Origin of the sequence: Streptomyces sp. NPDC088124 (assembly GCF_040685895.1) — a bacterium.
Lineage (GTDB): Bacteria > Actinomycetota > Actinomycetes > Streptomycetales > Streptomycetaceae > Streptomyces.
On sequence record NZ_JBFBJB010000070.1, the window covers coordinates 1 to 48259 of the forward strand.

33 protein-coding genes and 1 pseudogene are annotated in these 48259 nt (G+C 70.0%); 22 read left to right on the forward strand and 12 right to left on the reverse strand.

The genetic code is table 11. From position 1 onward, the window contains the following. The first annotated feature begins 145 nt into the window (after positions 1 to 145). The 4 genes from AB0P17_RS37355 to AB0P17_RS37370 all read left to right on the forward strand — a co-directional run bounded on the left by AB0P17_RS37355 (position 146) and on the right by AB0P17_RS37370 (position 3524). Positions 146 to 1111: a phosphoribosylaminoimidazolesuccinocarboxamide synthase gene (locus AB0P17_RS37355; RefSeq protein ID WP_365818428.1), complete on the forward strand. Its 966-nt coding sequence runs from the start codon at positions 146 to 148 to the stop codon at positions 1109 to 1111. 94 nt (positions 1112 to 1205) lie between these two features. Then, positions 1206 to 1868 carry a 3'-5' exonuclease gene (locus AB0P17_RS37360; RefSeq protein ID WP_365818430.1) on the forward strand — a complete coding sequence of 221 codons (663 nt, stop codon included), beginning with the start codon at positions 1206 to 1208 and terminating at the stop codon, positions 1866 to 1868. A gap of 57 nt (positions 1869 to 1925) precedes the next feature. Beyond that, positions 1926 to 2564 carry a disulfide bond formation protein DsbA gene (locus AB0P17_RS37365; protein WP_365818432.1) on the forward strand — a complete coding sequence of 213 codons (639 nt, stop codon included), beginning with the start codon at positions 1926 to 1928 and terminating at the stop codon, positions 2562 to 2564. 117 nt (positions 2565 to 2681) lie between these two features. Beyond that, complete coding sequence (locus tag AB0P17_RS37370; protein ID WP_365818434.1) at positions 2682 to 3524, forward strand: class I SAM-dependent methyltransferase; 843 nt, start codon at positions 2682 to 2684, stop codon at positions 3522 to 3524. A gap of 89 nt (positions 3525 to 3613) precedes the next feature. On the opposite strand, the gene AB0P17_RS37375 is transcribed toward AB0P17_RS37370, so the two are convergent. Together AB0P17_RS37375 and AB0P17_RS37380 are read right to left on the reverse strand one after the other, a co-directional pair. Then, positions 3614 to 4174 (reverse strand): NUDIX domain-containing protein, encoded by a 561-nt coding sequence (locus tag AB0P17_RS37375; protein ID WP_365818436.1) that lies wholly within the window; start codon positions 4172 to 4174, stop codon positions 3614 to 3616. A 256-nt stretch (positions 4175 to 4430) separates the two neighbouring features. Further along, positions 4431 to 4721 (reverse strand): hypothetical protein, encoded by a 291-nt coding sequence (locus AB0P17_RS37380; protein WP_365818438.1) that lies wholly within the window; start codon positions 4719 to 4721, stop codon positions 4431 to 4433. A gap of 170 nt (positions 4722 to 4891) precedes the next feature. On the opposite strand from AB0P17_RS37380, the gene AB0P17_RS37385 reads away from it, so the two are divergent. Together AB0P17_RS37385 and AB0P17_RS37390 are read left to right on the forward strand one after the other, a co-directional pair. Then, positions 4892 to 5179, forward strand: coding sequence for a SpoIIE family protein phosphatase (locus AB0P17_RS37385; RefSeq protein WP_365818440.1), 288 nt, complete (start codon positions 4892 to 4894; stop codon positions 5177 to 5179). A gap of 307 nt (positions 5180 to 5486) precedes the next feature. Further along, positions 5487 to 7391, forward strand: a complete 1905-nt coding sequence (locus AB0P17_RS37390; protein ID WP_365818486.1) for an ABC transporter ATP-binding protein — start codon at positions 5487 to 5489, stop codon at positions 7389 to 7391. 348 nt (positions 7392 to 7739) lie between these two features. Here AB0P17_RS37390 and AB0P17_RS37395 read toward each other — a convergent pair whose 3' ends face one another. Beyond that, complete coding sequence (locus tag AB0P17_RS37395) at positions 7740 to 8159, reverse strand: hypothetical protein (RefSeq protein ID WP_365818442.1); 420 nt, start codon at positions 8157 to 8159, stop codon at positions 7740 to 7742. A gap of 53 nt (positions 8160 to 8212) precedes the next feature. Between AB0P17_RS37395 and AB0P17_RS37400 the strand changes: the two genes are divergently transcribed. The 8 genes from AB0P17_RS37400 (at position 8213) to AB0P17_RS37435 (ending at position 15513) form a co-directional block, all read left to right on the forward strand. Beyond that, positions 8213 to 8482, forward strand: a complete 270-nt coding sequence (locus AB0P17_RS37400; protein ID WP_365818488.1) for a hypothetical protein — start codon at positions 8213 to 8215, stop codon at positions 8480 to 8482. Further along, on the forward strand, positions 8479 to 8739 hold the full coding sequence (locus AB0P17_RS37405) for a hypothetical protein (protein WP_365818444.1): 261 nt from the start codon (positions 8479 to 8481) through the stop codon (positions 8737 to 8739). Before AB0P17_RS37400 ends, AB0P17_RS37405 begins: the two co-directional genes overlap by 4 nt. Beyond that, positions 8736 to 9512, forward strand: coding sequence for an MFS transporter (locus AB0P17_RS37410; protein WP_365818446.1), 777 nt, complete (start codon positions 8736 to 8738; stop codon positions 9510 to 9512). The genes AB0P17_RS37405 and AB0P17_RS37410 overlap by 4 nt, the downstream gene beginning before the upstream one ends. A gap of 168 nt (positions 9513 to 9680) precedes the next feature. Further along, positions 9681 to 10517, forward strand: coding sequence for a hypothetical protein (locus AB0P17_RS37415; protein ID WP_365818448.1), 837 nt, complete (start codon positions 9681 to 9683; stop codon positions 10515 to 10517). Further along, complete coding sequence (locus AB0P17_RS37420) at positions 10514 to 11062, forward strand: hypothetical protein (protein WP_365818450.1); 549 nt, start codon at positions 10514 to 10516, stop codon at positions 11060 to 11062. The genes AB0P17_RS37415 and AB0P17_RS37420 overlap by 4 nt, the downstream gene beginning before the upstream one ends. Next, positions 11062 to 12840, forward strand: coding sequence for a hypothetical protein (locus AB0P17_RS37425; RefSeq protein WP_365818452.1), 1779 nt, complete (start codon positions 11062 to 11064; stop codon positions 12838 to 12840). The genes AB0P17_RS37420 and AB0P17_RS37425 overlap by 1 nt, the downstream gene beginning before the upstream one ends. Beyond that, entirely contained in the window at positions 12837 to 15014 is a 2178-nt protein-coding gene (locus tag AB0P17_RS37430) for a site-specific integrase (RefSeq protein WP_365818454.1), read from the forward strand. Before AB0P17_RS37425 ends, AB0P17_RS37430 begins: the two co-directional genes overlap by 4 nt. A 1-nt stretch (position 15015) precedes the next feature. After that, positions 15016 to 15513, forward strand: a complete 498-nt coding sequence (locus tag AB0P17_RS37435; RefSeq protein ID WP_365818456.1) for a hypothetical protein — start codon at positions 15016 to 15018, stop codon at positions 15511 to 15513. A 188-nt stretch (positions 15514 to 15701) separates the two neighbouring features. Here AB0P17_RS37435 and AB0P17_RS37440 read toward each other — a convergent pair whose 3' ends face one another. Both AB0P17_RS37440 and AB0P17_RS37445 read right to left on the reverse strand, forming a co-directional pair. Then, positions 15702 to 20237, reverse strand: a complete 4536-nt coding sequence (locus AB0P17_RS37440; RefSeq protein WP_365818458.1) for a caspase family protein — start codon at positions 20235 to 20237, stop codon at positions 15702 to 15704. Then, positions 20234 to 20644 carry a hypothetical protein gene (locus AB0P17_RS37445; RefSeq protein WP_365818460.1) on the reverse strand — a complete coding sequence of 137 codons (411 nt, stop codon included), beginning with the start codon at positions 20642 to 20644 and terminating at the stop codon, positions 20234 to 20236. The genes AB0P17_RS37440 and AB0P17_RS37445 overlap by 4 nt, the downstream gene beginning before the upstream one ends. A gap of 473 nt (positions 20645 to 21117) precedes the next feature. Between AB0P17_RS37445 and AB0P17_RS37450 the strand changes: the two genes are divergently transcribed. Continuing rightward, positions 21118 to 21462 (forward strand): TauD/TfdA family dioxygenase, encoded by a 345-nt coding sequence (locus AB0P17_RS37450; RefSeq protein ID WP_365818462.1) that lies wholly within the window; start codon positions 21118 to 21120, stop codon positions 21460 to 21462. 50 nt (positions 21463 to 21512) lie between these two features. Here the strand turns inward: AB0P17_RS37450 and AB0P17_RS37455 are convergent, their stop codons facing one another. Then, positions 21513 to 22475, reverse strand: coding sequence for a phosphotransferase (locus AB0P17_RS37455; RefSeq protein WP_365818464.1), 963 nt, complete (start codon positions 22473 to 22475; stop codon positions 21513 to 21515). Between the two features lie 285 nt (positions 22476 to 22760). On the opposite strand from AB0P17_RS37455, the gene AB0P17_RS37460 reads away from it, so the two are divergent. Continuing rightward, entirely contained in the window at positions 22761 to 23258 is a 498-nt protein-coding gene (locus AB0P17_RS37460) for a hypothetical protein (protein ID WP_365818466.1), read from the forward strand. Beyond that, positions 23255 to 23677 (forward strand): class I SAM-dependent methyltransferase, encoded by a 423-nt coding sequence (locus AB0P17_RS37465; protein WP_365818468.1) that lies wholly within the window; start codon positions 23255 to 23257, stop codon positions 23675 to 23677. The genes AB0P17_RS37460 and AB0P17_RS37465 overlap by 4 nt, the downstream gene beginning before the upstream one ends. 587 nt (positions 23678 to 24264) lie before the next feature. On the opposite strand, the gene AB0P17_RS37470 is transcribed toward AB0P17_RS37465, so the two are convergent. The 3 genes from AB0P17_RS37470 to AB0P17_RS37480 form a co-directional block, all read right to left on the reverse strand. Further along, the gene (locus AB0P17_RS37470) at positions 24265 to 25233 is read right to left on the reverse strand and encodes a phosphotransferase (protein ID WP_365818470.1); all 969 of its coding nucleotides are present in this window, start codon (positions 25231 to 25233) and stop codon (positions 24265 to 24267) included. Positions 25234 to 25242: 9 nt separating this feature from the next. Continuing rightward, complete coding sequence (locus AB0P17_RS37475; RefSeq protein ID WP_365818472.1) at positions 25243 to 26664, reverse strand: hypothetical protein; 1422 nt, start codon at positions 26662 to 26664, stop codon at positions 25243 to 25245. A 511-nt stretch (positions 26665 to 27175) separates the two neighbouring features. Next, positions 27176 to 28498 (reverse strand): XRE family transcriptional regulator, encoded by a 1323-nt coding sequence (locus AB0P17_RS37480; protein ID WP_365818490.1) that lies wholly within the window; start codon positions 28496 to 28498, stop codon positions 27176 to 27178. A 265-nt stretch (positions 28499 to 28763) separates the two neighbouring features. On the opposite strand from AB0P17_RS37480, the gene AB0P17_RS37485 reads away from it, so the two are divergent. The 3 genes and pseudogenes from AB0P17_RS37485 to AB0P17_RS37495 form a co-directional block, all read left to right on the forward strand. Further along, entirely contained in the window at positions 28764 to 33518 is a 4755-nt protein-coding gene (locus tag AB0P17_RS37485) for an FkbM family methyltransferase (RefSeq protein WP_365818474.1), read from the forward strand. Continuing rightward, positions 33511 to 37755, forward strand: coding sequence for an amino acid adenylation domain-containing protein (locus AB0P17_RS37490; protein WP_365818476.1), 4245 nt, complete (start codon positions 33511 to 33513; stop codon positions 37753 to 37755). Before AB0P17_RS37485 ends, AB0P17_RS37490 begins: the two co-directional genes overlap by 8 nt. Further along, positions 37752 to 42218: pseudogene (locus AB0P17_RS37495) on the forward strand (amino acid adenylation domain-containing protein); the annotation flags it as partial. The gene AB0P17_RS37490 and the pseudogene AB0P17_RS37495, both read left to right, overlap by 4 nt. A 339-nt stretch (positions 42219 to 42557) precedes the next feature. On the opposite strand, the gene AB0P17_RS37500 reads toward AB0P17_RS37495, so the two are convergent. Beyond that, complete coding sequence (locus AB0P17_RS37500) at positions 42558 to 43811, reverse strand: PHP domain-containing protein (protein ID WP_365818492.1); 1254 nt, start codon at positions 43809 to 43811, stop codon at positions 42558 to 42560. A 307-nt stretch (positions 43812 to 44118) separates the two neighbouring features. On the opposite strand from AB0P17_RS37500, the gene AB0P17_RS37505 reads away from it, so the two are divergent. Then, positions 44119 to 44502 (forward strand): hypothetical protein, encoded by a 384-nt coding sequence (locus AB0P17_RS37505; RefSeq protein ID WP_365818478.1) that lies wholly within the window; start codon positions 44119 to 44121, stop codon positions 44500 to 44502. Between the two features lie 445 nt (positions 44503 to 44947). Here the strand turns inward: AB0P17_RS37505 and AB0P17_RS37510 are convergent, their stop codons facing one another. Then, positions 44948 to 45841: an isocitrate lyase/PEP mutase family protein gene (locus tag AB0P17_RS37510; RefSeq protein WP_365818480.1), complete on the reverse strand. Its 894-nt coding sequence runs from the start codon at positions 45839 to 45841 to the stop codon at positions 44948 to 44950. 25 nt (positions 45842 to 45866) lie between these two features. Continuing rightward, the gene (locus AB0P17_RS37515; RefSeq protein WP_365818482.1) at positions 45867 to 46433 is read right to left on the reverse strand and encodes a TetR family transcriptional regulator; all 567 of its coding nucleotides are present in this window, start codon (positions 46431 to 46433) and stop codon (positions 45867 to 45869) included. A 202-nt stretch (positions 46434 to 46635) separates the two neighbouring features. Here AB0P17_RS37515 and AB0P17_RS37520 point away from each other — a divergent pair, with 202 nt between their 5' ends. Further along, entirely contained in the window at positions 46636 to 48132 is a 1497-nt protein-coding gene (locus tag AB0P17_RS37520) for an aldehyde dehydrogenase (RefSeq protein ID WP_365818484.1), read from the forward strand. Positions 48133 to 48259: the final 127 nt, after the last annotated feature.

The window sequence follows — 48259 nt, forward strand, 5'->3', positions numbered from 1 at the left end:
CTCGACGCGATCGCCCGCGGCCGCCGCAGCCGCGGCCGGGCGGCACTCTCCGTGAACTGGGGGTTCTGGACCGACCGGGGCATGGCCGCGCGGGCCGCCGATTCCGACCGGTGACGGCTCCCAGCCGTCGCAGCGAAGGAGCATGATGCCCGTCCTCCACTCGACCAAGAACCTGCAGATCACGACCCCTGCAACGGAAACCAGCACGGGCCTTGGAGTCTTCGAGTACACCGACGCCTACACGGTGTTCCACTACGGACGGATGCCGGACCTGATCCCCGGCAAGGGCGAGGCCACCGCGCGCATGGCCGCCTTCAACTTCCGGTTGCTTGAGGCGGCCGGTGTGCGGACCCACTTCCGCCGGTTCATCGCCCCCGACCGCATCGAGTTCGAGCTCGCCCGCTTTCCCGCCCAGGACGACCTGCCCCTGTCCCCCGGCGTCCGCAGCACCCTGCTCCCCGTGCAGGTCCTGGTCCGCACAGAACTCCCCCAGGGCAGCTCCGTCCACCGCCGTCTCGCCGCGGGCACCCTCACTCCGGCCCAGGCCGGACTTCGCACTCTCCCCGCGGTCGGGGAGGAGCTGAAGGAGCCGTTCGTCGAGTTCGCGACCATGGTGGACGACGTCAACCGGTACATCGACGCGGCACACGCCCAGCGTCTCACCGGCCTGGACGATGACCGGTTCCGGACCCTGCTCGACACCTCCGTCACGGTCAACCGCGTACTGACCGAGCACGCACGCGCCGTGGGCCTGCGGCACTGCGACGGCAAGTTCGAGTTCATGGTCGCGGCCGACGCCGGCCTCGTCCTCGCCGACAGCCCCGGCACGCCCGACGAGAGCCGCCTGCTCTTCGACGGCGTGCACTGCGGCAAGCAGGTCCTGCGGAACTGGTACGTCGACAACAACCTCGAAGTCCCCGTCAACCGGCTGATCGCCGAAGGCGTGCCCCGGCACCGGTGGCCCACGCCCGCCTCCCTGCCGGGCGAGTGCCTGCCGGTGATGTCCGACCTCTACCGGTCCCTGAGTGAGACCTGGACCGGCGAACGCCGGTGGAACGTACCGGATCTGCCCGCAGCCACGGCGGCCGTGGCCCGGATCATCGGGCACTGACGAGAACCCACCCGGGCAGGCGCTGGCGCGTGCTCTCCTCGACGGGCAGGGCACACGCCGGCAGTGCCACCCAACCGACATGAACGGCGGACGCATGGGCAGCTTGACCGACGACCCCGACTTCCGGTCGACGACGTTCGTGGTCGTCGACTTCGAGACGACCACGCCGACGGGCTACCCGGCGCAGCCCATCGAAGTCGCCGCGCTCGCCCTGCGCTGCCCGGACGGCGCGTGGACGGAGGCCGGCCGGAGCACCTCCCTCATCCGGCCGCCCGCGTTCGCCCCGGTGACACCGGCCGACACGGCCCAGACCGGCTTGACCGCGGCCAAGCTGGCAGGCGCACAGGACGTGGGGCACGTCCTGGGCGCCCTGGACCGGCGCTTCACCGCGGGCGGCCGGTACCTGCTGGTGGCGCAGCACGCTGCCACCGAGGCGAACATCATCCACAACGCCCGCGAGCACTGCCCGACCCTGTCCCGCACCGACTTCCTCGACACCATCCTCCTGGCCAAGTACCTGGTCCCTGGCCTAGTGAACTACAAGCTCGACACCCTGCTCGCGCACTTCGCCATCGCGCAGCCGGCCGCCCGCCACCGGGCCTACGCCGACGTCGACGTCACCGCCCAGGTGTTCCTCCGTCTGTTGGGCGCCGGGGACGACACCGGGCAACTCGCGGACCTCGCCGCCCTGGCGAAGGTCGCTGGGCGCACCGCCAAGAGCAACATCCCTGTCCAGGGAGGGCTGTTCGACATCTAGCCCACCCGCCGGACGGCGAGCCATGCACTGCCCCTCACAGATCGGACGGTACGCATCATGACGATCACGCACGAGACCCTCGGCGACGAGGTCCAGGTCCCCTTCTGGTTCGATCCGCTGTGCCCCTGGGCCTGGATCACCTCGCGCTGGCTGCTGGAGGTCGAGCAGGTCCGGCCGGTGCACGCCGACTGGCGGATCATGTCGCTCGCCTACCTCAACCTCGACCAGCGGAGCGGCAAGGGCCTCAGCGAGGAGTACCGGAAGCTGATGAGCACGGCCTGGGGTCCGGTGCGCGTCTGCGCCGCCGCCGAGCACGCCGGCAGCCCCGTGCTGGGCCCGCTGTACACGGCCATCGGCACCCGGCTGCACAACCAGCGGCGCCGCGAGGACCCCACCGTGATCACCGAAGCCCTGGCGGAAACCGGTCTGCCCGCCTCGCTGGCCGCGGCGGCCACCAGCACGGAGTTCGACCAGTTCATCAAGGACTCGCACCACGAGGCGTTCGACGACGTCGGGCTCGACGTCGGAACGCCCGTCCTGCGAATCGCCGGCACCACCCTGTTCGGCCCCGTCATCACCCCGGCCCCCCGCGGCGAAGCCGCCGGACGGCTCTGGGACGGGTTGGTGATGGTCGCGGGCACCGACGGCTTCTTCGAGCTCAAGCGCAGCCGCAACGCCAAGCCGTCCTTCGACTGAGCCCGCGCGCCCCGGCCGGGCTTGACGAGGCTCCAGGACAGCGCCACCGGTCCCGGCCCGAGCGGATTCAGGCCCCCTTCACGCCCACCACGAGCGGTACCCGATTACGAGAACGAGGTGAACCCGTTGGAGTACGACGCCGTCACCGGCTGGGACGACGACGCCACCGCCGAGGCTTACGCCGCCTTCGCCCGCGCCCACCCGATGTACAGCGCCTCCAGCCGGGACCTGGCCGCGCGGGCCGGTCTCGCCTACAGCCGCGGGATCGTCGACCTGTGCGGCGGCACCGGCACGACCGCCGAGGCGATCCTCGCCCTGGCCTCGCCGGACGCCACCGTCATCTCCCTCGACAGCTCCGCCGCCATGCAACGCATCGGCCGCAGCCTCCTGAGTGACCCCCGGCTGACGTGGGTCAATGCTTCCGCCGAAGAGCTGGCCGACCATGTCCCGGCACGCAGCGTCGATGCCGTCGTGTGCAACTCGGCGCTGTGGAAGACCGACGTCTCCGCCGTGGTCGCCGCGGTGCGCCGCGTCCTGCGACCCGGTGGCCGGTTCGTCTTCAACATCGGCGGCGCCTTCGCCGGCGTCACCCACCCCGACGCGCAGATCCCGCCGCCCGGACCTTCGCTCAGCGGCTTGATCGAGCAGATCGCCGCCCGGGACTACGGCGTCGTCCCGCCAACGGCCGCCGTCCCCGCGAAGCTCCCGCTCTCCGTGGTCACCGGGATGCTGGCCGATGCCGGACTGCACGTTGTCGCCGCGGAGGTCACCGGTCAGCGCACCACCATCGCGGAGCGGGCGGCCTGGCTGTCCATCCCCGTCTTCGCCCACCCCGAAGGAGCCCTCTCCTACGAGCAGAAGATGGCGATCCTCGCCGAGGCCACCGTCCAAACCGAACCGGACAACTTCACGATCACGACCTGGCTCGTGATCGTCGCCGAGCTCCTGGAAGCGGTATGACCCCGAACGCACTCGCCTCGGTGCCCGCTACGACGGCATGTTCCCTGCCCGTCAGCCTGTCGCCGCGGGAGCTCCCGCGGCGACAGGGATCATCTGCTTCCGGCCGAGGTGGTGACCGCCCGGGCGATTCGAGGGCCGACGAGGCGCTCCGCCACATCCAGCGGGTACCAGGCGGCCCCGGTCACCTCGGACTCCTGGATACGACCGACCTCGGCACCGGCTGCGACGAAGGCGTAGCCGATGTCCAGGTGATAGTGGTCGGGCTCGTCCTTCGCGGGCCTGGCCGGCACCTGTCCGAACTCGATATAGGCGGGGTGCGTCGAGACGGTGACGATCTGATCGGGGTCGATGCCGGTCTCCTCGGACAGCTCCCGCATGGCAGCGCCGACCAGCGTCGTATCGGTCGGTTCAAGATGCCCGCCCGGCTGCAAGGTGATCCCGTACGCGAGGTGCTCGATCAGGAGGACCTCGGTGCCGTCCCGGACCAGCAGCGCGCCGGCGGTGATGTGCATCGGGAACGTCCGCCGCGAGGCGAACCCCCGGCCTTCGCCCAGAAGCCGCAGCGGTTCGGCCAGTTGTCCGGCCTCATGAGGGTGGCGCTCGAGGTAGGCGTGGAGCACCCCCGCGATGTCGGAGTCAGTGATCGTCACAGGTCACCGCCCTCCGCTCGGCCCGAGAAGGGATTCCCCCGAGACCAGCCGCTCGAAGGCGGCCACCAAGCACGTGCACAGTCAGCTCCACAACGGTCGTGGCGTACCAGAAGCTCCGCACTCTACAAGTCCGCCGGGCCCCGCACGCACCAACGCGCTCTCTGGCGTACGGCACCCCGGAACCTCGGCGAACCCGCCAACCCGTCCTGTCGGCAGTGCCGTTGCGGGCGCTGGGTCGGGTGGTCTCTGCCCCCTGTCACTCCCGTCTGCAGGTCAGTCCTGCCGCGCTACACGCATCAATTCGAGGAGACGCATGAACCAGTCCGTGATCATCGGTACAGCCCAGCGACCGGGGACGGAAGCGCCGTGCGCGGATGGGCATGATGTCCAGCGCACCGGCGACCGCGTCACCGCCGCCGTCGTTGACGGTGCCGGACACCACCCGGACACCGTCCGGTACGCCGGAATCGTCCCTGCCGTCATCACCCACATCGGCGCGAAGCTCGGCGGCCTGGCCGGACTCATCACCGCCGGACAGATGGCTCACGCCTACGACCACCCGCCGCACGTCTCCGCCGTCTACGCCCGTATCGAACCCGGCCGCGTCGGCATTCTCTGGATCGGAGACTGCCGGGCCTACGGCTGGAACGGCCGCGAACTCACCCTCTTCAGCACCGACCAGACGGAGGGGAGTTCCTCCGCGTACACGGAGATGTGTTGGCGCCCATTGTCGACCACCACGACGCCTGGGCGAGGCTCGGACTCGCCCAGGCGTCCGCGGCGACGTGCCGCGAAGCCCAACTCCCCGAGGAAGTCTGTCTGGTGCTGCTGTGCTCGGACGGCGTCTCCGACCAGGTGGATCAAGCGACCTGGCGCGAGCTGTGTACGACGCACGCCGAGGACCCGCAGGCGCTGGCGGACGCGCTGGTCGCGGCCGCTACCGCGAACGAGAAGGGCTACCGCGACGACGCCACCGTCGTGGTGCTGTTGCGCCGCGGCGAATAGGCACCGGTGGTGGGCGTGCGAGCGTTCGGGCTCGAGCCCTGCGGGGTCGGCGAACTTCTTGCCGGACCTCAGGCTCCGTGGTCGGCGTTTCGGCCAACCGCCGCGGCCGGCAGATCTGTTGTGCGGACTGGAGCCGCGCTTCGTCGCCGTGCCACCCGCCGCTCCATCTCGGGGTTCCGGGAGCGGCTGAAACACATGTGTTCGATATCCCGTCCGGGTCGTTAAGCCTCATGACCCAGCCGACCGACGACCAAGGGGGACCACGTTGACCTCGGCCCACTCGCCTGGACAGACCGATACGGACCCGGTGGCGGAAGCGCCCTCCGAGCCGGAGGGCACGAGCACGGCGCAGGAGGAGGAGTTCCAGTACCGGGATGAATCCCGGCTCCAGGCTGGCGCGCAGATGACGACGACCACGATGGCGCGGCGCCTGCCCGTGCTGGTGCGCCGGTCGCTGCGGATGGCGTGGCAGGTGGACCGGGGCGCGACGGCCGGACTGCTCGCGTGTCAGATCGGCACCGGTGTGCTGGCCGCACTGGGCCTGTTCGCCGTCACCGGCACTCTCACCGCGCTGATCTCCTCCGGCGACATCACCGACCGGCTGCGGGAGGCGGCTCCGCAGCTGGCCGTCATCGCCGGGGCCGCCGGTCTGCGCGCCTTGCTGGGGGTCACGGTGACCTGGCTGACCGGGCGGCTGCGGCCGGTGCTCGCCCGTGCCGCGGAGGTGAGCATGGTCGAGGCTGCTCTCGGCGCGGAGGCCGCGGCGAACAACAAGCCGGGGTACAACGACCAGTACGACATCGCCGATCGCGGTGCGCAGGTCACTCCCGACCTCGTGGAGGAAGCCCAGAACGTGCTGGCCGCCACGGCGACCCTCGCCGCCGGCGCGACGGCCCTCACCGTGATCCATCCGGTTCTGTTGCCTCTGCTTCTCCTGGCGTGCCTGCCGCAGGCCGCCGCGTACGTGCGCGCGGCGCGCGTGGTGTATCTCGCGGCCCTGGAGACGTCAGGGCGCCGGCGGATGTTGCACAAGCTGCGCTGGCATATGTCCTATATGGAGTCCAGCGAGGAGATGCGGGCCTGCCTGGCCGGCCCGTTTCTCCTCGGCCGTTACCGGCGCCTGGCCGCCTCCGTCAACGTCTCCGAGCGCGAGGCCGCGAACACCGGGGCCTGGATGGGCCTGGCCGGTGCGGCGGCCGGCGGAGTCGCCTCGGCGGCGGTCTGGGCGACCCTGCTGTGGCTGCTGGTCTCCGGCCGGATGGACCTGGCGGCCGGCGGCGGCGCGGTCTTCGCCCTGCAGACGGCGACCGGCTCGGTGCGGGGCATCATCAACGGCGGAGCCCGACTGGTGCGCACCGGCTGGTACGTGCAGGACTGGCAGAACTTCATCGACAACGCGCACGGGCAGGCGATGGTGGCCTCGCGTGGCTCCGAGGTGCTGCCGGCGCCGCCGGAGCGGTTCGAGGTCCGCGACGTCACCTACCGGTACGACGGCGCGGACAAGGACAGCCTGGCCGGGGTGTCGCTGAAGGTACGGCGCGGGGAAATCGTGGCGCTGGTCGGGGAGAACGGGTCGGGGAAGACGACGCTGTCCCGGCTGATCTGCGGACTGCTGCTCCCGACCTCCGGGGAAGTGGCCTGGGACCACCAGACCACCGCGCGGCTGGAACCGTGGGAGGCATGGAAGCACGTAGCGGTCGCACCGCAGCGGTTCACCTACCTTCCGCTGACGCTGCGCGACAACGTCACCCTGGGGCAGGGCGACACCAGCGACGCCGCGCTCATGGCGGCCTGCGAGGCATCCGGAGCCGCGGACATGCTGCCCGCCCTTCGTTCCGGTCTCGACACCCTCCTGACCAGCGAATGGTTCGGCGGCCACCAGCTGTCCGGCGGGCAGTGGCAACGCGTCATCCTGACCAGGGCATTCCACCGGAAAGCCGAGCTGCTGGTGATGGATGAGCCCACGGCCGCGCTGGACGCCCGGGCTGAGCACCATGTCTTCACCGGCCTGCGGGACCTGGCCAAGGACCGGGCCATCCTTCTGATCACGCATCGCCTCGCCAACGTTGCCGTGGCCGACCGGATCGTCGTCCTGGACCAGGGCCGTCTGGTTCAGGAAGGGACGTACGCGCAGCTCACCCACGAACCCGGGCTCTTCCGGACGCTGTGGGAACTGGAGCAGCGCACCGGCGGGACGCCCGATCCGACCTGAGCCCCGCCCGCGGTCCTGAACCGACCCCGGCCGTCCGGCGACGGCCGGGGTCGGCCGACCCGCCGACCTGGTCGGCCGATCCGGTACTGCGCCGACCAACTCGACCGACACCCCCGGGAGGAACCGTGTTCCCCGATCTCACCGAACCTGATGGCGGTGGGCCCTGCCGCTCCGCCATTCCGCGCCCGAGCGCGAGGTCTGCCGGATGAGCGGGACGAAGCCGCTGCCCGCGGCACTGAAGCGCTGGGCGGAACAACGGATCGGCCCCGTCATGTCCGTCCGCGACGCCTCGCACGACTGGGACCGCTCCCGGGTGTGGGACCTGGAGGGCGAGGGCGGGGTGCACCACTACCTGAAGGTCTCGCCCTCGGTGAAGTTCTTCACCCGGGAGAGCCGGGCTACCGCCACATCGTGCCCGCCCTCGGCCACACCCGGGCGCCCCACCTCATCGACAGCCGCGCCCAGGACCTGGCCCTGCTGCTCACCGCGGTCCCCGGCGCCCCGGCGAAAGAACTCGGCTGGGACGCCGCCCAGTGGCGGACCGTGCACCAACAGGCCGGAGCGCTCTGCGCCCGGCTGCACGAGACCGGGCCACTCGACCACGGCGACCGGGTGGAGGCCGATGCCTCCTTGCCCGCCGCCGCTGACGGAGCAGAGAAGTACCTGGCTCGCGCCGGGGACCGGCTCAAGCAGGACGAGCAGCAGCTGATCCGGGACCACGCCGCACGCCTTCGCCGCGTCGGCCCGGTACCCGTCGGCTACATCCACGGCGACAACCCAACCCGAGGAACTGGCTGTGGTCCACGCGCGGGCTCGCCCTCATCGACTTCGAACGCACCCGGCCGGCTGCCCGCGTCCAGGACCTCGTCATCCTCGCCACCACCCAGTGGGCCGACCGTCCGGACCGAGAGCAGGCGTTCCTCCACTCCTACGGGCGGGAGCTGTCCGACGCCGAACGGCACGCGCTGCGCTGTCTGAGCGCGCTGGACGCGGTCAACTGCCTGGCCTGGGGCCCGGACAACGGCGACGCCGAAGTCACCGCCCGGGGCCGCCGGACCCTGGACCGGCTCATGAAGGAGGACCGGCCGTGAGCGCCGTACACCGGAGCATCGGGAACGTCATGGTCCTGCTCCAGCGTCCTGGCGACGGCCGGGTCCTGGCCGTCCGGAACCCGTCGACGTCCCGGCACTCCCCCGGGCACACGCGCACCGAGTTGGTGTGGGTCGGCCCGGCCGCTCCGCCGCCAGGCTGCCAACCCTTCACCCGGGCGGTCCTCACGCACTTCGCCACCGGCCGGCTCTACGCCAACGTGAGCGCCCCTGAACTGCCGGGCGGTGAGGCCGGGTGACGACCTCCACCCAGGCGGCGAAGGCCGCGAAGGCCACCTCCCCGGATCTGCGCCGCCTGGTCGCCGGCGAGTGCGCGAGCCTGTCCGGATCCGCGGTCAGCACCGTCGCCCTTCCCACCCTGGCCGTACTGGAACTCCACGCCTCCACCACCCAGATCGCCGCGCTCGCCTTCCTCGGCCAACTGCCGAACGCCGTCGTGGCGCTCCCGGCCGGCGCGCTCTCGGACCGGTGTGCCAAGCGCCCTCAGATGATCGCCGCGGACCTCACCGCAGCCGCGGGCCTGGCGACCATCCCGGCCGCCGCCTTCGCCGGGGTGCTCGGCATCGGCCAGCTGTACGCGGTCGCCGTCGTGTTGGGCATCACCAAGATCGTGCACGACGCGGCCGCCATCAGCTACCTGCCCGTCCTCGTCGAACCTCACCTGTTGCAGCGCGCGAACTCGAGGCTCGGCGCGGCCTCGTCGGTGGCCGACAGCGCGGGCAGCAACGCGGGCGCCGCGCTGGTCGGTGCCGTCGGCGCCGCCCGCTCCGTCCTCGCCGACGTCCTGTCCTACCTCGTCTCCGCCCTGCTCGTGTGGCGCATCCGCACCCCCGAGCCGGCCGCCGCGCCATCCGAGGGCCGCCGCAGCCTCGCACGGGACATCGGTGAGGGCCTGCGCTACGTGGCCGGGCAGCCCACGATCCGCACGGTGATCGCGGCCCTGTCCACGCTCAGCTTCGGCCTGGCCGTCATGAACACGTACTGGGCGTACTACCTCCTTGTTCCCGCTTAGCGACAGTGTTGCTTACTGCCTGATACCCTCTCTGACCTGCTCGTTTGTTTGTTGCACTCAGGTGGGTTGCATTGATACTCATCGGCCATGCACCAATCGACGTACTCATCAGCAGGCTGGGAGTCCTGGGGACTTGCGTTCAGTCCGGCGATCCCGGAGGGGATGCCGTTGCTGTTCGACGACGACCTCCTCTTCGAAGACAGCAACGGCGTCCGTCCCACCACCGTGATCAACTGCTGGGCCTGCGAGCTGCCAGCGAATGGATGCCCATCGCCAAATTCGTGGCCCTACTACGTGCGTACGGTGCGTGAGTGGTTGGAGTTCATATCCGGGCACGGGGTCGCCCTGTTCGACACGCGGCGTCGCCTGAAGGCAGCGTTGAGCGCGTACTCCGTCTATCGAGCCCAGGGCCCCATCAAGCATCGCTTCGAGGCGTCCACGTGGAACCAGAACGTGGGGATTCTGGCGGGCTTCTACAAGTGGGCGAAGGATGAGGAGTACGCAGACTCCGAGCCGTTCACGTACCGGCAGGCGGTCTGGGCCTTCAAGGGGCAAGTCCGTCGCGGACGGGTCAACCAGTCACGGCGGCGCCAGGCCAAGCCTCATGTGACGATCAAGTATCTCGACGACGACTTCACGGACATGTTCCTGAAGGGGTTGGCGGGCCTGAGCCCCGACGGGGAACGGGATCTGCGTTACCGAGGGCGGGAGTTGGCCCGGAACTCGGCGGTCGGCCGGATGATCGTCTCCAGCGGGCTACGCAGCCAGGAGTACACATACCTGCTGGTCTGCGAAGTGCCTCTGCTTCCCTCGCGAAGGACTGCGGTACCGGTATCGTTCCCGGTCCCTTCCGGAGTCACCAAGGGAAGCAAGTACCGCGAGTCATGGATCGATTACGACTCGCTGGCCGAGCTGCACTCCTACATCGCTCTCGACCGGGCAGCGGCGACGTTCGGATCGACGTGGCGTCCACCGGCCCGCTGGGGGGGGAGCCGCTGTTCGTGACGGACGCCGACCAGCGGGGAGGACGCGTCAACGGGGTCCGTGTGCAATGGAGTTCGCTCGGCCCTGACGAGCGACGGCGTCTGGTCGCCCCGGACGGCGGTTCGATGCTGCTGTCGGTGTGGGGCCAGGGATGCCCGTTCACCGGATGGTCCACGGTCTTCGCCAGGACCGCAGACCGCATCCGCGAGCGTTACGAGCCGCGCTTCCCGCACGTCAACCCGCACCGGCTACGTCACACCATGGCCATGGCGACCATGGCACGGCTGATGCGCGGCTGGTACGAGCAGGCTGCTCGACAGGTCCGCGACACCGACGACGATGCCGCCCTGGCGCACTACCTGCGGACCCAAGAGCCGCTGCTGATTCTGCGTGATCTGCTCGGACATACCAGTTCACTGACCACGGAAGCGTACCTCCACCGCCTGGACGTGCTCCGCCTGTTCACTTCCTTGTACCGGCGGGTCGGCAAGGAGTACGGCCTCCTGGACGCGGAAGCCGAGCTGGAGCTCGAGACCGAGTTCGACGACGAACTGGCGGTGGTCTGATGCCGGCCACCGTCACGCTCGACCCGCTGGGCGTGGAGTGCATCTTCAGCGACGGGTCAGAGTACCGCCGCCGCCTGCGCGTGCGACGACCAGTGGAGCTTCCGGGGCTGGCACGCACCCTGCTGGAAGGCGCCACGGATCTTGTCCATCCGCATGGCCAGGTCGACAGCCCGGGAGGCATCGACCTCTACCTCACGGCCGTCCGCGGCTTCACCGACTGGCTGGCCGAGTTCGGATTCACCGGCGAGGTACCCGACCTGACGCGCGCGCTCCTCGCCCGGTACTGGCGGCAAGGGGTGCGATCCTCCCAGGAGAGTGCACTGCGAGCGATGCTGCGTTGCGCCGACGACCAGGATCAGATTCTGGCGCCGGACGTGCGCGCGTTCGTCGACGGCCGTCTGTTCAACACGGGCGAGAGGTACGGCTCGCACCAGCCGTACAGCGAGGCCGAATGGGCCCGGCTCATCCGTACCTGCCGGGACGAGGTCGATGGCGCCTTCCGCGCGTTCTGCGAGGCCCGTGAACAGGCTTCGTCAGCTGGCGGGCCAGGTGCTTCGCTCCGCGAGCGCGCCGCTCATCACTGGCTGGTGCTTCACAACGGGCCCGATCCTCTCGTCAACGAGATGGCAGACCACGGCTCCTTCCCCTTCCGGCAGAGATACGGGGTCGGTCTGCGCGCGGTGCTGGATCCGCTGATCCCGACCCTGGACGTGATGATCGCCTATCGGCTGCTATTCGGCGCCTACACCGGGATCGTGCCGGACGGGATCGCGGACCTGGGACTCGACGACGTCGAGTGGGCGGGTGACGAGAAGATCCTCCTCAGCTACGTCAAGGGCCGAACCGCGGCGGAGAGCCTTGCTCTATCACGTCAGGCCACTCGCCTGCTGGAACAGTGGCTCGATCACTCCGCGGTGGCCCGCCGCTTCGCGCCCGAGGAACTGCGCCCCGAGCTCTGGGTGCGTTTCACGCCGAGCGGCACACAGGCGGGAGAGCGATGGCTGGCCAAGCCGCCCACGCGCCTGTCCATATGCACCTGGGTCGAGCGGCGGCAGGCCGTCGACAAGGACGGGCGCCCCGTGCAGATGACCGGCGACAACGGTCTCCCCCTGGCCCTTCACCTGCACCGCATCCGCACTACGCACGACGCGCTGCAAGACCGGTCGCACTGGCGCGGGAGCCGCCGGTCCACGTTGGATCCGAACCGGTCCCCCGCCGTCGAGGGGGATCACTACCTGACGAACACGACGCCGGCTCAGCGCACGGCAGTGGAAGACATCATCGCTCAGGCCCAGGAGGACCTTGTGCGCCGGGCGCTGCCGCCCTTGGTGCTGGCCACCGCCGAAATGGCCGAGCTGGTGGAGAACTATCCCGAGCACATGAAGCGGCTCGGCTTGGACGACGATGCCTTGGCGCAGTTGCTGTCCGGGGAACGCGACGTATTCACCGCGGCATGTGGAGACCAGTTGTCAGGGCTGCACGGGCCGAAGGGCAAGCCCTGCCCGGCACGCCCGTGGGTGTGCCTGCTGTGCCCGCTGGCCTTGTTCGCCCCCCGCCATCTGCCGAACCTGCTGAGACTCCGGGCGTTCTTCTCCCGCCAGTGGCAGCAGATGACCACCGCCGAGTTCATCCCCGTCTTCGGCCCGTACGCCCACCGTCTCGACGAGATCCTGACCCCCGACCGGTACTTCTCCGAGCACGCGCTGCGCGCCGCTGCTGCCGAGGTCACCGACTCGGACATTGAGCTTCCCTTGCGGCCCGAGGAGCACACCGTATGACCGCTCCGCGCCACCCCACGGCCCTCTCGGCTACGTTTCGGCGCTCGGTCTTTCGAGGTGAAGACGTGTGCGCTGCGGCCGGTCTGCCGGTCCACGGCGCGGGCCCGCATCCTCACTTCGACGACAACATCTGGGACTTCACCGGTGTCATCGGACTGCCCCGGTACCTTGCCCGGCACGCCCGGATCTTGGCTTTCGCCGGGATTCTCAATCCCCAGTGGAGGGAACTCGCAAAGGAGTTCATCCTCGCTCGGCTCGCGCCGGACCACCACGCTGTGCGGGAACTTGCCAGCGCCTACCGAACGCCGGTGCTGATAGCCACGGTGCACGGGCGGCTGACCGTGCTGACCGGCTGGCTGAACTGGCTCACCGAACAGGGCGTGGACAACCTTGGGGAGGTCACCCAGCAGCACTGCGCCGCCTACCTGGAACTTCGCAAGAAGGTACGGGACAAGCACGGCGTCGTCATCCGCGACAGCAGCCCCGGCTACCGCATGGACGTCGTGGCGGTCATCCAGGAACTGGGCTACTACACCGAACTGTTCTCAGCCGACGGCTACGTGCCAACCTTCCGCCCGTGGGGGCGACGCACGGCGTACTCCGTCGCCGGAATGGTCCGGCGGACGGGCAACAAGACGCCTCCGTTGAGCAACGACGTCTTCCAACCCCTCGTGGCGGCGGCTCTGTACGTGGTGGAGGTCCTGGCGCCGCACGTCATTGAACTCCAGCAGCAGTTGCAGGAGATGATTCCGAACCGACCGGGCCGCAACAGCAAGCGTCCGAGCTGGAAGGTAGAGGTTGCGCAGGCCATCGACCGCCACATACAGGAGGGCGATCCGTTCGATGTCGCCCTGGACCACGTCGTAGCCGAGCGACTGGCGGACGGCTGGGCTCTGGACGATCCGCTGCTGCGGGTCAACCTGATCTCCCTGGCCCACGAGACCGGACGGCACGCCTTCCACTACACGTGGCTGCCCATCCTGCGCGGCCGCCTCGAGGAGGCCGTAAGAGAAGTCGGCCTCGCCAAACGCTGGGGACGGACGGCCGCCCTGGTAGAACGCGCGGACGGACGGGGCAGTGTCCCCTGGACCCCTCCGATGAACACCACCGAGGCCCGACTGCAGCTCTCCCGGGCCCGCACAGCCTGCCTCATCGCGCTCGCCGCCCTGACGGGCATGCGTAAGAGTGAACTGGCCGAGCTGACCCACGACTGCCGGCTGCCTCCCGAACAACTCGGGGAGGGCCGCCTGCGCTACCGCTTGAAAGGCAAGGTCATCAAGGGCCGGAAGCTGGGTGGTGAACACGATCAGTGGGTGACCGTCAAGCAAGCGTACGACACCGCCGGCGTGGCCGCCGCGCTCGCCGACCCGGTGAAGAGCACAAGCCACCTGTTCAAGGCGCTCTCCTTCTTCACCCCGTACGAATGGTTCGTGACCTGGGTCAATGGCCCGGACGGCCGTCGGCTTGGGCTGGCGCCGATCCCCGAGGTGCCGGTGAGCCTGCGGATGCTGCGGCGCACCCTCGCAGCGGAAATGGCGCACCGGCCCGGTGGTCTGCTTGCCGCCAAGATCCATCTCAAGCACATTTCCGTGGTCACCACGGAGGGTTATGCCGACCGCCCCGGTGGGGCCCAGTCGGTGCTGATGGCCGAGTTCGGCCAGGAGGAGCGAGAGCACAAGATGCGCGTCGTCCTCGATGCCTTCCACGACTACCAGAACGGTATCCGGCCGGCGGGGCCCGGCGCCAGCGACCTCCTGGACTTCTTCGCGTTCGTCGACGAACAGTTGGATTCGTCCGGGGCGCCGAACATCAAACGCAGCGACCAGGAGGTGACGAACCTGCTCGCCAAGCGGGCAAAGGCTCTCCATCTGGGGCCGGCGAACTACTGCTGGTTCCTCGATCCGTCCAAGGCGCTGTGCCTCAGGCTCGCGGGGACCCATACCCGTGGGGCGACGGAGCCCTTGATCGGCATGTGCGATTCGGCGCGGTGCCCGCAGGCCACCCACCATGCCGGGCACCGCCCGGTATGGGCAGCCAGCGCGGAGAGCAAGAAGGTCTTCATCGCCACCATCGGGCGGGCACAGCAGACGGAGAAGGCCCGACTAACTGCAGAACTCTCCCGCGACGAACGGGTGCTGGCCGAGATTGACGCGACCGCCGGAACGGGGGCATGACGTGGCCCGCATCAGCGACGAGACCCGCCGGAAGAACGAGGCAGCGATTCGCCAGGTCATGAACCGGCTCCTGGCCGGCGAGGTTCCCGAGGGCAGCAAGTGCGACATCAAGGCCCTCGCGGACCAAGCCGGGGTCGCCCGCACCGGCTTCTACCCCAAGAAGAACCGCGACGGCTCGCCACGGCCCGGGCCGTACCAGCACCTGGCGGAGGAGTTTGAACACCGGCTGGCCGAGCTCCGGGAGAGGGGAGTCGTCCCGGACCCGCGGGCCGCGCAGATCGAACGCCTCAAAGAGCAGGTCTCCGGGCTCAAGGAGCGCCTCGTTGCCCGCGACGCGCAGATCGACGACCTCACTGCCTTCCGGCAGCTGGCGCTGTCACAGATCGCCGCCCAGCGGATGGAGATCGAGCGGCTGCGCGAAGCCTTGGCCGCACCGTCGAATGTCCGCGCCCTGCCGACCACCCGCGGCGGCACGGCACCGTACGGGTCGTGCAGCTGACGTCGGCTGAGCGTTTCACATGCAGGGGCGGGCCCTCGGCCGCCCGTGACCAAATCGCCCACATGATGCGGGACCAGAACCGGTCCTGATGACCGGGGTCGCCGAAGCACTCGACGGCCCCGGCTTCCGGATTCGCACACACGGTTGAGCATGTATGTCCGTACTTCCCCTGAAGGGCATTTCCCCTGCTAGGACGGACGGCACGGCGGCTCGTACGGTTTGTCGGGCAAGTAGTGGTTCCATTCCTGCCGGGTGATGGGATCGCCGGCCGATTCGCAGATGTCGACGATGACCCGTTCCGGGTTGGTGTCCCATAGCTCTACGCCTGCGGATGCCCTGACGATGGCGAGGAACTCGCCGTCCGGGGTGAACTGGAGCGCGTAGAAATCGGCGGCCCTCGATGAGCCTGGCAGGTAGGAGTTCCGTCTGGGATTCTGCGGATCGGTCAGATCCCAGATCTCGGGGCGGTCGTCGGCAAGCACGGCCTTCTTCGCGATCAAGGCGAGGTGGGTTCCGTCGGGGCTGAAGGCGATCGGGCTGCCGTAGATGCTCACGGAGGCGCGGTAGAGCTCCTCGGTGAGCCGGTGCTCCTCGACGCGCCACAGCCTCAGTGTGCCGCCGCTGTCGTAGACGGCGAGCAGCTTCCCGTCCGGCCGGAACGCGATGTTTACCGAGCTGATTGCGGCCTCGACCGGGCGCGCCCACTGCTTCTCGGGATGTGCGGGGTCCGTGAGGTCCCAGCTCTCCAACTCGTCCGCGGGCTGGGGCCGGGTGCCGTGCGGGTCGGTGAAGGGGCTATCGGTGAGGAGGAGTGACTTGCCGTCCGGGGAGAAGTCGAGCATCGTGGTCGCCGCATCGATCCGGGCGATCTGCCGCGGACGCTCGGGGTTCGCGATGTCGTAGATCCGTACGACCGGTGTCTTGTGGTTGCCGTCTCTCCCGCCGTTCATGTCGGACACGGCCAGGACGGGCTCGGTGGGGCTGAAGGCGATCGCCGCCACACCGTTGTCCAACTCGTCGATGGTGGCCAGCGGTGCGGATTTCGAGGGCGCCGAGGTGCTGCGCAGTCGCAGACCGACGCTCTTCTGCTTCTTGCCGTCCTTGTCGGCCTCACCGCCCTCGTACACCTCGACGTCGGCGAGGAGGCGTCCGTCCGGGCTGAGGGCGATGTCCGCTCCGGTGAACATGTCGGGGGAGCGGGTCGTGGTGAGGAGTGTGGCCGAGCCCGGCATCTCCGTCACGTCCCACAGGTAGTTCACGCCCACTCCTTGAAGGGCGATCAGTGGCTTCTTACCCGCCATCCGGTAGTCGAACTGGCCTCCGGTTCCGGGCGTCGCCGGAAGGAATGCCTCGGCACCCGGCTGGGCTGAGTTGTTGAGGTAGAAGACGTGCACGCCGTGGTCGGTGGCCTGCAACAGTCTGCGGGGGTTGGCGGGGTCGAACAGAACCATCCCCACCTCGTCGGAGCCTCCCCCGCTGCTGCCCGACGCCCCGGACAGAATCGCGCCGGGAAGGAGGTCCTTCTGGTAGATCGACACCTGCCAGGTGCCGGCGCAGACCCCGACGACGTACTCGCGGATCGGGCTGAACGCGATGGAATTCAGGCCCTCGTAGCAGGGGCTGGATATGTCGCTCGTCGAGTCGTCCTTCTTCTTTTCCACCCTTCGGGGCGTGTCGGGCGCGTCCAACTGCCACAGCCCGAGCTCGTCCCCGTTCTTCACGGCGACCGGAGCCGCGAGCATCTGTCCGTCGGGGTTGAAGGCCACCCGGTGCAGCGGCCTGGGGTTCACGAGAATGCTGCGGTCGTACTTCGCCCCCTCGATCACGGCGACGCGCTCGGGGCGTCCGGAGTCGGCCGCCCTCCAGAGCTGAATCCGGCCGTCCGTGCTCATGCTGGCGAGCAGATCACGCTTGGGCGACACGGCCAGGGAGTCGATCCGCGCGGAATGGCCGCTGAGGGTGGGAAGGGGCTTCGGCGCCGCCCGGTCGCCGATGTCCCAGACGCGGATCTCACCGGTCGTCAGGCCCCCGTACAGGGTCTTGCCGTCCGTACTCAGGGCGAGCGCGTGGACGGTGTCGTCCAGCTGCGGCGCGGCGGTCTGCTTTGGCTGGTCGGGATCCGATATGTCCCACAGCCGCACCGACGCCGTTTTCGGCCGAAGCTCGTCGTAGGTGATCGCAGCGAGTGTCCGGCCGTCCCGGCTGATCGTGACCGGGCCGATCACGCCTGCTTCGACCCGTGCGGAGCCGCCCGGGAAGCGCAGCTCGATCGCGTTACCGACGGAGATCGCGAGGATGTGGCCGTCACCGCTGTAGGCGAGGTCCTGGGCCGGCTCCTCGGCGTCTATCACACCAGGAGTGCGCCGGCTGTTGAGCAGCGCGCCGCGCCCCGCGTCCTTGTTCGTCCGGTACGAGACCAGGCTCAGCTGCTTTGCCAGACCGGGCTGCTGGTCGCGGAGTTCCTCGGCCTCGGCGGCGAGGTACCGGGCCAGGTCGCGTTCGCCCGCCCGCTCGGCCCGCTGCTGGAAGATCACGGAACCGATCAGCCCGGATGTGGCGAGCATGACCAGTGCCATGAGGAACGCCACGGCGATCCGGGCCCGGCGCACACCTCGGCGCTCCTGCCGCCAAGAGGCGTCCACGAACTCGGCGAGCACGGACTCGGGCTCGACCGCGCTCGCCGGTGACGACGCGGCGCGTTCCCGTACGGCGGCCAGCCTGCTCCCCCGGTACAGCAACGAGGACTCCCGCCCGGCCCGCTCCCATGCCCGGGCGTCGGCGGCGAGTTGCTGGCGGGCGCGCAGCCAGTCCCGGTCCGCGTCGACCCACTCCGTCAGCCGGGGCCAGGCGCGCAGCAGTGCTTCATGGCTGATGCGGGCGGAGTCGTGGTCGAGCGTGAGCAGGCGGGCCCTGGTGAACCGGTCGATGGCCTGCTGTGCGGCTGGCAGGTCGGGCAGGCCGTGCAGGAGCGCGGAGCGGTCCACGGGCTGGGCCGTGTCGGCGGAGTCCTCTCCTACGCGTACCAGCCGGGGCAGCATGAGACGTACGGCTTCCCGGCCCTGCCGGTCGAGTCCGTCGTACGTGTCGTCGGCGGTGGTCTTGATCGCCTCCGCAATGCCGCCGGCGGCACGGTATTGGGCGACGGTGAGCCGTGATCCGGCGCGGCGCAGCCAGGTCGCCCACAGGACATGGGACAGCAGTGGCAGCGCCCCCGCGGCCGGTTGCCGGTCGGTCGTTGCGCCGAACTCGTGCAGGATCACGTCGGCGAGGCCCTCGTCGAGGACCAGCCCTGCGGCGGCGGCCGGTCCGTCGACGGCGGCGTGGAGTTCGTCGGGGGTCATCGGCTCGACCAACAGCTGATTGTCGCGCAGAGCGGCGAGCAGTTCGGGGTGCGCGGCCGCCTGGCCGTAGAAGTCCGCCCGGAGCGCGAGCACCACCAGCGCCCGCGGCCGGTCCCCTCCCGAGAGCCGGGCCAGGGCAGTCACCGACCGTAGGAACGCGGTGCGCTCCGAGGTGTCCGGGCACAGCGTGAACAGTTCCTCCAGCTGGTCGACGAGGACGATCAGCCGCTGCTCCGGCCGGTCGGTCAGCAGCCGTTCGGCCAGCTCGGCCGCGTGGTCGGGGTCCTCCCACATCCGATCGACGGCCTCGGGGCCGGTGTCGAACTGCGCTGCCAGGCGCCGGAGCGGGCTCCTGCCGGGGGTGAGCCGCAGGGGGAGCCAGGAGGCGGTGCCGAGCAATCCTCGCTCGTGCAGGCCGGCCGTGAGACCGGCGTTGAGCAGGGAGGTCTTTCCTGAACCGGACGGGCCCACCAGAACCAGCGGGCCCGGCTCATCCGCCCCGGCCACCTCCGTCAGTGCGGCGAACACCCGCTCCGTCATGCCGTCGCGCCCGAAGTACACGTCGGCGTCGTCCACCCCGAAGGCGTCCAGGCCCAGATACGGGCAGCGGCCGGGCGCGGGCTCCAAGTCCTCTGGAGGCCCCGGCTGCGCAGGCACTGCCGGGTTCGGTGCGATGACGAGCTGTCCCGAGCGGTCCCCTGCCTGGCGCCGGGGCAGCGGCCCCTGTCGGTCACTCATCGCCCGGAAAACCCCGTCGAACACGGCGTCCAGGGTCAGCTGCTGGAGCCCGCGCGGGTCGCCGTGCGTCAGCAGCTCGATGAGCGCGCCGGTGAACGCGGTGTGTGCGGCGCCAGGAGGCGCGAGGGCCAGCTGTTCCGCGGACCCCATGAGGTACATGCCGTGCGCGGGCGTCATCGTGAACGCGGGCAGGGACGGGCTGCCGTTCAAAGAAGCCCGTCCGGAGAAGCAGCAGTCGAGTACGACGACTACGGACGACGCCCGGCTCGCCTCCAGCGCCTGCCGCAGGGAGGAGAACGACAGCGCCTGGTGCTCGGCCATCCCGGGGGTGAGGCGGTCGGTGCCGGTGGCTGCCAGGTACAGCTCTCCGCCCGGGCCGAGCAGACCGTGCCCGATGAAGTAGACCAGCAGCACGGTGTCCGCTCGCTGCGCCTCCTCGGTGACGGCCCGCGCCATGGTCTGCGCGTCGGCCGGGTCGAGTAGCGTGCGCAGGCGGTCGGGCCGCACTCCGCAGCGTTCGATCAAGGCCGTGCGCAGATCCTGGCAGGAGGTGGCGACCGCGGGTACCGATGTCAGCAGGGGGCCTTCGTGCGTGGCGGTCGCGATCAGCAGGACCCGTACTCCCACACCTGACAGGTCCGTCACGGCAGCTCACGACGCTCGGGCTCGGGCTCGCCCGCGCCCTCTTGTTGTCGACTCAACAGGTTAGTGACTTCGGCCACTTGCTGCTGCAGAGCATTGGCGTCGAGACCGGATACTCGCTTCGCGGCCAGCTCCAGCGAACTGCGGTCCGGGAGCGTCACCTTGATGTGGACATCTCCACGGCGGGTGCGCAGCCAGGCGATGAGACCGGTGGCGAACGCGCTCACTGCACCAGCCGGGCCGAGTGCGACCGACAGCGCGTCAAGCACCGGCCCCAGCGTGCCGGTCTCCGGTGGCCGCTCCACCCCTTCGACCCGCCCCCGTAACTCCTGAGAATCAGCTAACCAGTCCCGAAGCGAACGGAGTTGGTTCTCCCCGTCTGGGCCTTCCGCGCCTACCGCAACGTCCATAGTTCCCCCGTCTCCACCGCATGAGATACACGGCTGTCATTGCGATCCCTGAGGTTAGCGATGCTCGCCGCCGGAATCTGCCCAGTCAAAGGCTCATTCAAGACTTTCGTAGCTCGTGATCTCCCGGGTGGGGTGTGACATCGGGGCCGGGCGCTGGATGCTGGGGAATGTCCGATATGTGATTACCCGTGGGCCGCGATAGCGGTCACATCCAGGTTGGACGCGATGTAGACGCGGTCGTCGCTGACGGTCCATTGAAACCCAATGTCCGGTTGACCGGGATCGGTGTACTTCCACCGGGCGGAGGAGACCCGCGAGGCATGCGGAGCCCCTGGCCGCGCCCGCTTCCACGGCGACCAGCACCATCCTTGGATCAAGACCATCTGCGACCAGTGCCACCAGCGGTGTCCTTCTGTCAGGCAACGTGACTAACGTCCCTGAACACCCTGCAAGCAAGTGAACTGCAGAAGTACTTGACAACCCTAGATAACGATGGCACCCGGTCGAAGACACCGGGCATCCCCCTGCGCTGCTACGGCTTTACTCGCCCGGACGAGGCGCTGCCCGCCGACATCGCCGCCGCCCTCCGCGACCTCCCCGACGACCACCTGCCGCGCAACGCCCGCCTCGGCAACGGATCGCCCATCCCGGACAGCGACATCGCCACCATCAACGACACCTTCACCGCGTGCAGCTGGGCCGAGCCCTGGCAGCAGGGCGACCTGATCCTCGTCGACAACACCACCGTGGCCCACGGCCGCCGCCCCTACCAGGGACACCGCCAAGTGCTCGTCGCGATGGCGGGAGCCGTCCAGTGACGATCATTCCGTTGGCCAGGCGCCGAGTCCGCCCGACTGCGAGCGGCGTCTCACCGGGTCCGGGTGAGCCGGTGGCCGACGGCGGCCGCGGCCTTGGCGAACAGCGGGTGGTCCGGCGAGCGGGTGAGCAGATCCGCCAACGCGAACAAGTCGAGCGCCTCGCTGATCTCCCGCCACCTCTCCGGCAGAAACCCGCCGGCCTTCTCGTACGCCCCCGCGAAATGGTATGTGAAGCCAGGCGGAAGGTCCTCGGGGAACCGCAGCATGTTGCCCAGATCGAACAACCCAGAGCCGGAAAAGGCGTACTCCCAGTCCAGGACGGCGGACACGCGCCACCTGCCGTGATCGCCAGGACGCATCAGCAGGTTCTTGGGGTTGAAGTCCGAATGCACCAACTCATCCGCATCCCCCGCCGCAGCCACCAGCGGTGCGCTCGCCGCGGCAAGCGCCACCAGCGCCCGCTGCTCCGCCCCGGACAACATCGCATCGGCGTGACCCCTGGCCAGGCTGGCCTCCACGAAGGCCACCAAATCGTCGTGGTGATCCGGCGGCGCGGCGTCCGGCCGCAAGGCACCGTCGGAGAAGAATCCCGACCGGCCGAACCGCACGGAATGGATCTCAGCCAGAACCTCGGCCACGGCCTGGGCCAACTGCGGGCCGTCCTCCTCACTGGCCCCGGCGAACACCGCCGTCAGCGGCACCCCGGACGCGAACCGCGTCAGAATGAACGGCTCACCCAGCAACTCCCCGCCGTCATCGGCGTAGACAACCTCCGGAACCGGAACCCGGTCCGCGACCAGGCGCATCAGCGCCGCCTCGACGGCACACGTGTTCCTGCGCGGATACCGCCGCAACACGAACGACTTCCCCCGGTCCGTACGCAACAACACGTTGTCGCTACTGAAGCCGCCCGAGAGTCTCCGCTCGTCAACGACCAGCGCGCCTCCCAGCACCCGTGTGCGCAGAACATCCAGGACGTCGGGGTCCAGAGAAGTGTCAGGGGCATCAGACATGGGCACGAGCCTGCCTCACATGTACCTGCAACCCCAAACAACACGCTGGCCCGCCTACCGCGTACCGGGCACTCCCCGCTCTTCTGGCCGCCCGGAGGTGAGCGAGCAAGTAGGGTGTGGGATCCGTCACACGATGGGCTGGGGATAGCGACACGATGCGCTGCTGCAACGCAACACCGACCGCGCCGTCGGCTGCCCCGTAAAGCGACACGACCTGCGGGGGACACGGTCTCTGCAGAAACAAACCTCCTCGCCGACCTGCACGTATCCCCGACCGCGTTCGGCGTGATCATGGGCGTCGGCGGCGCGGGCAGCCTGGCCGGGGCGCTCCTCGCCCCGCGCATCGCCTCCCGGATCGGTATCGGGCCGACGATCATCATCGGGTTCGCGGTCAGCCCGCTCGCCCAGATCCCCCACCTGCTCGCCGGACCGGGACTGCGCTGGCAGATCGCGCTCGCCGGGACGCTGGCCGTTCAGCTGTTCTGGGCCACAGCCTCCGGGACCAGCCAAAGGTCCCTCAGACAGATCCTGTGCGAGCCCCGCTTCCAGGGCCGCATGCAGGCCGCGAGCACCACGGTGACCGCCGGAGCCCGGCCCGCGGCCGCCGCGGCCGCCGGCGTCCTGGTCCTCTTCCTCGATGTCCGCGGCACCCTCACCGTCGGAGCGGTCCTCCAGATCGTCCCCGTGATCCTTCTGCTCGTCTCCCCTGTCCGCGCCCTGCGGGACATGCCCGTCCCGCCCGCGCGCACCGCCGTGCCGCCCGCCCGTGAAGGAGCCTCATGACGACGACCTCGACCGCCGCGTACTGGGACCCGCTCTGGGCGGGCGGTCGCCGCTACCGGCAGCTCGACGGCCCCGAGAAGCGGCTGATGGAGGAATACCTCGGCCCCGGCGACGGACGCCCGGCCCTCGACCTCGGCTGCGGCGACGGCGCCCTGGCCCGCCACCTTCACCACGAGCTCGGATACCGCACCACCGGCATCGACATCTCCCCCAGCGCCGTCGCACTCGCCGCCGCCCACGACGAAGGCCCCGCCCCCGGCCCGGCGTGGCGGTGCGCCGACATCGCCACCAGTGACCTCACGTGCCTGCCGGAGCCCGCGTACGCGGTCATCACCTGCCGCCTGGTCTACCGGTGGATGGACGACAAGGCGGCCTTCCTCCACCGCACCCGACCGCCTCTTCGCCGACGCGGGCGATGAGGAACAGGCCGTGGGGCGGGTCGAAGTCCGCCTCGGGGGTGGTGTCCGGATCGTCGGCGAAGCCGTACAGGCCGAGCTGTTCCGCGCGGAGAGCCTGGGTCAGGCGGCGGGCATCCGGGGGGTCGTAGGGCGCGGCGGTCACGGAGTGCGTCAGGCGTATCGCGGCCTGGTCGTCGGGATCGGTGGGCACGGAGGTCATGAAGCCGATAGTGCCCTGTCGACAGCGGTGAGCGACCAGTTGCCGGGCGTGGCGCAGCGCTACGACCGGCAGGCAATGCGGCTGGCGCAGGTGATCGGGGATCGCGGCCGCCTGGCTCGCGGCTGCCTTCACCAGGCCCGGCTGGCGGTGGCGCGGGGCGACGGCCGGGAGGGGCTGCCCCATGCCCACAGCGCGGTGATCGCGGCGTCTGGCGCGCCAGCGCTGGTGCGGGCCTACCGTGCAGTGACGGAGGCGTGGGCGTACAGCGGTGACAGCGCGCGGGCGCTGAAGGTGGCGATGGGTCTGCCGCCGGAGCGAACGCGTGACGGCGTGGAGTTGCTGATCGCCGGTGCGGAGTTGGCGCGGCTGCGTGGTGACCGGTTCGACCTCAGTCACGCCGAATCGCACCTCGGCTGCTCAGTTGGTTGGTCATGCGGAAGGGAGTCCACGGGGCTTCGGAGCCTTCACGAAGACCGTAAAGGCGGAGGTGGACCTGTTCTGCGAGACCGGGGCTGCTGTCGAGGACCGGCAGGACGGCAGTGAGGACCTTGAGTTCCCGCAGTCGCCGTAGGACGGTCCAGCCGGACCAGGTCCGTATGTCGGCGCCGTAGAGTTGGCACAGGAGGTCGTAGTCGGCTATGGGGCGTCGGTACCGGATGCAGGCCACCAGTTCCGGGACGAGATCCCACTCGGCGGGGCCGCGGCACAAGGAGTCCAGGTCGCACAGCACAGGTTCGCCATGGGGGCCGCGGAGCAGGTTTCCGATGTAGGCGTCACCGTGGATGACGCCGTCCCGGCGCGGGAGTGGGTAGGTGAGTTCGCCGAGCTGTTCGTCGAGTTCGTTGACGCTGCCTCGGAGCCACGCGTGGTCTCCGGGAGAGAGGCTCGAGGAATCGGCCAGGCGTTCGCGCATCTCCTGGATGGGCTCCCACTGGGGAAGGCCGAACTCCGGCGCGGGCAGTGCGTGCAACTGGCGTAGTGGACTCGCGAGTTCGTACGCGCCTGGCGTCCGCCGGTCATCTTGCGGCAGATAGCGCCAGAACGTGACGATGTGGTCGGTTTCGTCGATGAGGAGCGGCTGAGGGATCTCGGGCAGCAGGCGGACGGCGGGGAAGTCGACGTCGTCGAGCCAGCGCGCGACCTGAACGAGCCGTTCGGTGTCTGCCAGGAGAGTGGCGGTCGGGGCGATTCGGACGATGACCGGAAGGCTGGGGATCTTGAAGAGCGCGTTCATCGTGACATGGATCAGCTCCGGTTCGTCTGTGTGCGGCAGTCCGGCGTGCTGGCACGCGAGTTGGACGGTGCGATGGAGTCGGTGTTGGGCGAAGGGGCCACGGGACGTCACCAAGGGAGCCACTCGCCCATTTCACCGTCCGGTCGGGCGGGGCAGCAAGATGCTCTCTCGGTAAGCGGTCACCTCGTCGAGGGCCGACCGGCCGATGGGGGTATCGCCGTAGCGTCCGCGTAAGAGGTGAAGGACCCGTGCGCAGCGGACGTTGATGCTGGCGACGCGTAGGTGTGGTGGCAGGTCGAGCACGGGGCGCAGGGCGTCCACGGCTCCGTCGAGGTGTCCGCCTTGGAGGCGGGCCACGACCAGGTCGAGGCGGGCGCCGGCTTCGTCGCCGTAGGAATGGGTGTTGGCGGGGTTCTGGTAGCACAGCAGGGAGGCGGTGGCTTCCTGCTCGGCGGCATCGGGTTGGCACAGCCAGACCTGGGCGCTCGCGGCGTACAGGTGCTGTTTCGCCTGGGGGAATCCGAAGACTCCGCCGATGAGGTCCATGCCGCTGCGCTCCCGCAGCCGTGAGGCTTGTTCGAGTGCGGCCTGTGTTCCGGGCTGGTCACCGAGCTGTCCCCTGGCCCGCGCTTCGAGGCTGGCGAGATAGACGCCGGCGGTCCCCTTGGCTGGATGGCGCAGTCCCGCTGCGGCGAGCCGGGCCGCTTCTGCGGGGCGGCCGTCCCAGTAGGCGATGCTGGACTGGATTCCTTTGATCACGGCGAGCAGGTCCGGATCCCCGGCTGCTTTGGCGCAGGCCCAGGCGGCGCGGGCCTGCGCCTGGGCGGCGGTGCTGCGGCCGTAGTCCATGCCGACGTTGGCCAGCATGGCGCAGACGCTGCCTGCGACCAGATACAGGTCCCGTGTCTGTGACGGGGGTTGCCGGCCGCGCAGGAGAGCTCCGGCGCGGTCACGGACTCGCAGCAGGTCGAAGTGCACCTCACGCAGGGGCTTGGAGAGATAGCTGTGGGCGAGGGTGACGACTTGGTCGAGGAGTTCATCGGTGCCGGCGTTGTCGATGTTGGCGAGCTCGGCGAGCTCGGCCAGCGCCTGGGATTCCTCGGCGGCCTGGTTGATGAGGGCGTCGTTGAGGATGCGGCGCTGGGTCAGCCTTCGCGAAGGGGCGGAGCGGAGTTCGGCCGGGCGGTCCGGTGAGGCGGCGGTGCGAGGGTGGAGCACGGCTTGCCGGTCGCTCTGGGGCATGTGCTTGAGGTCGTCGAAGTCGATGAGCCTGTTCACCGTGGTGCTGTAGGCGCGGGCCAGGATTCTCAGTACGGGGAGTGTGGGGCGTCGCCCGCTGCCGGGCCAGGCTTCGATGTTGGAGATGCGCGAGGCGTCCATGGTCGCTGCGCCCAGTGCGTCGGCTCCGGCCTGGACGGCGCGTCCGTTGTAGCGGTCGGCCGCCTGCTGCTGGGTCAGCCCGCAGGCGACGCGGTAGGCGGTGCGCGGCCGCAGCTGGAAGCGGCGCGTCATTTCAGCAGCGATCCGGTCGATGTGCAGGCCCGCTTCGGCCATCTCCTTCCGTAATCGGGCTTGCTGTTGCCGCGTGGTGTGGGGCGCGTGGTTCGGCATATCGAGGTCTCCGGCCCTCCGATGGGTCTGTGGGCGTGGAGAACCTACCGCCGAGCCGTGACGGAATGGCAACTTCCGGTGGCGGAAGGCGGCAAATTTCCACGTCCCGCAAATGGCATTCCTTCAGGTCAGATCCCCCTCGTGGGTGGCATAGGGATACGGGTTTCGCGGCCGGTGACCGTGGCGGCCGTGGTTCGACATAGTGGTGCCTTCAGCCGGCGCGGCCTCTGCCGCTTCCGGCGGGACTCCGGTGCCGGGCAGTCAGTTGTCCGGAAGGCGACGCGCCTGGAGTCCGGCTCCACTTCACCTTCCCTGTGAGGACCTTGTGGCTGTTTCGCCTGCCCGTTCTGCCCGTGACTGGCAGCCATCGCCTCGGCCATCCGGCGTAGACGGACGACCGAGGCGATCTGCAGCGCGCGTCCAGCTGGGATTTTCCGTGAAAGCCGCTGGTGTGTCACGCGGCGGCGAGGGCCAGCAGCTCCGGCACTCCCTCGACGCTGGAGTGGGCCTCGAAACGAGGAATGAGTCCTTGCACAAGCTCGACGCACCGGGGGGCGCCGATTCGGTGGGCGACCTGGAGTGCCTCCAGGGCAGCGGCTGCCCCGTGCTCCGGTTCTCCCAAGTTGAGGTGGCTCCTGGCCTGATAGGTCAGGAAGACTCCGTGAGTTTTGGCTCGGCGGGTAGGCAGGAGTTCCTGGCCCTCCCGGATGAGTGCGTGCGCGCGGCGAGTGTCCCCGAGGTCGAGCAGGGCTTGACCGGAATCGACGGCCAGGTCAGCGGGAGACATCCACGCGCACCATGCTGGCACAGGGTCGCCCGACGACAAGTCGAGAAGGCGTTCGGCTGCGGTGAGGGCCCGCAGAGTGGCCCGCCGCTCGCCTTGTGCCGCCAGAGCGCGCGCGAGCCGGAGTTGGAGCAGGGACTGGGCAGCCGGGTGCCGGGTCCCGGACAGGGCTCGTTCGAGAATGCCAGCAGCCGTGCGCGGATCGTCTCGCCACGAGGCCTGGTAGGCGAGGTCTCCGAGGAGAGCCGCGCTCATGTCGCGGTCACTTCCGGTGTAGGCGCTGTGCAGTCCGGCGATCCAGTACTGGCTGGCTTCAGCGTGCAGGCCGTGGTCGAACCTGTGCCATCCCACGGTCTGCGCCAGGTTCGCGGCGAGCGCGTGGAGTCGCATTTTGACCGGCCGGTTGTACCGGCCGCCTTCGATGAGGTCTGTGGTCGTGCTCAGGAGCGCATCGATCAGGGGCGCGGTGTGCTGGCGCTGCTCCGTTGCCTGGACGGTCAGGCGCGCGCTGGTCTCTTCGAGCAGGGTGACCAGTTCGTCCCCGACAGGTTTGCCTCCGTGCCCGGTGGGCTCGCCTGTGAGAGCCCTGGTTTCGGTCGACGCCCAGGTACTGGCCAGCGTGATCAAGGCGCTACCGGAGATCGCGGTCAGGAAGGTACGGCGGGAGGAGCGTTCCATGGTTGTTCGCAATGCCTCTCGGAGGGCCGGCGCCGGGCTGGCTTGACCGAGGGGGATCACCATGCCGCCGACGCCCGGCAGCCAGTGCGGCCACGAGCGTGGATCCACCGCCCCGGCAGGGATCCCCAGAACCTCGGCGATGTACATCTGCGAGTCGGCGTCGGGTGTGACGCCACGGGTCTCCCACTTGTTGACGCGCTGCTTGTCGGCGCCCGATCTCAGTCCGCGGCGTTCCGCGGCGCGGCGGATTTCCCGGGCGAGGTCGACACCTGTCATGCCACGCGCGGCCCGGGCCAGTGCCAAAGGGTGTGTCATCTCGGCCACACCGCCATCCAATCAACTGTGCCTGCCCTGAGCGTAGCCGCGAACCGGCCGGGACTACCGGGGGACTACCGTCAACTCATTTCGCGGCACGCACAGTTGACCGACACTCGATCACCCCGGCGATCTGGTGGCGCACCCGACGGAGGTCGGGCACGCAACCGAACCAGAACGCAGCAAAGGCACCGCAACGTTCCGCTAGCTCAGCAACAGGTCCCGCAACGTTTCGCCATCCCACGTCTCGACTGGAGTAATCCTCGTGACCGGTCTGACGCACCACCTCCGCGACGCCGCGCGAGCCGAGTCCGGGCCGCACATGGTCGGTTCGCCGGAGTCGTTACGGCGCATTCTCGAGTGCACCAACATCACAGATTCGCGGCCGTTCCCCACGAGCGCCGGCAACCGCACACCGCCGTCGACGGACATCGCCGTGTTTCTAAGGACAGTGTTCGCTACCGTACTGGCGCTGAACTTCAGTCCGGTGGAGCCTCTTTCCGTAGCTTTCACAGAATCCGGACTCGGGTCACTGCAGCTCGCCAATTTCCGGATAGCCCCGCAAGCTGCTCTCGGTCATCAGTGCTGGGAACCGCGGGCCCTCTCTGGGACAGCCAGCGGCGTGCTCGATGAACTACGCCAGTTGATTGAAACCAGTGTCACTCCAGGTTTCGTTCTAGCCGCCCCCGAGACGGCGATCGGGACGGAACTTCTAGCCGACCTCCCGCTGCGCTGCGTGGCTCGGATGACAGACAACGGGGTGATGTGGTGCCTTGACGCACGTCGGGAGATCGCCGACGAGGCGCTGCTGGCCGCCCTCGCCGGACAAGCGAGCAAGTTGATACAGGCAGCGGGCGAGGATCCGGACGTGACGCTCGGGGCTATGGTGCAGGGCCTTCGTCAGGCCACGTTCGAGATCCGGGTGGTCGCTCCGGGTCGATACGCAGAGCTCGAGAACTTGTTGTGTGCCTGGGGCGGGGAGATCGGCCTGCCTCTCACCGTGCGGCGCGCAGAACGGGAGGACACCCAGGTCCATGAACCGGTGGCGAGCCTGTTGCAGCCGTGGGGCGCCAACGTCATGGTCGTCGCGCGTGACCTTACGGGTCTGAGCCCCCTGCACTCAGTGGCCGGCCCGTCCGACAACGGGGGCCTGAGCGGACAGCTCCCCGACGGGAAGGCGATCGCGGACCTCCATCCGAACGAGACCCGCGAACTCTTCGACGAAATCGTGCTGCGCTCCCGCTACCTGCGAGGTGGCGTCGAGATCCACGATGGCGACCTGGTGGTGGACGTCGGCGCGAACATCGGCCTGTTCACCCTGTATGCCGCCGCGCAGGCCACGGATGTTCGCATCCATGCCTTCGAGCCCGTTCCCGCCGCAGCCGAGGCACTGGAGGCCAACGTGCGCGCCTACGGTATTCAGGCGCATGTGGAGAGGTCGGCGCTCGGCCGCCATGTCGGCGTGTCCGCGTTCACGTACTACCCGCAGTCGTCCCTCCAGTCCGGGCTCTACACGGATCCGGATGTCGACGAGGCGATCATCCGCGGGTACGCCCGCCACCGGGCGGGCGACCTCCCAGTACATCTGTCGTCCCAGGACATCGCGGATGCCCTCGCTCCGGAGCTGCATGGACGGCTCTCGGACCGGCAGCAGCTGACCGTTCCGGTGCTGCGTCTTTCGGACTGGATCCGCGACCGGGCGGTCGGCCGGATCCATCTGCTGAAGGTCGATGCAGAGCGGGCCGAGGAGGATGTCCTTGCGGGCATTGACCTGGAGCACTGGCCGTTGATCGACCAGGTGGTCGTCGAGGTCCATGACATCGCCGGGCGGGTCGAGAGGCTGCGTGCCCTGATGGCCGGGCACGGCTTCGACACGCTCGTGGAGCAGGACGACCTGTTCGCTGGCTCGGAGATCGTGATGCTCTACGCGTGGCGGCCGCAGCGCGGGGCCCAGGCTTCGGCCCCGTGGGCCGCCCGGCAATGCGAGGAGGCGGAACGCTGGTCGGAGCTGTCCTCGCTGCCGGTGGTCGTCACGGTGGCGCCAGGCATGCCAGGGGCGGACATCGAGCAGGTGCGGCGGGAGGCGGTGGCGCGCGGTCTGGCGTGGGCGCCACCGCCAGCCGACGGTTCGGTTCTGGTGTGGGCGGAGGCGGTACTGCGGCGGGTGACGGCCGGGGACCGGCCGGTGGTCAAAGCCGTGCTGGTGGACGCGGACAACATGCTGTGGGGCGGGGTGTGCGGTGAGGTCGGACCGGAGCACGTCGACGTCGACGGCCCGTTCCGTCTGGTGCAGGAGTTCGTTTCCGAGCAGGCCCGGGCGGGGCGGATGCTCGCGCTGTGCTCGCGTAACAACCGCGCCGACCTGGAGGCCGTGTTTGCCGCGCGCCCGGACATGCCGCTGTCCCTGGGCGACTTCACGTACGTCCACGCCTCGTGGGGGGCGAAGTCCGAGGCGGTCGCGACGATCGCCGACGAACTCGGCTTTGCCGTGGAGAGCCTGGTGTTCATCGACGACAGCCCGGCCGAGCGGGCGGAGGTGGCCCGTCACCACCCCGGTCTGACGGTCGTGGAGTTACCGGACGACCCGCAGGGCTTTCTGGAGGCATTGCAGGCTACCTGGCAACTGGTTCTGGACACTCCCACCACTGCGGAGGACGGTGCCCGTGCCCGCGGGTTCGCTCAGGAGGCCGAGCGCAAGATGGTGGCGGCCCGGTCCACCAGCCGCGGCGCGTACCTGCGCGAACTCGGCCTCGTGATCGACGTCGTTGATGCCGCAGTCGGCGACACGGACCGGATCAGTCAACTGGCTGCCCGTACGACCCAGTTCAACGTAGGCCTGCGCCGCCACACTCCCGCCAGCGTACGTGCGCTCATCGCCGGCCCTGCAATGACCGTGACCGTCCGGGTCCGGGACCGGTTCGGTGACTACGGACTGGTCGGCTTCGCGTCGGCCGCCGCCGTGGACGGCGTGCTGCGGGTCGGTGACTTCTTCCTCAGCTGTCGGGTCATGGGCCGCAACGTCGAGTGGTACCTGCTGCGGGCACTGGGGCAGCGGGCCGTCGCTGCTGGCCTGACCGGCGTCCGGCTGGAGGCAGTCACCGGAGGGCGCAATGTGCCCGCGCGTGCCTTCGTCCATGCGGCCCGCGCGCGTTTCGCAGGGGATGGGCAGGGCGAGGAAGAGCTACTGGACGCGGGCGGCCTCGCTCTGCTCGACTGGCAGCTGATCGACACCCCGCAGGCCCCGGCGCCGACTCGAGCCGACGTGCCGGCGCCCGGACCGGCACGGGCTTCGCGGGTGCGCTGGCCCGTCTCGGCCGCACCAGCGCGGCAGGCCGCCGCTACGGCCCTTCTCCCTTCCACGCAGCGGGAGCTGTCCACGGTCTACGTCGCCCCCGAGACAGCGACCGAACGGCACATCGCCGCCGTGTTCGAGGACGTCCTGGGCATACAGCCGGTCGGCGTGGTGGACGATCTGTTCGCGCTGGGCTGCGATTCGCTCACCGCGGCGGTCATCTGCGCCCGCCTGCGCCAGGACGGGCTTGATGTGGCGCTCGCGGACCTGCTGCGCCAGCCCACTGTTCGGGAGGCTTCCCGTCTGGCGCACCCGGTCTCGCCGACCGGGCCCGCCGCCGGGGACCTCCACCAAGCGGCTGACGACGACATTCCGGCGCCGGCGTCTCCGGGACAGCTGCGGATCTGGACTGCCGAGGCGATCGGCCAGGGCGGCAACGCCCAGCTCGTCCCGACTGCGTACCGCATCACCGGCTCCCTCGACACGGCTCGGCTGCGCGAGGCCTTCACGCTCGTCGTCCACCGCCACGGGGCACTGCGCACCGCGTTGGCCGAACACGACGAACTGCTGCGTCACCGCCTTCTGCAGCCCGCCGGCTTCGACCTCTCGGTCGTCGACCTGACCGGGCTGTCGCAGGGGCGCCGCGAGGAGGAAGCCGACCGCGTGGCACGGCAGTTCTTCGCCGCTCCCTTGGACCTGGAGCAGGACACCATGATCCGGGCGACCGCGGTCCGTCTGGACGCGGAGGATCACCTGCTGCTCGTTGTGGTGCACCACAGCGCCTGCGACGGCTGGTCGATGGATCTGATCCACCGCGACCTGAGCGCCGCATACGCTGATCCGTCCGCGCTCGCCGGCCTGCCGCCGGCGCCGTTTGCCGACTACTGCCGCACGGTGGCCGACCGCCACCGGCGTGGCGAGTTCGACGGCGAGATCGCCCACGTCCTGGCCGCGGTGGGCGCCGTCCCGGCCCGGCCGTGGTCCACTGGGAGCGGCCAGGACGTCTGCCCGCGCCACCTTCGGTTCGCCCTGGGGCTGGACGTGGTGCGGCGGGTCCGTGCGACGGCACAGGCACACGCCACGTCCCCCTTCCACCTCTATCTCGCCGCCTACCAGCTGCTGCTGGCTGCCGCAACCGGCAGCGAAACGGTGGTCAGCGGCGTCCCGGTGGCCAACCGCACCGATCCGGCGTACGCCGAGACCGTCGGGTTCTTCGCCAACCTGGTACCGGTGCCACTGCGGGTCGACTGGTCCGCCACCATCGGCAGCCACCTCGCCGCCGCCCTGGGGGCCAGCGGCGAGGCACTGGACCACGCCGAGGTGCCCTACGGGCTGCTCACTCAAGGCCAGCCGTCCGCGGGAGGGCTCTTCGACAACCTCTTCACCCTCCAACCGCCCCCGGAACACGCTCTTGACCTGCCCGGCTGCGCGAGCGCATGGGCCGAACCGGCCCTGTGGCCGCTGCCCTTTCCTCTCATGCTCGACCTCCAGGAGCACCCCGGCGGCGCGAGCGGCCTGCTCCGTAGCAACGCCCATGCCGTGATGCCGGCGAGCGCCGAATGGATCGCCGAGGCCTACCCCCTGGTCGTCACCGCGGTGTGCACCTTGCCGGGCCTGCCCCTGGAACACCTGCGCGCCGTACTGCGGCCGCCGGACCCGGATGTCCAGCAACTCGTCCAAGCGCGGCTGCGAACCCTGACCGGACGGGAGTCCGCTTCCGATGTCTGACACCCCCACCTCCACGGCCCCCACGTGGGAGATCCATCCGTCGATTCAGGGCACGCGCCGCCCCGCCACCGCTCCCCAGCACCTGCGCGCCGCCACGCTCGGCACCGCCCGGCTGCGTCTTCGCATCTGCGGTGACGTCGACACCACGCGGCTGCGAACGGCCACAGAGCAGGTACTGAGCGCGCACACCGTGCTGCGCCAACGCCTTCAGTCCTCCGGCGCCGGCCTGGAGGTGCACACCGCCCAGCACACCATCGGCACGCCTGCGGCCGGCCGACCCGATGCCGTGCCGCTCGCCCGCCTGACGGCCAGTTCCGACGGCTTGTACCTTGAACTGCACCCGGCCGCAGGCGTGGTGGACGGCACGGGGCTGCTGCGCACCGCGCAGTCCATCGCCGCCGCGTACCGTGCCGCGGGCGATGCGATCGCGTCTCGTCCGGCGCCGGCGACGGTCGAGGCCTTCTTCGCTGGCCTGCTCACCGATCCCGAAGGAGCGCCCGGCCGCACCTTCTGGCAGAAGCACCGCCCGCTTGGCGCCGGCGACATCGCCCGCGCCTTGGCGCTGCGCCCGGCGCCGCCAGGGCAGTACCGGTCGAGCGTGCCGGTCCGGCTCGACGGGACGGCCCTCGGCGGCCTGCGGACCCTGGCCGGCGCCGCGGGCGGCAGTCTGAGCGGGGTCGTGCTGACCGCGTGGCGCCTGCTGCTCACCCGATTGGCCCCGGAGGAAAACGGGGCGCTCGCCCTGTTCGTCTCGGGTCCGACCATCCAACTCCCGCACACGATTGGGGTGCTGGGCCGCTACGTGCCGGTCCCGGCCGTGCCGGAGACGCCCGCCCGGCTGCTGGCCGACCGGGTGCGGGACACCGCCGAAGAGGTGGCCCGGGCCGCCGACTACGGGGACTTCTTCGCCGCTTCGGGAGCGGAGGAGGCGTTCACGGTCGGCTTCCGTCACCTCTCCGCCCCGGATGTACTGGCCCTCGGGCCGGGTGGGCACGCGGTGATCGAGGCCGTGGACGCCCCGCTCGACCGCATCGCCGTCGAGCTGCACTCCCTGCGGCGCGGACGCGACCTCGATCTGCACGTGAGCGTGGACACCGCGGTGGCCGGCCCGGACGTTGCCGTCCGGCTCGCGGACTGGCTCGGCCAGCTCCTGGCCCGGATGGCCCAGCCGTCGGCCCCTGTCCAGTTCACCTGCGACATCGCCCGTCTGCCGGCGGCCGACAGCCGCCTCACCGGCCCCGAACGTCCGGTGCCGGCCGTGACGGTGCTGGACGCGTTCGACGTCCAGGCCACCCGTACGCCCGACGCGTGTTCGGCCACCGACGACCGCACCACCGCGAGCTACCGGCAACTGCAGGCCGACAGCACCACCCTGGCCGGCCGACTGGCGGCGGCCGGCGTCGGTGACGGCGACCTGGTCGGCGTCCTGATGAGTCGTCGGGTGGGGCTGCTGACCGCCCTGCTGGCGGTGTGGCGGTGCGGGGCCCGCTACGTCCCGCTCGACCCGACGCTGCCACCGGGCCGTATCCGCACCCTGCTGGGCGACGCCACGCCCCGGCTGCTGCTGACCGACGCCGACACCGCCGATCTGCCCGCCCTCTCGGACGTCGACGGGCTGACCGTGCTGGACGTCGACAGCGCGGTGCGGGAGGCATCCCCCACGGTGAGGTCCACCGCGGCGCCTTCCGGTTCCCGCTCGCAGGGGACCGCCTACCTGATCTACACCTCGGGGTCGACCGGCCGCCCCAAGGGCGTGCCCATCACGCACGCCGCGCTGATGAACTACCTACTCTGGGCCGGCGAGCGCTACGACACCCCGGGCGGCAGCGGCACGGTGGTCCACTCGTCCATCGCAGCCGATATGACGGTGACCAGCCTGTTCCTGCCGCTACTGACCGGGCAGTGCGTCACCCTCGTCCCGTCCAACGACCTTCACGCCCTGGCCCAGGTCCTCGCCGGGCTACAGGACCTCAGCCCGTTGAAGGTGACCCCGGGCCTGCTACGGCTGCTTCCCCAGCTGCTGACCGGCGAGCAGATGGCGCACTCCGTGCGGCATCTCGTCGTCGGCGGCGAGCAGTTGACCGGTCCGGCGTTGAAGGAGCTGGACGCCCCCGGCCTCTTGGTGACCAACGAGTACGGGCCGACCGAGGCAACCGTCGGCTGCACCGCCCACACCGTCCGCCTCGGTGAGGCGGTGCCCGATCCCGTGCCGGTCGGACAGCCCGTGTGGAACACCACCATCGAGCTGCGCACGCCGGGCGACGACGACCTGGTGCTGCCCGGCTGTGTCGGGGAACTGGTGGTTCTCGGCCCACAGGTGGCCGACGGATATCACCACCGCCCGGAGGAGACCGCCGCCCGCTTCATCACGGCCGACGGCTCCCGCGCCTACCGCACCGGTGATCTGGCCCGCCGTCGCCCGGACGGCCAGCTGGAGATGCTCGGGCGGATCGACCAGCAGGTGAAGATCCACGGGTACCGCGTCGAGCCCGGTGAGATCGAGGCCACCCTCACCCGCGACCCGCACATCGCGCAGGCCGTCGTCCTCGCCCATCCCTCGCGGAACGACGGCTCGCCTCTCCTCGCCGCCTTTCTCGTCGCCGCACTGTCCGCGGATCCCGCGTCCGTCGTCGAGCGGGCCCAGGCGCTGGCGGCCGACGAGCTGCCCTTCTACGCGCGGCCCGACCGCTACCTGGTTCTGCCCGAGCTTCCGCTGCTGCCCGGCGGGAAGACCAACCGCCAGGCCCTCGCGGCCATGACCCCCGCGGCGGAGGGCGGCCAACTGCTTGACTGCGGCGACCCAGCGGCGGACCTGCTAGCCCGGTTGTGGGAGGACATCCTGGGCCGTCCGCCCGCGAGCGAGGCGGCGAACTTCTTCGCGGACGGCGGCAACTCCCTCAAGGCCGTGTTCTTCGCGCGCCGCGCCCAGCGCGAAGGCCTGCCGCTCACCGTGCACGATGTCCTGCAGCGGCGCACCCTCGGCCAACTCACATCCGCCTGCCACGCCGCGGCCGGCACCGCCGAGACCAGCGCAGCCGCCGCTCCCGGTCCGATTCCCCTCTCCTGCATCCAATCCGCCGTCCTGACCGCCCGCGCCGACGCCGACCAGTGGACGCTGCGCTACCTGGACGACGCGCCGCACGCCGTGGTCGACCCTGCCCGGCTGGAGGCCGCGCTCGCCGTCGTCGTACGGGCGCACCCGGCGCTGCGTTCCGTCTTTACCCGCACCGAGTCAGGCTGGTCCGCGAGCCTGCGGGCGCCCTCGCCCGTCCCGGTCGGCCTGCTTCGGCTCGACAGCGTCCGCACGCCGGCCGAGCAGGAGAGGCTGCTGCGCGGCCGCTTCGTCGAGGCGGAACAGCAGCTCCACCTGGCGGGTCCGCTCGTCAGCCTGTTCCTGATCCAGGACGGGGCGTGCCGCGCGCGCATCGCTTGGGTCGTCCATCATCTCGTCGCCGACCTGGTGTCCCTGCAGATCCTCACGGAGGAGTTGTGGCACGCCTACGATCATCCGGCACCGCATGGGCTGCTACGCGACGACGGCTATCTGGCCTGGCTGGCTGCCGCGGGCGCACGCCCCAGTCCCGTCCTCGCCGCGGACTCCTGGACATCCGAGTCACGGTGTACGACAGCCAGCCGTCCCGGCCCGCGTGCGTGGGAGGCTCTCGTCGCGGCCCAGCAGCGGGGGCCCCGGTGGCCGGTCGCCCTGCTGGCTGGTGCCCTGCTCGCCGCGCTGGCCGACGTCCGCCCCGATCTCCCGGCCCGTGTGTGCGTGGAACTTCACGGCCGTGACGTGCCCGGCCACGACCTGGTCTCGGCCGTGGGCTGGCTCACCGCTTTCCGTCCCCTTCACGCGCAGCGGACGCTTCTGGCCGACCCGCAGTCGCTGACGGCCGCTCTGCACGGCCAGCTGTACTCGTCCGTCCCGCCGGCCGGACCGCTGCCGCCGGTCGCGTTGAACTACCTCGGCGATCTGGCGCCGGGCAGCGACGTGGACCTGCCGGCCGTCGAGGCCGGCGTGGCGCTGTTCGGGCTGGAGGCCGTCTGCTTCACCCGGGCCGGGGTGCTCGAGGTCCGGTGGCGGGCGTGCCCCGGCTGGATGCCGGATGCCACCCTCGCCCGCCTCGCAGAGGCCTTCGCCCACCATGCCGCGATCGCCCCCGGGCCGCCCGACACCAGCGCTCTCCCGCAAAGCGACCTCGACCGGATCAACGCCGCCTTCGGAAAAGAGGGATCATGAAGGCCTCCATCGCCGCGCTCTACCCCGCCACACCCGCGCAACAGGGCTTCGTCCTGGGTACCCTGACCAGCCCGGGCACCGCCGTCTTCACCGAACAGACGATCTTCGAGCTGACGGGCGGGCTCGATGTCGCCCGGCTGCAGGTCGCGGTGGACGCCCTGATCGCCAGCCACGAGATCCTGCGCACCGGCTTCGCCTGGGACCTGGCCACCGACCCCTGCCAAGTGGTGCTGGAGGACGCGTCGTCGACCGTGAAGGTCCTCGACAGCAGCACCAGGACCGTGCCGCAGCAACAAGCGGCCCTGAGCGCGCTGGCCCGCGCCCAGCTCGTCGCCCCGTTCGACTTCAACCGGCCTCCGCTGCTCCGGCTGGCCGTGCACACGCTCGGCCCCGACCGTCACCAGTTGGTGTGGACCCACCACCACGCCATCCTGGACGGCTGGGCGCACCTGCTGCTCGTCACCGAACTCCTCCACCGCTACAACACCGGCGCGGCCCCCTCTCCCGGTCTGCGGACCTTCGGCGCGTACGCCGAATGGCTCCTGGCGCAGCCCCGCGAGACCGCCCGGTCTTACTGGACCAAGCAGTTGGACGGCTACGCGCCGCTGGCTCCCCTCGCCCTCCAGCCACCGGCGGACGGGACGGAGCAGGACCGCTTCGGCCAGCACACACGTGTCCTGCCCGGGCAGAGCTCGCAGGCACTCACCTCCTTCACACAGGCGCACGGAGTCACCGAGGCGGCCGCCCTGATCGCGTGCTGGAGCCTGATCGCCGCCCGCCACCGCGACCGGAATGACATCGCCGTCGGCGTGACCGTCTCCGGACGCACCCACTACCCCGACGCCGAGCGGGTCGCGGGCCCGCTGGCCACGACCGTGCCCCTGCGCACGCCGCCCGAGCCGAACGAGGCCGTCGGCACATGGGTCAGCCGCGTGCACGCCGACCTCGCCCACGCCGATCAGCACAGCGTCTGCTCCACCGCCGAGCTGTACACCTGGGCCAAGGTGCCCGAGGGGCAGGCGCTGTACGACAGCGTCGTCGCCATCGCCAACTACCCCTACGAGCCGCCCGCCGGCACGCCGGACGATGCCGAGGATGCGGGGCTCACCCTGGAGACGGCCGCGATCCGCGCCCTGGGCGGCCGCACCCGCCAGGCCCTGACGCTGGTCGTCGAACCGGCCGACGGGCTGCGGCTGCGCCTGGTCAACGACCGTGCCCAGGTGCCGGACGAGCAGGCCGACGCCGCGCTCTCCGCGCTGTGCGCCCTGCTGGCCCTCCTCACGCCGGGCACCGACGTCACCGTCGCCACTCTCACCGGCGCCCTGAGTCCTCTCGCCGTCTTCACCGAGCGCCCGCCCCAGACAGCCGCCGGTGTCTGTCACGACGACCAGCGCGGACGCGAGCCTGTCGTGAACGTCATCGCCGGGCACTTCAGCGAGCTGCTGGGCCAACCGGTCGGCCCCGACACCGACTTCCTCCAGGCCGGCGGCCACTCCCTGCTCGCCCTGCGCCTGGTCGCCGGTCTGCGCAGCGCCCTCGCCGTCGACCTCACCCTCAGCACCGTGTTCGAGGCCCCCACCCCGGCCCTTCTCGCCCGCCGGGTCCTCCAGCTCATCGCGACGGAGCCGGACGAACCGCCGCAGCCGCTGCCCGAACTGCCCGCCCTCAGCGAGGAGGACGATCAGCCGTTCGCCCTGACCGGGATCCAGCAGGCGTACTGGGCCGGGCGCCGCGACGACTTCGACCTCGGCGGCGTCGACTCCCACCTCTACACCGAGGCCGACGTCGCCGGCCTGGACATGGACCGGCTGGCCGCCGTCTGGCGCCGGCTGATCGAGCGGCATCCCATGCTGCGTGCCGTGATCACCGCCGACGGGCGGCAACGTACCCTGGCCGACGTCACGCCGTACGTCATCCGCAGGTGGGACCTGCGGCAGGCGTCCGACGCCGAAGGCGAGCTCCAGCGCCTGCGCGAGCGGCTGTCCCACCCCCGCCGGGACACGAGCGTGTGGCCGCTGTTCACGATCGAGGCCGCCCATCTGCCCGATGGCCAGACCACCCGCGTGTTCCTCAGCTTCGATCTGCTCATCGGTGACGCCCTGAGCTGGCAGATCCTCTACCGCGAAGCCCGCACCCTCTACGACCAGCCCGACGCCGAGCTGCCCGAACTGCACACGACGTTCGCCGCCTACACAGCCCACCAGCAGGCCATCACCTCCAGCAGCCGATACGCCCGCGACCGGGAGTACTGGCGCGGCCGGCTCACCGCGCTGCCCGCCCCTCCTTCTCTGCCCGTTCTCACCCGGGCCGCCCAGGACCCGGTCCGGTTCACCCGCGAGCAGCTCACCTACTCCCCCTCCGAGCTCGCCCGGCTGCGCGCGGTCGCCGCCGCCCACGGCATCACGCTGTCCGCGCTGCTGCTGGCGGCGTTCAACGAGACGCTCCGCCGCTTCACCAACAGCAGCCAGTTCCTGATCAACGTCACCGTCTACAACCGGACCCCCATTCACCCCCAGATCAACCACGTCGTCGGGGACTTCACCTCCACCGTCCTGACCAGCGTGGACCTGTCCGGCGCCACGTTCGCTGACCGGCTGCGCGCCCTGCAACGGCAGCTGTGGGCCGACCTCGACCACGCCACCTACGGCGGAGTGGAGGTTCTGCGCGACCTGCGCGACACGACGGGAACGGCCGCGGGCGCCCCGGTCGTGTTCACCAGCACCCTCGACCTCCACCTGCCCGGCACACCGCCGGAGCCGCTGCCCGGCACGATCGCCTACAGCATCGGCCAGACCCCGCAGGTCCTGCTCGACTACCAGACCTACGAGGCCGCCGGACGCCTGGTCATCAACCTCGACTCCGTCCAGGGGGCACTGCCGGACGCCTTCGTCCACGGCATGCTCGACGACCACGCCGCCGTGCTGCGCTGCCTGCTGGAGGACCCCACCGCCCCGCAGCGCCCCCGCCTCGTCATCCCGGACACACCGGCCACGCTGCCCACCGCACTGGGCGGCGACCAGCTGCTGCACGAGCCCTTCCTGGACCGCGTACGCACCCAGCCCGATCGGACCGCCCTCATCTGCGACGGCCGGCACTACACCTACGCCGAACTCCACGCCCGAGCCCGCGCCGTGGCCGGCCAGATCACGGCGGCCCGGCCGCAGGGCGAACTGATCGCGCTGGTCTGCGACCCGGGCTGGCAGCAGGCCGTCGCGGCCCTCGGCGTGCTCCTCGCCGGATACGCGTACGTCCCCCTGGACGCCTCCTGGCCCGAGCAGCGGATCACGGAGCTGCTCACCGCGACCGGCGCCCGCCTGCTGCTCACCCACCGCACCGCGGCCGGCCGCTGTTCCTGGCCCGAGCACACGGATGTCCTCGTCGTCGACTCCCCGCCCGCCCAGGCCGGGGACACTCCGCCGGACGGGGTACCGGCGCGGCCGCGCCACCCCTTCGATCTGGCCTACGTGATCTACACCTCCGGCTCCACCGGCGAGCCCAAGGGGGTGATGATCTCCCATTGCGGTGCGCTGAACACCGTCCTCGACGTCAACACCCGCTTCACCGTGACCCAGGACGATGTCCTGCTGGCCGTCTCGCCGTTCACCTTCGACCTGGCCGTCTACGACCTGTTCGGCGCTCTCGCCGCCGGTGCCACGCTCGTCGTGCCCACCCGCGAGCAGCGCTCCGACCCGGCCGCCTGGACGGAGTTGGTCCGCCGCGAGCGGGTCACCGTGTGGAACTCCGTCCCCACCCTCGCCAGCGTGCTGCTGGAGACCCTGTCCGCACACTCCGGGGCGCTGAACTCGGTGCGGCTGTGTCTGCTCAGCGGCGACTGGATCCCGCTCGACCTGCCCGACCGGCTCCGCGAGAACACCGGCGGATGCCAGGTGGTCAGCCTCGGCGGCGCCACCGAGGGCTCGATCTGGTCCATCCTGTACGAGATCGGCGACGTCGACCCCGGGTGGGCCAGCATCCCCTACGGCCGGTCCATGACCGGCCAGCACGTCGACGTCCTCGACGAGGACCTGCTGCCCTGCCCCGCGTGGACTCCCGGGCAGATCCACATCTGCGGCCACGGCACCGCCCTCGGCTACTGGGACGCACCCGAACTGACTGACGCCTCCTTCGTCTTCGACGGACGCACCGGACGGCGCCTGTACCGGACGGGCGACTGGGGGCGGCTGCAACCCGACGGCACCATCGAGTTCCTCGGCCGTCGCGACGACCAGGTGAAGATCCGCGGCTACCGCGTCGAGGTGCGCGAGGTCGAGGCCGCGGTGCGCGCGCTCGACGGCGTCGGGGAGGCCGCCGTGGTGGTCACCGGAGAACGCACCGACCGGCGCCTGCACGCCTTCGTCGTCTCCGGCCGGCCGCCGGCCGAACTGCGTGCCTCGCTCGCCGAGCGCCTGCCCGCCCACATGCTCCCGGCCACCCTCACCCCGCTCCCCGAGCTGCCCATGACCGCCACCGGCAAGATCGACCGGGCCGCGCTGGCCCGCGACGCTCTCCCCCTCGTCCCTCCCCGGGCCGTACCCGGTCCCCGCGAAGTCGGAGACGGAGAGCTGACGCGTCTCCTGCACGGGGCGCTCACCGCGCTGCTGCCCGCGCCCGCCGGCCTCGACGAGGACCTGCTGAGCATGGGACTGACCAGCATCGACGTCATCCGCCTGGCCAACACCGTGGAACATCACGGCGTACCGCGCCCCGATCTCGCATCGTTCTACCGCACGCCCACGCTGCGCACGCTCCTGAAGGACACCGGCAAGCCGGCGCCATCGGGCGGCGGGCGCGCGCCCGAGGCCTCACCGTGGAGCGGGTACCTTCAGCTCACCGGCCCGGACGAGCGATCCGCCTTCCGCGCCGCCCGTCCCGCCTACCCGGCCGCCCCCGCACGACGGATCCTTCCCGCCCCGCCCCCGCACGCACAGGACGTGCGCCAACAGCGTTTCACCCCCCGTGAGTTCACCGGCCAGCCGGCCACCGCCCACGCCCTGGGCCACCGTCAGGAAGTACGTGTCGAAGCCCAGCGCCCCGATGACCTCCAGCTCCTCGTCGAGCCGCTGGAGCGCGCGAGCATCGCGGTCCAGGCCCCGCCGGACCATGCCCGCCTCGCACCGCTCGCGCAGCAGCCGCGCCGCACCTCCCGGTCCGGGGGGCGCGCCCACGGTGTGCGGCTCCGGCAGATGCGTCCGCCCCAGCCCGAGGTCCGCCACCAGATCCACCCGGCACTCCTCACCGGTCCGTACGGTCTCCGCGACCAGGTCCCGCCCCCGCTCCGGGCCGGCACCGGCCGCCGCCGCGACCTGCTCGGCGAGCGCCGCCATGACGCCCGGCCCCTTCAGCCAGCGCTCACCCGGATCCAGCCGCCCGCGGCGCCGGAAGTCGACCGGCCGCAGCAGCCGCGCGGCATCGAGCACATCAGCCACCCGGCGCTGCGCCGGGACCGCGTAACGCACCGCGTTGCTCAGCACCGCCGTGATCCCGGTCCGGTCCGCCAGCTGCACGGTGCGCGCGGCCAGCCGCAGCGACCCCGGGCCCGTCCCGACCAGCCCGTAGTAGACCGCCTCCAGCCGCAGCGACGACCCGAACACCTCCCGCCACGGCCCCAGCAGCCGCTCGGCAACATCGGGGCGGCCCCCGGCGAGCGCGCGTACCGGCTCCGACACCGGCCCCAGCAGCACGGTCAACCCCCGCGTCCCGAAGGCCCGCAGAGCGTCCCAGCCCACCACCGGCACCCCGCCCGTCGTGCGGATGTCGGCGTGCGCGGACGACACCAGACGGCACAATCCCGCCCACCCGGCCCCGTCCCGGGCCAGAAGCGTCACCCGCAACGGCGCCACCGGCACATGCGCCCCGCCCCGCACCGACGACCGCCGCGTCTTGCCCCGCAGCCCCGGGCCGGGGGCCTCAGACGGGGCGACCGCCATGTCGACCCCGAGAACCGGCCGTACGCCGTGCTCGGCGCAGGCGGTCGCGAACCGCACCACCCCGCCGACGGTGTCCCGGTCGGTCAGCGCCAGCGCGCCCATGCCCAGTTCGGCGGCCCGCCGGACCAAGGCCTCGGGGTGCGCGCCGCCATAGCGGGCCGAGTAGCCCGAGGCGACATGCAGATGAGTAAAACCGCAGACTGCGGGAGCACCGCGACGTCACCGCCGACCACCTCGCACCTCCTCTCCCGAAACCGAACTCGTACAATAGTTCGAATCATGCTGCGCTGCGAACAGTAGGGACCGACCCCCGCCCCCTCGCTCGCATGTCGACCCAAGGGCGGAAGGAGTGCGCTCACCTTCCGGCTGGTTGCGGTCAGTGCCCATCAATGCGCCGCGCATCTAACTCCATTCGAACGGACATATCATTCCGCCCGTGACCACGTACGACTTCCCCGACGATCTCCGTGACGCCCAGCTGCGTCTTCACCAGGCCGGCGCCGCGTACCGGGCGCTGTGCCGGACCCTGCCCTGGTCCGCCGAGCCGGCACCCGGGTGGGAGGGCGACAAGCAGCCCTACACCGAGTACCGCACCGGAAAGCCCGACAGCCCCGGCTACACCCCGGAGCAGAAGTCGGAGGAGGCGCGCCTGCGCGGCGAGGTCCTCCAGCTCTCCATCGCCGTCTCCACGCATCCGTACTGGCGGACCCTGAAGGCCGGCACCACGGTCGATGCCCGGATGGCGCTCAAGCACATCCACGACCACGACCAAGCGCTCACCGGCACCGGTACGGACGACCGGTCGCTCCAGAGCGTCTGACCGCGATCCGCCCAGCCGATGCTGAGGCGGCCGGACCGATACCGGCCCTTCGGGCCGGCCTTCTCGCTCTGCCTCGTTGATGCGGTCGATGAGGTTGTCGCGGATCTCCACCAGACGGCCTCGCTGGGAGGGGGCGGGGCGCAGGAGTGAGCAGCGGAGACTTGCCGAGCCACGTGCGAAGGCGCGAGAACCAACGGACAGCCGGACTCCCGCGAAGCTACCGGACTGATCATCCCGGCGACGCTGACCAGGCTCCCCATGTACTCGTCCGAGTACCGATTCGTGTACTTGCCTCCCACCTTACACTGCTTCCTCTGGAACCTCAGATCCCAGTTTCCAGGTGTCCACGATCAAGGGGAAGCTTCAGTGATCTGATTTCCCCGCAGGGGCCTCCTGTTCGTCACTCTTCCGGAGGTCCCTGACGGAGTCGTGGGGCGGTGCCGGTTCAGAAAACTCCCTCGCATCGCGCTTCGAAATCCGTGTACTCGGCCAGATGGACGGCTTCGAGGATGGCCATGGGGTCCCCGAACGGGCCTTCGGGCTCAGGGCAGAGACCGGTCGCGTGGAGGCCGGACAAGTGCTCCTTGATCGCATTCGCCGCCACACTCAGGGTGGTGGCCGCGGTGGTGACAAGGGATATCCCCGCTTCCCCCATGTGCTCGAAGGAGTATCCGGCGGGGATGGTCCCCATCCCCATGACCGGTCCGTCGACGCGTGCGGCGACGGACCGCATGAGGTCCATCTGTGCCTCCGGGGTCAGCGTGCCCCAGCCGGGCTCGGTGGCGTCCAGCAGCATCGGCATGACCATGTCGGCACCGGCCTCGATGTACCGGTTGCAGCGTTCGATCACCTCCTCGACACCGAGACCGTCGGCATCCGTTCGAGCGATGATGGCGAAGTCCGGGTCCGTCCTCGCGGCGCACGCCGCCTTGACCCTCTGGAGGGCGTCTTCCGGGCTGACCACCTGCCGTCCGGCGAGGAGCGGGCACCGCTTGGGGCTGGTCTGGTCCTCTATGTGCATGCCGGCGACGCCCGCCCGCTCCAACTCGTGGACCGCGCGACGTATGTTGAGAACACCTCCGAACCCCGCCTCGCCGTCAAGGATGACCGGAATATCGACGGCGGAGGTGACCCGCGCGGCATGCTGAGCGAGTTCGGTCAGCGTGAGGATCCCCAGATCAGGGGCCCCGAGTTGGGTCGCTTCGACGCTGAAGCCAGACAGGTAGGCGGCCCGGAACCCGGTGATCTCGATCAAGCGCGCGGAGAAGGCGTCATAGCACCCCGGCGCGAGAATGGGGCCCGCGCTCAGCAGCTCACGGAAACGCTTTGTTCTTGTCACGTCAGACATCCTGATCCGAATGCGCTCACCGGGGAGCGAAGAGCCGTTGGACTGCCGTCGCCAGGCTGGCGCGGCGCCGTTCGTGGTCGGCGACGGGGTCGTCGCCGCTGGCGGTGTAGGTGACGCTGATGGGCGCCCAGGTCATGGCGAGTCCGACGAGGAGGTCGTAGGCATCGGCCGCGGGGAGCGACGCGTCGAGAACTCCACTCCTCTGGCCCTCGGCGATGACCGCGACCTTCGGGGCGGATGACGCCGACAAGATGAGGGGCCCCGTAGGAGAGCGTTCGAGCCGCGCCCAGGCGGCCAACCGCAGCAGACGGGGACTCCGTACATAGGCGTCGTACAGCCGGGCGGCATAGTCGGCGACGCCGTCGGCGGTCAACGGCACAGTATCGGCAATGTCGTTGACGAGCTGCCGCAACACCTCGTCAAAAAGCTCCTGCTTGCTGGCGTGGTACGAGTACAACTGCGCCTTGCTGACCTGCGCGGCGGCCGAGATGCGATCCACTCGCGCACCGGCGAGGCCGTGCTCGGCGAACTCGGTGGCCGCCGCCTCCAGCAAACGACGACGACTGGCTTGGGCTCTATCCATGGCGCCACTATAAACGAACTGGTTCGTTTGACACTGTTCCCGTCCGTGGCTACGGTCGCAGCACAAACGAACCAGTTCGTTTTAGGGCCTCGCCCATCGTCGCGACCCGGCGCCTCTCGGTGACGCCGGGGCGGCGAGCGTCGGCCGCGAACGGTTCCCGCAGGTCTCGTCACATTCACCAAGAAGTTCGGAGGGCTCGGTAATGGCAACCTTTTTTGACGGAAAAGTTCAGGTAGCGCACCCCGACAGGCATTACATCGGCGGTGAGTGGATACCGTCGAGTTCCACCTCGCGCTTCGATCTCATATCGCCGACGACGGAGGCGGTAACGGGTCAGGTGGCGGCGGCCGGCGAGGTCGATGTCGACCGCGCCGTGGCGGCGGCTCGTGACGCGTTCGACCAGGGCCCCTGGCCGCTGATGAACCCCGCCGAGCGGAGCGAGTACATCACCAAGCTCGCGGAACATCTGCGGGGCAGGATCGAGGAACTCGCGCACGCGTGGACGGGCCAGATCGGCGTGGCCCATGGCTACGCCGCGGTCGGCTACGCCATGGCGGTCGACTTCTTCGAGGCCCAGGTGAAGACGGCCGCTTCCTTCCCATGGGAGGAGCAGCGCCCGACTGCGTATCCGGACAGCATCGCCCTGGTGCGCCAGGAGCCAGTCGGTGTCGTGGCCGCAATCGTCCCGTGGAACGCGCCGTTCTTCTCGACCGCGATCAAGGTCGCCCCGGCCCTGATGGCAGGGTGCACCGTCGTCCTCAAGCCGTCTCCGGAGACCCCTCTTGAGGCGTACATTCTCGCCGAATGCGCCGAGGCAGCCGGCTTCCCGCCGGGCGTGCTGAATGTCATCGCGGCGGACCGCGACGCTTCCGACTATCTCGTACGACAGCACGGGGTCGACAAGGTCAGCTTCACGGGCAGTACCGAAACCGGTAAGCGCATTGCCGCGGTCTGCGCAGATCGGGTGGCCCGTGTCGGCCTCGAACTCGGCGGAAAGTCACCGGCGATCGTGCTGGAGGATGCCGATATCGACCAGGTCACCGACGTCATGGCGTCGAGTCTGTCCGAGGTCAGCGGTCAGGTCTGCGTCAATATGACGCGTTATCTGATCCCCGAGAGCATCAAGGATGAATTCATCGCCTCGATGGTCCGGAAGCTGGAGAAGATCACGGTCGGAGACCCGTACGCGCCGGAGACGACGATGGGACCGCTGGCCACTCGTCGTCAGATCGAGAAGGTCGAATGGTTTGTCCAGAAGGGACTTGAGGAGGGAGCACAGCTCGCCACAGGTGGCAAGCGTCTGCCGCATGCGACCGGCTACTACTTCGAGCCCACGCTCTTCGTCGACGTCGACAACATGTCCACGATCGCACAAGAGGAGATCTTCGGCCCGGTGGCCTGTGTGACCACCTACCGGGATATCGATGACGCCATCCGCTTGGCGAACGAATCGAAGTTCGGTCTGGCCGGCGCCATCTTCACCAACGACAGCTCGGCGGCTTACCGGATCGCGAGCGCCGTCAAGGCCGGCAGTCTCGCGCAGAACGGACTCAAGCCCGATTTCAGCATCGCACATGGTGGATTCAAGCAGTCCGGCGTAGGCCGGGAGGGCGGCGAGGAAGGTCTGAAGTCCTATCTGGAAATGAAGACAATCGTTCTGGACGCCTTGCCGGAGGCCGCTGCCGGGGCCTCTTCGTAACCGGTCAGTCGACTGGTGTGGGGGGGGGGGGGGGGGGGGCCCGCCCGCCCCCCCCCCCCCCCCCCAACAGAATATTATTTGTGATAGGTAAAAATAAAAAAAAAAAAAAAAAAAAAAAAAAAAAAAA

What these genes read in the sequence shown, in the direction of transcription:
- AB0P17_RS37465 (WP_365818468.1), top strand. Translation starts at nt 23,255, where the DNA reads ATGACGACGACCTCGACCGCCGCGTACTGGGACCCGCTCTGGGCGGGC.
- AB0P17_RS37360 (WP_365818430.1), top strand. Translation starts at nt 1,206, where the DNA reads ATGGGCAGCTTGACCGACGACCCCGACTTCCGGTCGACGACGTTCGTG.
- AB0P17_RS37355 (WP_365818428.1), top strand. Translation starts at nt 146, where the DNA reads ATGCCCGTCCTCCACTCGACCAAGAACCTGCAGATCACGACCCCTGCA.
- AB0P17_RS37430 (WP_365818454.1), top strand. Translation starts at nt 12,837, where the DNA reads ATGACCGCTCCGCGCCACCCCACGGCCCTCTCGGCTACGTTTCGGCGC.
- AB0P17_RS37520 (WP_365818484.1), top strand. Translation starts at nt 46,636, where the DNA reads ATGGCAACCTTTTTTGACGGAAAAGTTCAGGTAGCGCACCCCGACAGG.
- AB0P17_RS37515 (WP_365818482.1), bottom strand. Translation starts at nt 46,433, where the DNA reads ATGGATAGAGCCCAAGCCAGTCGTCGTCGTTTGCTGGAGGCGGCGGCC.
- AB0P17_RS37455 (WP_365818464.1), bottom strand. Translation starts at nt 22,475, where the DNA reads ATGTCTGATGCCCCTGACACTTCTCTGGACCCCGACGTCCTGGATGTT.
- AB0P17_RS37475 (WP_365818472.1), bottom strand. Translation starts at nt 26,664, where the DNA reads ATGGCCGAAGCGGGCCTGCACATCGACCGGATCGCTGCTGAAATGACG.
- AB0P17_RS37480 (WP_365818490.1), bottom strand. Translation starts at nt 28,498, where the DNA reads ATGACACACCCTTTGGCACTGGCCCGGGCCGCGCGTGGCATGACAGGT.
- AB0P17_RS37425 (WP_365818452.1), top strand. Translation starts at nt 11,062, where the DNA reads ATGCCGGCCACCGTCACGCTCGACCCGCTGGGCGTGGAGTGCATCTTC.
- AB0P17_RS37490 (WP_365818476.1), top strand. Translation starts at nt 33,511, where the DNA reads ATGTCTGACACCCCCACCTCCACGGCCCCCACGTGGGAGATCCATCCG.
- AB0P17_RS37365 (WP_365818432.1), top strand. Translation starts at nt 1,926, where the DNA reads ATGACGATCACGCACGAGACCCTCGGCGACGAGGTCCAGGTCCCCTTC.
- AB0P17_RS37445 (WP_365818460.1), bottom strand. Translation starts at nt 20,644, where the DNA reads ATGGACGTTGCGGTAGGCGCGGAAGGCCCAGACGGGGAGAACCAACTC.